Here is a 57,671-nt window from a genome sequence, read left to right on the forward strand (position 1 = left end):
GTGTAAGCGCTGTGAGGCGTTGAGCTAACCAATACTAATTGCCCGTGAGGCTTGACCATATAACACCCAAGCAATTTGAGTCGAAAGGCCAGATTGCGGTGTGTGAAGACGATAGAACCGAAAGTTCGAATCTCACAAAACACCGAAAGCTGTCACATACCCAATTTGCTGAAGCGAGGCACATGCCGCGACTCAGTACCCGAATTTCTTGACGACCATAGAGCATTGGAACCACCTGATCCCATCCCGAACTCAGCAGTGAAACGATGCATCGCCGATGGTAGTGTGGGGTTTCCCCATGTGAGAGTAGGTCATCGTCAAGATTAAATTCCAGAACCCCTGTCTGCTAACGCTGACAGGGGTTTTGTTTATGTAGAAGCTCATGAATTTCACCGGTACGTTGCTCACTCAACGGACTGGTACACAGAATTTCTTGACGACCATAGAGCATTGGAACCACCTGATCCCATCCCGAACTCAGCAGTGAAACGATGCATCGCCGATGGTAGTGTGGGGTTTCCCCATGTGAGAGTAGGTCATCGTCAAGATTGAATTCCGAAACCCCTGTCTGCTAACGCAGACAGGGGTTTTGTCGTTTAGGGCCAAAAACTTCCACGTTTGGTAACCCCATCGCCTAGGTGTACCGCTGGTCGGTTTCCTACATAAAAACAGGAAATGCCTCACAAATACCTAAGATTTGCCAAGCCTTGGCCGAAAGCCTGACGAGCCATGCGTGCACCGAAATAGAGCGGCCCGAGAAGCCGCCTATACCGCTACATGGAATGTTCCACTCGGCACGCTCACCCCCCTTTGGCAAAAGAAGTCGATGAAATGAATCTCAAGTTCAGTCATAAAATTCTGTTGGCCGCGTCAGGCGTCGTGGTTCTGGCCTTCGCGTTATTCACTCTCTACAACGACTACCTGCAACGCAGCACCATCAAGCAGAACCTGGAGTCGTCCATCCAACAATCCGGTGAGCTCACCGCCAGCAGTGTGCAGAACTGGCTAAGTGGTCGAATACTGGTGCTTGAAAGTCTCACGCAAAACGTCGCTCACCAAGGCAGTGGAGCTGATCTACCTGGCTTGGTCGATCAACCGGCATTTACCTCAAACTTCCAATTCACCTACGTTGGCCAGACCAACGGTGTGTTCACCCAGCGTCCGGACGCAAAAATGCCTGACGGCTACGACCCCCGTCAGCGTCCCTGGTACAAGCAGGCAGTGGCTGCGGACAAACCCATGCTCACTCCGCCCTACATGGCAGCAGTGGGCGGGCAGATCGTGACTATCGCCATGCCGGTGAAGAAGAATGGTGAATTGCTCGGCGTGGTCGGTGGCGACCTGAGCCTGCAGACCCTTGTGAAGATCATCAACTCGGTGGACTTCGGCGGTATCGGCCATGCGTTCCTGGTCAGTAGCGACGGCCAAGTCATCGTCAGTCCTGATCAGGACCAGGTGATGAAAAACCTCAAGGACATCTATCCCGGCACCCAGGTACGCATCGAGAAGGTCAGTCAGGACGTCGTCCTCAATGGGCAGGATCGCATTTTGTCATTTACCCCGATCAGTGGCTTGCCTGGCGCAGATTGGTACATCGGCCTGTCGATTGATAAAGACAAAGCCTACGCACCGCTTGGCAAGTTCCGCACTTCTGCGCTGATTGCCATGTTGATCGCCGTGGTCGCGATTGCCGTACTCCTGAGCTTGCTGATTCAAGTCTTGCTGCGCCCGCTCACCACCATGGGCGTAGCGATGCAGGACATTGCCCAGGGCGAAGGTGACCTGACCCGCCGCCTCGCTGTGACTAGCAAGGACGAGTTCGGCGAAGTCGGCAGTGCCTTCAATCAGTTCGTAGAACGCATCCACGCTTCGATCTCGGAAGTGTCTTCCGCAACCCGTCAGGTCCACGATTTGTCCCAACGCGTAATGGCCTCGTCCAATGCCTCGATTATTGGTTCCGACGAGCAAAGCGCGCGTACCAACAGCGTGGCTGCCGCGATCAACGAACTGGGCGCAGCCACCCAGGAAATCGCACGCAACGCCGCCGATGCTTCACAGCATGCCAGCGGCGCCAGTGAGCAAGCCGATGATGGGCGCAAAGTGGTGGAGCAAACCATCCTTGCTATGTCAGAGCTGTCGCAAAAGATCAGCCTGTCCTGTACCCAGATCGAGACCCTCAACGCCAGCACCGACAACATCGGTCACATCCTTGATGTGATCAAAGGCATCTCCCAGCAAACCAACTTGCTGGCACTCAACGCAGCCATTGAAGCGGCACGCGCCGGTGAGGCCGGTCGAGGCTTTGCAGTGGTCGCTGACGAGGTGCGTAACCTGGCTCACCGCACTCAGGAGTCAGCCGAAGAGATCCACAAAATGATCACGTCGCTGCAAGTGGGCTCGCGTGAAGCGGTCACCACCATGAACGCCAGCCAAACCTCCAGCGAAGAAAGTGTTGAGGTCGCTAATCAGGCCGGTGAGCGCCTGGTTAGCGTGACGCAGCGGATTGTCGAGATCGACGGCATGAACCAGTCCGTCGCAGCAGCCACTGAAGAACAGACGGCCGTGGTGGAAACCCTTAACGTGGACATCAACCAGATCAACCTGCTGAACCAGCAGGGCGTGGCCAATCTCAACGAAACCCTGAAAGATTGCGATGCACTGTCGCAGCAGGCGAATCGCTTGAAGCAATTGGTCGACAGTTTCAAGATCTGACCCGCTGATTGATCCGGCAGGAGCGATTTATCTCGCCCCTGCCGTTCAGCCAAGTATCCGGCGGACATTTTCCAGGGCGTTATCGGCGAAGCCCTGCACAAATTGCCCAAACTCTGTGTCTGCCCTGTCGACGGGCTCGGCAATTATTGTCCATATCACCTTGGAACGCTCCGCTCCAAGGGCCTCCACATGGATCGCTGCCCATAACCTGGCCACACCGAGGGTGTTGTAGATCGTGGTCCAGGTCATCTGCATGGCGTGCTCGTCCCGGCTATTGAGTTGCTCCACCACACAGTTGCCATCGCGGAAAAACTTTGTGCGCAAGGCGCCCACGCCTGCGCCCATCATTTCGATATGCGACAGGTCGGGAATGAACACATCGAAGCCGGCAAATTGTCCCACCATGTCCCACAGGCGAGGGGCAGGACAGTCGACCACGGCACATGCCACTATCGGCGGACCGTTCGGGTTGCGAATTAACGTATCGGGTTGCAGTGCTTTCATAAAGTCGTCCTGAGGCGTTCAAAGAAAGCCGATGGCTTTGAGGTAGTTGCAACCCTTGCTCAAGAGGTCCGGGTCTTTTTCGGGATAGTGGGCTCCCATCTGCTGGACGCCCCGTTGCGCGTTGTCGTGGCGAATCATGGAGGTATCGCTGATGTCTTCGTCTAGACGATCGAGATAAAAGCCAAGCACGCCAAACAGTGCGTTGTCCTGGCTGACCGTTCGTAGCGACTGTTGCCATTGCGCCACGCTTACCCGCTTGAAACAGTGTCCCGCGCGGCTGAAGGCATCCAAGTAGTGCGCCCAGCTCAACGGCTGTGGGTTGTGCAGGTTGAAGACACGCCTATCGGCTTGAAAACGGCCGCAATGGAACGCGATGAAGCGAGCAAGGAAGTCCACTGGCATCAGGTCGAAGTTCAACGTCAGTCGCGGTAGCAGACCCAGCTGCAGTGATCCCTTGAGCATCAGCATCAGACGGTTTTTCTGCGGCTGGCAGACGCCCGTGAGGCTGTTGAAACTGATGTTGCCGGGGCGATGGATGTTCACCCAGGCTCCGCGCTCCACTGCCCGTCCCAATTGCCGCTCGGCGACCCATTTGGACAGGTTGTAGCCATTCTTGATGTACAGCGGCAGTGTGGTCGCGGCGGGCGCTTCGAGGACATAGCCTTGGGCGTCGACGCTGCTCGAAGCTGACAGCGTCGAGATGAAGTTGAAGACTTTCTTGCAGTGCGTCTCGCACAGGCGCAGGCATTCGAGTATGGGGTCAACGTTGTCCTTGGTCAGTGACGCGTAGTCCCTCACGTGGTTGACCTGAGCCGCGTTGTGTACCAACACACCAAAATTTTTGGCGAGGGTCTCATAGGTATCGTTGGCCAAACCCAATCGAGGCAGGCTGACGTCGGCAGCAAGTACGTTCACCCTGCTCAGGTCCAGGTGTTCCAGGCGATATTCGCGCAATGCTTGGGTGAATCGCGCCATTGCCGATTGTCCGGGTTCATCGCGTACCAGGCACGCCACTTCAGTTGCTCCAGTGGCCAGCAATGCTTCGACGATATGGACACCCACAAAGCTGTTGGCCCCTGTAACGATCACTTTGTGCGGATCGCCCATGCAAGCATCGGGCAGCGTAGTGAGTGGCCACTCTTGTTGAGCGTCGCAGATCGCTTGGTTGGAGGGGGCTTCGGGTCGTTCGCCGTTTTCCACCCATGTTGCGAGCGTACGAATCGTCGGAGCCTCAATGAAGTGGTTCAACGAGAAGTTACGCCCGAACTGTTCGCGAAAACGCAGTAAAAGAGTCGACAACAAAATCGAATGGCCACCGAGGTCGAAGAAGCTTTCGTCGATAGACAATTCACCTACGGGCAACGCCAGCAGCTCAATCCACAAATGGGCCAGCTGAAGTTGCAGCGGAGTTTGTGCAGCGCTGTGTGAAGTCGGCACCGTGGGTTGGAGAGGCAGCGCCAGCAACGCGTCGCGGTCGACTTTACCGTTGCTGGTACACGGCATACGAGGCAATACCTCCCAGAAGCTGGGCTGCATGTAGTCAGGCAGCCACTGTCGCGCGTGTTGCTGCAGGGCCGTCAGGGTGGCGCCTGATTCAGGTTGGGCTACAAAGCCACGGATCCTGCGGTCACGGTCGATCACCACCGCTACCTGGCGATACATCCGGCTGTTGCGCAAGCACTGTTCAATCTCCCGGGGTTCGACCCGGAAACCACGGATTTTCACCTGATCATCACACCGCCCTCCCAATGCGATTCCAGCGGCAGTCCACTGTGCCAGGTCGCCGCTACGGTAGGCCCTCAGGGGCGGGCATCCGGGTACCGCCAACTCCACGAAAGAACTGGCAGCCTTTGATGGGGCGTTCACATACCCCAGGCTTACTCCTGGCCCGATGATATACAGCTCACCCAGCACCTCTTCATCCACTGGTTGCAGGTGTTCATCGAGGATCAGCACCTGGCTGTTGGCGATGGGGAGGCCGACGTTGCGATTGCTGTCACTGGGATGCAGCATCCGATGGGTGACCAGCACCGTGGCCTCCGTAGGCCCGTAGAGGTTATGGAACTGGCACTGCGCTGACAGGCGTTCGATTACATGCGGCTCGCACATATCTCCACCCGTCAGCAGGTGCATCAGGCCAAGCGGCCGATCAGGCGGCAGGATGCTCAGTAGCGCTGGCGGAAGAAAGGCATGGGTGATGCGCTGCCGATGAAGCAAATCCAGCAGCTGTAGAGGGTCTTGTCGTTGCTCTGCACTGGGGATAATCAGCGTGGCGCCCGCGATCAGCGCGGGGAAAATATCGATCAGCGATGAATCGAAGCTCAATGGCGAGAACTGCAGGACGCGGCTCTGTTCATCCAGGCTCATACAGGACCTGAACCAGGCGGTGAAGTGTGCCAGGTTGGCTTGGCTGAGCAACACGCCTTTGGGTTGGCCCGTGGTGCCTGATGTAAAGAGCATCATGCAGGGGGCATCGACATGAGGCTGAAAGTGCGCCAATGGGCGTGTGATCCGGGCGTTCCGGTAGTCGCTGCTGCTGACATCCAATGAAGCCAAACTGCCGCGTAATGGATGCCGGCCGGCGTCGAGCAATACCCGAGCGCCTGCGCTTTCGAGCAGGGTCTGATGGCGGTGGGCAGGGTGATCAGGATCCAGCGGTAGGTACACTGCGCCACAACCCAACACCGCAAGAATGCTGGCATACAGTTCGACAGATTTTGCCAGGCACACACCGACCACTGCTGACGGCTGCGCAGTCCCCAGCAAGGGGCGTAACCGCTGCTGGATCGCCGAGGCGTGAGCATGAAGCTGACGGTAAGTCACCTCGCTGGCACCCATGTTCAGTGCAGAACGATGTGCGAAAGCGTGAAAGCTCGCCTGCAACCGATTGATCAATGACAACCGGGCTTCCTCAATCACTGCTGGGTCTGCGGTATGGTTGAACCGGTGGACGAATGCCAGCGCCTCAAGCACTTCCAGGCCTTGTTCAGGCCAGTCGTTGGCGACGCCGCTCAACGTGAAATGTCCAGGATCCCGTGAGAAGCCACTGACGTGCAGCGCGACCCATTCCACCAACGCTTGGGTTACCTGCCGATGGAGCCGCTGGCCATTACCTGTGGGCTCGTCGGCGATGTTCAGTACTGCCATTAACTGCCGGTCAGGCCCATAGGCGCGCAGTTGCAGGGCGGGTAGCCCGAAGTCGGTTACTGGTCCGACACCCAGGCGCAGGCTAAATACTGTAGCGTGATCGGTCTGTTCCCGTAGCGACTGACTGCCGTCGTCGATACACAGGTCAATGCCTTTATCGCTCGAGATATGCCCATACTTTTCCAGTTCCTGCCTGACTGCGCGCAAGGCGCTGGTGTCGCCGGCAAAGCGGATGGTCAGTCGCCTCATGTCATCCTCCCGGACACTGGCAAGTAATCGTTCATCGCTTGCGCCACACTCGGTGTTTGCAGCAAACCGCTTTGCTGCAGGAAGCCAAGGATATTGCCCATCAATGGATGCTGGCGGGTGATGGGGAAAGCCAGTGCAGCGACTTCATCCTGTAATGCGCCGCGCAGGCGGGCGCCGATGTCGAGATGTTCGATCAAGTACAGGTCGAAGTGTTTTTGCAGGTCGTTCGTCAGGTACTGGGCCAGGAGAGTCGGTAGCACCTTGGCAATGCTATTGCGGTCTTCCGCGCTCGCGGCCTGCCAATACAAGCGTACAAGCCGAACCCAGAACTGCGCGTGGCGGCCTTCATCGAACAGGTGATCGGCCATCAAGCCGCGGATGGAGGCTTTGACGCTGGTGTCTTTGGAGAACGCGGCCACGTCGTGGGTCACAGTGTTTTCGGCAATGGCCACACCAATCAGCGCGACGGCATCGCGCAGGTGAGCTGGCGCCTGTGCCTGTGCCGCGGGCAGCGCACGGCTCAATTCGATTTCCCTGGGCAGTTCCAACGGTTGTATGCCGGTCATGGCCACGGTTTGCTGCAGGAAATCCAGCGCAACCAATGCGTGGTAGTCCTCGTCCACCACGACGGTCATTGCATCAACGCGGCAGATCAGCGGGAAGTGCACCGAGAAGCGATTCTTGGCGATGCTGCGTGCAGTCTCGTCGACGATCTCGGTCTCGAATATCACCACGTCGTTGATGAATTTGTAGAAGCTCTGCACCAGTACAAAATCGCGCCACTGCGAACAGTGTTCAAGAAAGGTCGCAGTGAGTACCAAGGGCTGGCGGCACAGGGGATAGATCAGCTTGTCATCGCTCTCCAGCAACCGGCGCGGTCGTGTGCGGATGGTTGCGCGGCGCTCCCACTCGTGGGCAATGGGTTGGTAGTCGCTGGTGTTCATGGGTGCACCTCTTGCAGCGAGGCCCGAAGCTCATCCCAGAACACGATTCGGCTTTGCACGGCCGCGAGTGCGGCGTCGTTGGCCTGTTGCGGATATGTCGGGTCAGCGCTGGCGAGGTGATCGAGCAACCGCACTGCCGCTGGCCCGTGATCCTTGGCGTCCAGTTCGACGTGGCGCTTGAGGTACGCGTACAAGGTAGGCGCCTGGCGGTGGATGAACTCATCAGATTGCAGGATGCGCTCGAACATTCCTGGGATCACATGCTCGCGACCGTACAAGAATGTGGCCGCTACACAATGGGTGGGCGCATTCAACGCAAGGTGCATTGTGTCGTTGACGAAGCGGCTCACGCCGGGCAGCACCTCGACCTCTTGCAAGGCGGCCGTGGCTCCCAGGCCTTGACGTTGCAGCGCAACGAAGTGGCTGATGGACGAGGTACTGGCGCCCACTTCCACCATGGACTCCAAATACAGTTCGAAATGGCTGCAATAGCCTTGCACGGGGTGTTCGTCTGACTCTTCACTCAGCACGATCTCGTTAATCAGCCGCGCTGCCTGCGGGTCTGCAGGTGGCAGCCAGGGCAGGCGAGTACAGGTCAGGTCCTGTTGCAGGCGCTTGGCGAGCGTCATGAAATCCCAGACTGCAAACACATGACTTTCCATAAAAAGTTGCAACTTGCGCAATGAAGTTATTTCTGAAAATAACGGATGGTTGCATAACTGCAGTGTTGCTGTTTCAAGTAACGGTTGATGCATGGTTGATGCCTATAAATTGTTGCGTCTGCTGTGAAAAAAACAGCGATGAGTGTGTTGTGGCTAGAAAGTGTGCAGGTACACGTCAGCTGCCGGCGCGCGGGAACGCCTAACGGTGAGCGCTGCCACGCCGAACGGAGTGCTTTAGTAATAAAAGATGATAAACGTATTAGATAAGTTGGCGAGCATATAAATATGTTAGAAGTTTATTCTAAATAATATATGTTGTAAGTTGGTTGCTGGTGTCGCGGTGGGAAGTTTCTTATGTGGGGCACTAACTTGAGTTAGTGCCCGGCACTACTGGTGGTCGGACAAGAGCGTTCAAAACGTTACTGCGTGACTTTCTTGCCGTGAGCATCCAAGCCATTGAGATACGCCGTGATCACCTCCATGCCTCGCATCAAGTGATTGCGCAGCGTCAGGATGCTTTCCTGGGTTTTCTTCTGCGCCACCAAATTCAGCAATTCACGGTGATCCTCCTGGGACGTCTCGCCCAGCCCCATAGCCTCAAGGTTGTAGCGCAGGAAACGCTCTTCCTCGTTCAACCCGTGCTCGACCAATTTCAGCAGCCGCTGGTTCGGCGCTTTGCCATAGAGCGCCATGTGAAACAGGCGATTGAGGCGTCCAATTTCGGCGTAGTTCTTTTCCTGTTCGAGGGCACAAATGAAGGCCTCCGCTTCCACGATATCGGCTTCGGTGAGCAAGGGAATCGACAGGCGCAGCGCTTCAGACTCCAGCAACATCCGCAGTTCATAGGTCTCGGCTGAATTGTCTTCGATCAACGGTGCAACAACGGCGCCCTTGTGGGTGACCACATGCAGCAGTGACTGGGCCTCCAGCTGGCGCAAGGCTTCACGCACCGGCATGCGGCTGACCCCGAACAGGCTGGCCAACTCCTGTTGGCGCATGGCAGTACCGCAGGGCAACCGGCCATCCAGGATGGCGTTGCGCAAGGTTTCTTCAATCACGGAGCGCGCGAGATGGGCGGGAATAGGTCCGCTGATCTTGATGCTGTTCAAAGGGGTCGGCTTCTGCGTCACGGTTACGCTATCCTCCTTATTAGAATGGGGGTGGCTAATTGGATCCAATGCACACTAGAGACTGACCGCAAGCTTGTCAAACGGGCACAGTTTCGGCTTGTAAGCGTTTCAACAAGGCGCTCCCGGCGCCCACAGCCAGCATTAATGACACCTTACACAGCCAGGTTCATCCAGCCTGCTTCAAGCGCCGATAATGGCCGCATCAAGTGCTATGGACTGAACACTTCGCCGCCGTGGTTTATTCCCCCTTAGCCAATTCGACATGGGGGCGGGCAGGAACATTCCCGCATATCGATATTCATTAACGGTATTTAAATAGCCGTTCTTATATCTATAAAGTCACTCTCCTGTCTGACCGGGAGTGACCTCATGTCCGCCACCTCTACTGTTCCAACAGCGACCGCTGCCGCCCAAAGCTTCGAGATTAGTCCATTGCCCGGCAGTGTTGGCGCCGAGATCATTGGCCTGGACTTGTCGCAACCAGTCAACGACCAGGATTTCGCGCGCATCCACCGTGCGCACCTGGACCATCATGTCGTGGTGTTCCGCGACCAGCGCATCACCCCTGAGCAGCAAATCACCTTTAGTCGCCGCTTCGGTGTGCTGCAGATCCACGTGCTCAAGCAATTCCTGCTGGCCAACCACCCGGAAATCCTGATCGTTTCCAACATCATCGAAAACGGTCAATCCATCGGCCTGGGAGACGCCGGCAAATTCTGGCATTCGGATCTGTCCTATAAAGAACTGCCGAGCCTGGGCTCGATGCTTCACGCCCAAGAGCTGCCCTCTGAAGGTGGCGACACCTTGTTCGCCGATATGCATAAGGCTTGGGACCAACTGCCCGAGCACCTGCGCAAAGCCGTGGAGGGCCGCAACGCCGCGCATTCCTACACCGCGCGTTACAGCGAAACCAAATTCGAAGGCAACTGGCGCCCCACACTGACCCCCGAGCAGCTTGCCCAGGTTGCGGAGGTGGTGCACCCCATCGTGCGTACCCACCCGGAGAACGGCCGCAAAGCGCTGTTCGTCAGTGAGGGTTTCACCACACGCATTGTCGGTCTGCCGGAAGACGAAAGTCGCGACCTGCTGGCCCAGCTTTACGCCCACAGCGTGTTGCCGCAAAACATCTACCGCCACCCATGGCAGCCCCACGACCTGGTGTTCTGGGACAACCGCTCGCTGATTCACCTGGCTGCCGGTTGCCCTAGTCATCTGCGCCGCAAGCTGTTTCGCACCACCATCCAGGGCGACGCGCCTTTCTGATTCGGAGCATGACCATGTCCAGGAAAATACCCTTCGCACGGCTGGCCGCGACTGTCGGCCTGGGTGTCAGCCTGCTGGCTGGCAGCCTTGTTGCACCGACAGCCGCGCAGGCCGAAGGCGAGATCCGTATCGCCGAACAGTTCGGCATCGTGTACCTGTTGCTCAACGTGGTGCGCGACCAGAACCTGATCGAAAAATACGGCAAGCAGGAAGGCATCGACATCAAGGTCGACTGGACTCAGCTGTCCGGCGGCGCCGCCGTCAATGACGCGCTGCTCTCCGGTTCCATCGATATTGCCGGTGCCGGCGTCGGCCCGCTGCTGACCATCTGGGACCGCACCCACGGCAAGCAGAACGTCAAGGCCGTCGCGTCCCTGGGTAACTTCCCGTACTACCTGGTGAGCAACAATCCCAAGGTCAAGACCATCGCCGATTTCACTGAGAAGGACCGCATTGCGGTGCCTGCGGTCGGCGTTTCTGTGCAGTCGCGCTTCCTGCAATACGCCGCCGCCAAACAGTGGGGCGACAAGGAATTCAATCGACTCGACAAATACACCGTTGCCGTCCCGCACCCGGATGCCACGGCAGCCCTGATCGCTGGCGGCACCGAGCTGACCGGGCATTTTTCCAACCCGCCGTTCCAGGACCAGGCCCTGGCTAACCCGAACGTGCATGTGGTGCTGAACACCTATGACTTGCTCGGCCCGAACTCACCGACGGTGCTGTTCGCCACTGAGAAATTCCGCAATGACAATCCGAAAACCTACAAGGCATTCATCGAGGCGTTGACCGAAGCCGCGCAGTTTGCCCAGAACGACAAAGGGGCTGCGGCCGACACCTATATCCGCGTGACCAAGGCCAAGATTGACCGTGCCGAGCTGCTGAAAATCATCGACAACCCGCAGTTCGAATTCAGCGTCACGCCCAAGAATACTTATCCGCTGGCGGAATTCCTCTACCGCGTCGGTGCCATCAAGAACAAGCCTGAATCGTGGAAGGACTACTTCTTCCAGGATGCCAAGCCCCTGCAAGGAAGTTGAAATGAACGCGCCCTTGCAAGGCCACACGGCCAGCAACCTGAACACCGCCTTGCCGTTACTGGCGGTGGATAACGTCAGCCTGGAATACCGCACCCCCGAGCGCGTGGTGCGGGCCACCCATCAGGTGAGTTTCGAAATCGATCCCGCCGACCGCTACGTGCTGCTCGGTCCGTCGGGCTGTGGCAAATCCACCTTGCTCAAGTCCATCGCCGGGTTTATCAAGCCCTGCGAAGGTGAGATCCGTCTGCTGGGGCAAAAGGTCGAGCAACCGGGCCCGGACCGCATCGTGGTGTTTCAGGAGTTCGACCAACTGCCGCCGTGGAAAACCGTCAAACAGAACGTGATGTTTCCACTGTTGGCCTCGAAAACCTTGAAGCGCGCCGAAGCCGAAGAGCGCGCGCTGCACTACCTCGACAAAGTTGGCCTCACGGCGTTTGCCGACGCCTATCCCCACACGCTTTCCGGCGGGATGAAGGCCCGTGTCGCCATCGCCCGTGCCTTGGCCATGCAGCCGAAAATCCTGTTGATGGATGAGCCCTTCGCCGCCCTCGACGCCCTGACCCGGCGCAAGATGCAGGAAGAACTGCTGCTGCTTTGGGAAGAAGTGCGCTTCACCTTGTTGTTCGTGACTCACTCCATCGAAGAAGCGCTGGTGGTGGGCAACCGTATCCTGTTGCTGTCGCCTCATCCGGGTCGCGTGCGCGCGGAAATCCACAGCCATCAATACGACCTGCACAGCCTCGGTGGCGTGGAGTTCCAGGCGTCGGCGCGACGCATTCATCGCTTGCTGTTCGATGAAGCGCCCGAGGCCGAGCGTGAGCTGGGTTTCGCTGACATCCGCATCGCGTATTAAGGGGAACATCCATGCGCCAGGAATATGAAATCACGCTCGAACCACTGCTCAGCGTTCCCGTGGAGCGCGAGCTGCCCCTGCGTCAACGCCTGTGGCAACAAGGCTGGCTGCGCAAGGGCTTGATCCTGATCGTGCTTGCGGTCCTGTGGGAAGCGGTTGCGCGATATCAGAACAATGATCTGCTGTTGCCGAGCTTCCTGCAGACATCGGCTGCACTTTATGACGGCCTGCTTAGCGGCGAACTGCTGAGCAAGGTGAGCATTTCGCTGGTGGTACTGATCAAGGGTTACCTGATCGGCATCGTGCTGGCGTTCGCCCTGACCACTTTGGCGGTGTCGACCCAACTGGGCCGCGACCTGTTGAGTACGCTGACCTCAATGTTCAACCCGCTGCCCGCCATCGCCTTGTTGCCGCTGGCGCTGCTGTGGTTCGGCCTGGGGCAGAACAGCCTGATTTTCGTGCTGGTGCATTCGGTGTTGTGGGCGCTGGCACTCAATACTTACTCGGGGTTCCTTGGCGTGTCCGAAACCCTGCGCATGGCCGGTCGCAACTATGGCCTCAAGGGCATGCGGTTTGTGCTGTTCATCCTGATTCCGGCGGCGCTGCCGTCGATCCTGGCGGGGCTCAAGATCGGCTGGGCATTTGCCTGGCGCACGCTGATCGCCGCCGAGCTGGTCTTCGGCGCCACCAGCGGCAAGGGCGGCCTGGGCTGGTACATCTTCCAGAACCGCAACGAGCTGTACACCGATAAGGTGTTTGCCGGGCTGGCGGTGGTGATCCTGATCGGTTTGTTGGTGGAAAACCTGGTGTTTGATACCTTCGAGCGTCTGACAGTGAAGCGCTGGGGCATGCAGCGTTGATTACGCGCAATCGTAAGAATCGTCGTTTTTAAATAGGAATGGTTGCTCTTTGCCCTGTCCGGCTTTGATAATCCCGCCCGAATTCGGCGCCGCGATGGCGTCGAACCGGTTTAGTAAAGGGATTTACGACTATGCGTTTTTTTGTCTTGGCAGCGGCTTTGTTGTTATCGACCTCGGTGTTGGCCGAGTTCGTCCCCGAAGCGGTGTCCATGCCCAAGCCCACCTACCCCTCGTACTTGATCAGCCTCCCGGGGCACGCACGCATTAACTTGAACATCCACAGCGACGGTTCGGTCAGCGATGTAAAAGCGCTTAGCGCCACCAAGCCTGAGTTCGGCACAGCCGCCGTGGAGGCGGCCAAGCAATGGCGTTTCAAACCCTGGACAGTGAATGCCGACCAGCCAGCGGTGATCAACGCGTTGAACGAGATGATTTTTACGCCTGAAGCACCCAGAACGAAAAGCTCTCAGCTTTCGTTCATGGAAACGACCTATCAATCCTGCGGCGCACTGAACGAAGAATTCAGTGCATTCCGCCGCGACCATCCCTCCCGCCCGCTCGTACAAATGAAGAGTTTTGCCATCACCCGTGTAGCAGTGATGTTCCCGGCGTTAAGCGGTAAAAGTGACTACAACGAAGGCCTGGTCAGAGCCGACGAGCTGGAAAATGCCTTGCCGGATATCGTGCGCAAGTGCCAGGCTCACCCCAAATCCACCTACGCGAAATACCTGCCCCGCAACCTGAGGCGCTACCTGTAAAGCCTGCTACGATTGCGCTCAATTCACTCCCTGTTGATCACGAGTGCTTGGCATGCAACTACCGGACATGAACCTGCTGGTCGCCCTCGACGCTTTGCTCGACGAAGGCAGCGTGGTCGGCGCCGCGCGCCGCATGAACCTCAGCCCGGCGGCCATGAGCCGCACCCTTACGCGAATCCGCGAAGCGGTGGGTGACCCGATCCTGGTGCGCGCCGGTCGCGGCCTGGTGCCGACGCCCAAGGCCCTGCAGTTGCAAGGCCAGGTACGCAACGTGGTGGAACAGGCGGCGCTGCTGTTCCGTTCGGCAGACCAAGTGGATTTGAGCACGTTGCGCCGACGCTTCAGCGTACGCGCCAATGACTTTTTCATCGGTGTGTATGGCGGTCGCCTGTTCGACACCATGGAGCGCATGGCCCCGCTGTGCGAGCTGTGCTTCGTGCCCGAAGGCGACACCGACGACGAAGCCCTGCGTGAAGGCCGATTGGATTTGCGTGTGAGCAACACAATGCCGGTCACCCCCGAAGTGAAGGTGCAGAACCTGTTCTCCACCACCTTCGTCGGTTTGGCGCGGGAAGACCACCCGTTGTTCGACGAAGAAATCACCGCTGCACGCTTCGCCAGCTATTCCCATATCAGCATCTCGCGGCGCGGCATTGCCCGTGGGCCGATCGACACCGCGCTGAATGCCCAGGGCCTGGAGCGCCGCGTGGCGATGATCGCGCCTGGCTTTCACGGCGCGATGTTCATGCTGCCCGATTCCGACCTGCTGCTGCCGGTGCCCAAGGAAGCGCTGTTGAGCGCCAATCGCCTGAAACTGCCTCTGCGCTCGTTCGCGTTGCCGATCTCCCTGCCGACGCTGGTCTTGGCCCAATCCTGGCACCCGCGATTCGACAAAGACCCTGCCCACAAATGGCTGCGCGAGACCATGCGCGAGAGTTGCCACGCCACCTGGCTTGAAGCGCAGCCAGTCTGATCATTGCGCCTGACGCACTTATATCCTTCCAACAAGTAACTTTTTGTCATGTGTGTGCCTGATTAAACTGCTCAGGTATTTAACATTTCGAGTTACCTGTTCATGACCTCCCTCGCTGCCCCCACCCTTGCGGCCGCAGCCACACCCACTGCCATGACCCCACCCGTATTCGGCCCGCGCATCATCATCGGGCTGATCGGCGTGTTGCTGGCGGTGCTGGTTTCCGGCCTCAACGAGATGGTCACCAAAGTGGCCCTCGCGGATATCCGCGGTGCGCTGTACATCGGCTTTGACGAAGGCACCTGGCTGGTCGCGGCCTACACCGCGACTTCCGTGGCGGCCATGGCGTTTGCGCCCTGGTGTTCGGTGACCTTTTCGCTACGTCGCTTCACGCTGTGCGCCATCGGACTGTTCACCGTGCTGGGCATCTTGTGTCCGTTCGCGCCCAACTACGAAAGCCTGTTGCTGCTGCGCACCGTGCAAGGCCTGGCCGGTGGCGCGCTGCCGCCGATGCTGATGACCGTGGCCCTGCGTTTCCTGCCGGCCAACGTCAAGCTGTACGGCTTGGCCGGCTACGCGCTCACGGCCACTTTCGGCCCGAGCCTCGGCACGCCCCTGGCGGCGCTGTGGACCGAGTACGTCGGCTGGCAGTGGGCGTTCTGGCAAATCGTCGCGCCGTGCCTGCTGGCCATGGTTGCCGTGGCCTACGGCCTGCCGCAGGATCCGCTGCGCCTGGAGCGCTTCCAGCAGTTCAACTGGCGTGGCTTGCTGCTGGGCTTCCCGGCGATCTGCATGCTGGTCATCGGCATCCTGCAAGGCAATCGGCTGGACTGGTTCGAGTCGGGCCTGATCACCTTCCTGTTGAGTGGCGGCAGCGTAATGCTGGCGCTGTTCATGGTGAATGAATGGTCGCAGCCGATACCGTTCTTCAAATTGCAGATGCTTGGCCTGCGCAACCTGTCATTCGCCCTGATTGTGCTGGCGGGCGTGCTGATGGTGCTGACCTCGGTGATCATCATCCCGTCGAGCTTCCTCGCCCAGGTCCAGGGTTACCGTCCGCTGCAAACCGCGCCGGTGATGCTGCTGATGGCGATCCCACAGTTGATCGCGCTGCCGCTGGTGGCGGCGCTGTGCAACCTGCGCTGGGTCGATTGCCGTTGGGTGCTGGGGATCGGACTGGGCATGTTGGTGCTGTGCTGCGTGGGCAGTGCGCACCTGACCTCGGAGTGGATTCGCGACGATTTCTATGGCCTGTACCTGTTGCAGATTTTCGGGCAACCGATGGCCGTGTTGCCGCTGCTGATGCTTTCCACCGGCAGCATCCAGCCCATGGACGGGCCGTTCGCGTCCGCCTGGTTCAACACCATCAAGGGCCTGGCCGCCGTGATAGCTACCGGCGTACTCGACACCTTGACCACCCAACGCCTGCACTTTCACTCGACCATGTTGGTCGACCGCCTGGGCAATTCGCCCCTGGCCGACGGTGACGCGCCGGGCCTGGCGCACCGCCTGCACGAGCAGGCCGTGGTGCTGACTTCTTCGGATCTGTACTACGTCATGGCCGCGGTCGCGGTGGCGTTGATCCTGCTGATTTTCTGGATGCCCACGCGGATCTTTCCGCCCCGCGCACCGACTTGATAGAAAGGACTGTTCATGAAACGCAAAGACAAAATTGCCGTCTCCGTCATCGCCGTATTTGCCGTCGGCGTGTTGGTGTACCTGGTCGCGCCGGGCGTGCTGGGCAGCAAGCGCCAGACCACCAACGACGCCTTCGTCGCCGCTGACTTCACCTTGGTGGCGCCGCGCGTGGCCGGCTTTATCAAGGAGGTGCTGGTGGAAGACAACCAGCGCGTCAAGGCCGGGCAACTGCTGGCGCTGATCGACGACCGCGATTTCCGCGCTGCCGCCCAGGCGGCCGACGCCGATACCTTGGTCGCCCAGGCCCAACTGAAAAACGCCACGGCGACCCTGGAGCGGCAAAGTTCGGTCATCGCCCAGGCCCAGGCCACCGTCGCGGCGGATCGCGCCGAAATGGCCTTCGCCGAACACGAACTCAATCGCTACAACCACCTCGCCGGAGTCGGCGCCGGCACCGTGCAGAATGCCCAGCAAGCCAAGACCCGCATCGACCAGGCCACCGCGCGATTGGCCAATGCCACGGCCGTGCTGGCGGCGGAACGCAAGCAAGTGGAAATCCTCACCGCCCAGCGTGATGCCGCCGAAGGTGGGCTCAAACGCGCCCAAGCCGCGCTGGAACTGGCCAGTTTTCAACTGTCGTACACGCGCATCGTCGCGCCGGTGGATGGCATGGTCGGCGAGCGTGCAGTGCGGGTGGGCGCCTATGTGACGCCGGGCAGCAAGATCCTCGCGGTCGTGCCGCTGGAAGAGGCCTATGTGGTCGCCAACTTCCAGGAAACCCAGCTTTCCCATATGCATGCCGGCCAAGCCGTACAGGTGCGTGTCGACAGCCTCGACGGTGAATTGCTCAACGGTCATCTGGAGAGCCTCGCGCCCGCGACGGGCGTAACGTTTGCCTCGGTCAAGCCGGACAACGCCACCGGTAACTTCACCAAGGTGGTGCAGCGCATTCCGGTGAAGATCGTCCTCGAACCCAACCAGGCGCATATCGAGCGTCTGCGGGTCGGCATGTCGGTGGAAGCCAGCGTCGACACCTCGCCGGCCGCGCAGCAGCGCGAGGTGGCCCAGCAATGAAACGAGTGGCCTGGCTCACCTTGAGCCTCATCAGCCTGAGCGCCTGCACGGTCGGTCCGGACTTCCACACGCCCCAGAGCCCGCAAGTGACCCAGTGGAGCGCGCCCCAGGGCCGCCAGGCCGCCAGCCGTGCGGTCAGCGATCCGTTGCAGGAACGCTGGTGGGACGTGTTCCACGATGAACAACTCTCGGCGCTTACACGCCGCGCGCTCACCGATAACCTCGACCTGAAATTGGCGAGCAGTCGCCTGCAACAAAGCCGCGCGGTACGCCAGGTGACCACCGCCGAGCGTTATCCGAACGTCAATGCCACGGGTGACTACCAGCGCGAACGCAACAGCGGCAAAGGCTTGAGCGACCCGTCCGGCAACAATGGCCGTTCGGCGTTCAATCAGTGGGACATGGGCTTCTCCGCTTCCTGGGAGCTGGACTTCTGGGGCCGCGTCAAACGCGAAACCGAAGCCGCTGACGCCACCCTGCAAGTGGCCGAAAACGATCGTCGCGCGGTGCTGTTGTCAGTGTTGGCAGAGACCGTCCAGGACTACATCCAACTGCGCGGCGTGCAAAACACCCGCGCCGTCACCGAGCAGAACCTCGATGTTGCCCGCCACAGCCTCAAGCTGTCGCAGTTGCGCTTGGCGGACGGTGTGGCGACGGACCTGGACGTAGCCGAAGCCGCCGCTCAAGTCGCCGCCATCGAGGCGCGCCTGCCGGATCTGCAACAGCGCCAGGACCAGCTCATCAACGCCCTCAGCCTGTTGATGGGCGAGCCGCCACAAGCCCTGCACGCGCAGTTGTCCAAGGACGCCGCGGTGCCGCAAACCCAGCGCCAGATCGCGATTGGCTTGCCGTCGGAGCTGGCCGAACGCCGTCCGGATATTCGCCAGGCCGAGGCGCGTTTGCACGCCGCCACTGCGAGCATCGGTGTGGCCAAGGGCGATTTCTACCCGCGCATTACCTTGTCTGGCAGCCTCGGCTCCCAGGCCATGCAACTGTCGGATTTTGGCTCCTGGGGATCCCGCGCCTTTGCCTTCGGCCCGCAGTTCAGCTTGCCGCTGTTCAATGGCGGGCGCCTGCAAGGCATGTTGAACCTGCGTGAAGCCCAGCAACAGGAAGCGGCGCTGGCGTACCAGCAAACCGTGCTGCGCGCCTGGCATGAAATCGATGACCAACTGACCCGCTACAACGCCAGCCAACTGCGCCGCGACAGCCTTGCCGAAGCCGTGCGCCAGAACCAGATTGCCCTGCGCACCGCGCAGCAGCAGTACGTTGAAGGCGTGGTGGATTTCGTCAACGTACTCACCGTGCAAAGCGCGCTGCTGGCCACGCAAGAGCAGTGGGTGGAAAGCTCGACGGGCGTTTCGCTGGCGATGGTTGGCCTGTACAAAGCGTTGGGCGGCGGCTGGGAATCGGTGTACCCGCTGCAAACCGCCGGACGCTAAGTACAAAGAGTTTTTGTCAGTCGCTAAATAAACTGTAATGATAATTGCTCTCAATAGTGTATCTGAGCTTTTTCATGGACAGCGCGACTGACGGCCAGCAACAGCTTCACCTCCTGTATCGCGACCATCACGGTTGGCTGCAAGGCTGGCTGCGCAAGCGCCTGGGCGATCGCGAGCACGCGGCTGACGTGGCGCAGGACACCTTCCTGCGCCTGCTGGTGTCCGGACGTTTCCCCGGTGACAAGGAAAGCCGCAGCTACCTGGCGCAGATCGCTCGCAACCTGGTGATCGACCAGTGGCGCCGCCTGCGCATCGAGCGCGCCTACCTGGAAAGCATCGCGCACCTGCCCGAGCCGGAATCTCCGTCCCTGGAAACCCGCGCGCTGATCCTCGAAACCCTGATGCAGATCGACGCCATGCTCGACCGCATGCCCGACAACGTGCGCCAGGCGTTTTTGCTGTCGCAGTTCGAAGGCCTGAGTTATGCACAGGTCGCTGAGCGCTTGGATGTCTCCATTAGCTCGGTGCAGAAGTACATGACCCGCGCCATCGTCGCCTGCTACCAAGTGGCCTACGCCGAATGAGACACGACGCACCCATCGCCCCGGCGATTGTCGAGCAGGCCAGCGAATGGCTGATGCTGCAATGGGGCGGCGACCTGCAAGGCGAACAACGCCTGGCCTTTGCCCGTTGGCAGGCTGCAGACCCGGAGCATCGTCGGGCCTGGCAGCGTTTGCAGCAGCTGCAGCACACCCTCGGCAGCGTGCCTGCCGACAGCGCCCGCGCGGTGTTGCGCGACACCCCGGATACGCAGCGCCGCGCTGCGCTCAAGCTGCTCGGCCTGCTGTTGGTGGCTGGTGGTAGCGGCTACTTGGTGCAACGCAGCGAACCCTGGCAAGCCGCCTTCGCGCAATACCGCACCCGCACCGGCGAGATTCGCCACGTCACCCTCAGCGATGGCACGCGCCTGGACCTCAACAGCGACAGCGCGGTCGACCTGCGTTTCAGCGCCAGTGAGCGGCGTATCCGCCTGATCCGCGGCGAGATCCTGTTGACCAGCGGCCACGACCCCGTCCGCCCGTTGATCGTCCAAACCCCAGCGGGCGATGTGCAGGCGCTGGGCACCCGCTTTAACGTGCGCGAACAGGCCGATGGCAGCCGTGTCGACCTGTACGAAGGTCGCTTGCGAGTGACCCCGATACAGGGCGTAGCCGTGCAGATGAACGCCGGTGAAAGCCTGTGGTTCAACCAACGCCAAAGCGCGTCGCAGGCGGCGGTGAGCGCCAATGCCAGCAGTTGGACCGAGCACCGCCTGATCGCCGAGCGCCAGCCGTTGGGCGAATTCGTGGCGCAACTGAGTCGTTACCGTCCGGGGCTGCTGCGCTGTGATCAGGCGGTGGCCGGTCTGCTGCTGACGGGCGTGTTTCCGCTGAACGATACCGACGCCATCCTCGCCGCGCTGGAGCGATCGTTGCCGGTCCAGGTGCAGGCGGTCACGCGCTACTGGGTGACGATCAAGGCACGGGCCTGAAAATTTTTTCACCTGCGCTTGTCGGTTTTTGCATCCCGCTCGGGATACCTCTTGAAAGCCAATCAAGAAGCGATCTCACGGGGAGTCCTGCAATGCCGCACCACCCAATCCAACCCTTGGCCCGCGCCCTGCGCCGTGGCGTGTTTGTCAGCCTGTTGGCGACGGTGCCGATGGTGCCGACGCTGGTCCATGCCGAAGAAAGTACCGAAGCGCTGCGCAGCTACAACATCCCGGCCGGCAGCCTCGACCAGGCACTGAATCGCTTTGCCAGTGCGTCGGGCATTTTGCTGTCGGTCGACGCGACGCTGACCGAAGGCAAGCGCAGTGCGGGCCTGCAAGGGCGCTATGGGGTCGGGTCGGGTCTGGAGCGGCTGCTGGCGGGCAGCGGCCTAATGGCGATGCAATCCCAGGGTGGTTGGTCGTTGCAGGCGGTTTCCAATGGCGGACCTTTGCAACTGGGCGCCACCCAGATCAGCGGCCAGCCAGCCCAGGAAAGTGCCTGGGGCCCGGTGGACGGGATTGTCGCCACCCGCAGTGCGTCCGGCAGCAAGACCGATTCGGCACTGGTGGAAATCCCCCAGACCATCAACGTGATCACCGCCGCCGAGATCAAGGCGCGCGGCGCGCAAAGCATCACCCAGGCGTTGCTCTACACCCCTGGCATGAGTGCGGGTGGTTTCGCCGACCGCGTGAAGCTGTTCGATGAACCGACCTCGCGCGGCTTCTCACCGACGCCCCTGTACCTCGATGGCCTGCACTTGCCCTACGGCGGTGGCAGCACCGGCGGCGCGTTGCAGATCGAGCCGTATTCCCTGGAACGCATCGAAGTGCTCAAGGGCCCGGCCTCGGTGCTGTTCGGGCAGAACCAGCCCGGCGGCATCGTCAACATGGTCAGCAAGCGCCCCAGCGAAACGCCCATCCACCAAGTGGTGCTGGAAGCGGGCACCTACGAGCACAAAAGCGCGGCCATCGACCTGAGCGGTCCCTTGGATGAGCAAGGGCAGTTTCTGTATCGCCTGACCGGCTTGGCCAATGACGGCCAGGACGAAATCAATTACGTCGAAAACAAACGCCAGTTCATCGCCCCCAGCTTTACCTGGCTGCCCGACGACGACACCCGCGTGACGGTGTTCGCCCAGTACCAGAAAGACAAAGGCGTGCCCGAAGCCCAGGGGTTGCCGGCGTCCGGCACGCTGTGGGCCAACCCCAACGGCAAGATCAAGCGCGACCTGTTTATCGGCGAGCCCGGCGTCAACCAGTACAACCGCGAGCAATACGCGCTGGGCTACGAGATTTCCCATCGCTTGAACGACACCTGGACGCTCAAGCAAAACGCGCGTTACGCCGAGGTCGACGACCGCTACACCGCGCCGTTGCACGGCTACCGTTTCGTCGCCAACCCAACCACTGGCGTACAGGATCAACGCTACCTGCAACGCTTCGGTGTGGACTGGGCGCAGAACAACAAAGTGTTTGGCGTGGACAGCATCGCCCAGGCGGAATTTGATACCGGTGCCTTCTCTCATACGATGATCTTCGGCCTGGACTACTACCATTCCAACTCGCAGTTCCACGGCTTGTACGACCGCAATCCGCCGATCATCGACCTGTTCAAGCCGGTCTACGGCCAGCGCCTGAATTTCGGCCAACCGTACCGCTGGGACCGCACCATCACCCAGACCGGCCTTTACGTGCAGGACCAGATCAAGTGGGACAAATGGGCATTGGTACTGGGCGGGCGCTACGACTGGGCCAACGTCGTCAACAAAGAGCCCTTGGCCGACACCCGGTTCGCCAGCAAAGACCAGGCCTTCACGGGCCGTGCGGGCCTGGTGTACCTGTTCGATAACGGCCTGGCGCCGTTTGTCAGCTACACGGAATCCTTCCTGCCGCTGGCCGGCACTGACGCCAATCAGAAGCCCTTCGAGCCGTCCACCGGCAACCAATATGAAGTCGGCGTGAAGTACCAACCGCCTGGGCAGAAGAGTTTCGTGCAGGTCTCGGTCTATCAACTGGATCAGGAAAACGTGCTCACCACCAACCCGGTCGATACCACCTTCAGTACTCAAAGCGGCGCCATGCGTTCACGCGGCGTGGAAGTGGAAGCCAAGGCCGTCCTCAGCGATGCCTGGGATATCGTCGCGTCGGCTTCGCGCAACGACATCAAATACACCAAGGACAACGACGGCCGCGAAGGTCGCCATCCCGCCGGTATCTCACCGCTGACCGCGTCGATGTGGGTCAACTACAGCGTAATCGGCGACACACCGCTAGCCGGTCTCGGCGCAGGCTTGGGCGTGCGTTACGCTCGCCAGAGCCTGGGTGACTACTACGAAGGCGCCTTTAGCGTGCCTTCCTACAGCGTCTACGACGCCAGCCTGAGCTACGACCTGAGCCGATCGCCGCTGAAACTCAAGGGCGTGAAACTGGCGATGAACGTGCAGAACCTCACCAACAAGACCTATGTGTCGCAGTGCACCAGTGACCTGGATTGCTACTACGGCGAAGGGCGCACGGTGGTATCGAGCTTGACCTACGACTGGTAGGCAGTCGGTTGTAGGACACGTCCTGATTGAGTCGGGTGTGAACTTTAAACGTCTCGCGAGCGTTAGCTTTTGGCTGGCCACCCTCGCGAGATACGGCCTATGTCTGTCGCTGAAGATCCCTATGCCACACCACGTTCCCGCCTGAGCTGGATGCCGGTTCGCGAACCGGTATTCCTGGTGGTCGCCCCGCGCAAACTCCTCGTCTTGGCGCTGCTGACCCTGGGCGGCTACTTTGCCTACTGGCTCTACCAGCAATGGACGCTGTATCAGCAAGCCAGCGGCAAGACGCTGTGGCCCTGGGTTCGGGTGATGTTTCCGGCGTGCTACTTCTGTTCGCTGATCCTCAGCGTGATGCGAGAACTGGAGCAGGGCGAGTCGGCCTTTTACTGGTGGCCTCGCTGCCTGGCGGCGGCGATCTTTCTGGGAGGGTGCTTGCCGTTCACCGTGCTGTGGCTGTTGTCACCGTTTGTCGTACTGGCTGTCGTTGCATGCATCGCCGTGTTGCAGGTGGCGTTGGCGTTGCAGCTGCAGTGCGCGATCAATCACTTGGAGCAGGATCCCGAGGGAGAGGGAAACGCACGCCTGACGCGCGCCGAATGGCTGGGAGTAGGTGTCGGGCTACTGGGATGGGGGTTGCTTGTGACAGTCTGGGGCGCCGGATAAGAGAACGGCGTTTCAAGGGTTTTGCAAAAACACCACATACCCTCGAAACCACTCGCTCGTTTGCAAATACTTCGGTTCCTCCCACGTCCCGCCTTGAATCAAGCCGATCTTGAACGGCAACCCCAACCGATTCATCCGTGGCAAATACGCCGCGTAATCCGGGATGCTGTGGCGCCCCTGGTACGTCTGCACCACCACTTCATCCACCATGCCCTTGAGCTGGGCGATGGCGGTGGGGTCGGCATTGCTGCTCCAGTCCATCAGGCCGGTGATGCTCAGTCGCAGGTCAGCGGGCAGGCGCTGGCGCAGGTCGCGCAGGAAGTCGGCGTATTCGTGCAGGTACTGGGTGCGGGCGTCGAAGTCGATCTGAATGCCGACCACCGGATTACCTGCATCGCGCCAGCGTTGTACCTGGCCAAGCAGTTGGGTGTAGACCTGTTCGGGCCAGTGCAGGGTGTGGGCGCGATAGACAATCCAGATATCGCCCTGGGTCAGGCGCGGCACGCTGATGCCTTGGGCGATCATCTGCACGCCGCGCCCTGGCGCGCGGCGCGTGGAGTTGATCTGGGCCTGGAGGATGTACAGGGTTTTCGCCTGCTTGAGCACCGGCTGTGGGGTGATGCCGCTCCACAGCCAGAAAGCGTCATAGTCGCGGGCGTCGACGGCGCCGAAGGCCGGACTCGCCAGCAACAGCAAGCCGAGCCACAGGTGCCTCACCAGTAGTACTGCAGCGATTTGCCCCACTGGGTGTCGGCGTAGCTGGTTTTCAGCTGGCGGAACCAGGCTTTGCGCACAGCCGGCTCCACGTCGACGCCGCCGCAACTGTTGTAGCCCGAAGGCCCGTAGCAATTGATGGCGCGGAACAGTGCGTAGGCCTTGTCATTTTTCGGCGCCTTGGCGTTGCCGATCACCTGTTTGTAGCCATCCAGGCGCGAGAAGGTTTCACCCTTGAAGTCCGATGCACTGCTGCCCAGGCTGCCGGCGGCGCGTGCCTGCTCCAGCGGCATGCCGTCCAGGCCATTGCGCAGGATGAACTCACCCAGGCAGTTCAGGCCCTGTGGGTTCTTGGCATCGGCCTGCAAGGTCGCGGCGATTTGCGTGATGCTCGGGCAGGCGTAGCCGGACTCGGCTTTGTCGCCGTTCCACTGGAACAGTTTCAAGGTCTGGCTGGCGCTGTAGACGTAGCCCAGGCTGGTGCCCAGTTTGTCTTCCGGGGCGGAGGCTGGCAGTTGCTTGAGGTCGTCGGCGAACGTGGCGTACTGGCCACGCAGCAGGTCTTTGTAGAGCAACACGAATTGCGCGGTCTGGCGCTCCAGCGGGTCGCTGGCCCCGGCGATCTGCTGGCGCAGCAATTCAGGACCGGCGACGTTGCGCAGCAGGATGTAGCGCACCGGCTTGGCGCTGATCGGTGAATCGCTGGCAAACACCTTGGCCAACTGGCCGCTGCGCTCGTAATTCATGGCCAACGCCAGCTCAAGCTGGTCGCGTTGCAACGGCAGTTTCGCCAGTGGTAGCAGTTGCAGCCAGAGCGCTTCGGCGCCTTTCCAGTCTTGCTTGGCTTCCAGGGCCAGGGCGCGCAGGGTCTGCTGGCTGAAGGCGAAGTAATTCAGGCTCGACGGAACGCTCTGGGGCAATTGTTTCAGCGCGGCATCCGGCTGATGCTCGGTATACAGCGCAGACACCGCGAGCAAGTAGTCATACAGCTGCGGCGCGCCGGCGAACGCCGCTTTCTGCTTTTCCAGGTCGGCGCGAGAGAGGGCGGGCTGGTTGCCACCGCGCATCACCATCAGGTCACTGACAAACTGGATCATCGGCGTGCTGACGGTTTCGCTATTGACCATCAACAGCTTGAGGTCGGCTTCCTCCACCAGATCATCCACCGACACATTGCGCTGCGCGTCAGTCGCTTCGGTCATCGCCCAGCCGAAGGCCTCGGCGAGTTTGGTGTTGTCACCGGCCAACCAATAGACGCGACGCAACAGGCCACGGGCGGAGGCCAGGTAATCGCCCTGTGGATAAGTTTTCAGGTAACCGAGGAAGCCTTCTTCGGCATCACTCAGGGCGGACTTATCCACATGCTCAAGCTGCGGCATGCCGTACTCGTCAAAGGCTTCAGCCTGCGCCTGGTTCAAGGAGGTACGTGCGGTCATGTACAGCGCGGTTTCCTTCAGCCAAGGCACCTGGCTCATGCTGGCGGCGGCAAAACCTCGTTCGGCGTCACCGAAGCGACCGCTGTAGAAGTCGGCGGCGGCTTGCAGGTAGGTACGGAACAGTTGGCCGTCGTGGGACTGGATCTGCTGGGCGTCCACCACCTGGCCTTCCCACGAACAGGCCTTGAGCAGTTGCAAGCGCGCCTTTACCAGCAACTCACGCTCGGCTGCCGGCATGTCGGCCTTGATCACCTGGCTGATAAAGGCCGTGGCGCTGTCATCATCGTTGCTGCGGCAACGGCTGCCCTCGCCAGTCAGGAACGCTTCGCCTGCGCTCTCGTACTCGTCGCGCTGAATGCCCAGGGGCTTGAGCAGCGTGTCGAGTTCGGCGGTGCGCGAGTCGTCCGGCTTGTTGTCGGGCTCATCGTTTGTCGCGGGAATAGGCGCCAGGCGATAGACCGGGAAGGGCACCAGGCCAAAGCCCTGGGACAGATCATCTTCGCTCAGGGCGTTGGGCGTGAGCGGTTCGGCCTTTTTGTCCGCCAGCAGCAGGCGCAGGTTGACGCGACTGTCGTTGCCGGGGCTCAGGAAGGGCAGGTTGCTGCAGGAATCGAGGCTGTCACGCGAGACGCGCCAATCGGGGTAACACGAGTCGTCAGAGCTGGCCTGGGCCTGTTGGGTAATGCCGGCAAGCAGTGCCAGTGCCAGAGGTGACAGAAAACCGATGCGCATGACGTGTCCTTGATCCTGAGTCCTTGGAGGGGGGCAATAATAGCGTGTTCCTACGGTTGCTTCGGAGAAGCCCTGCACAAATTGCTGATTTGTCTGATTCCAGCAGCCAGCCTGGATCTTTTGTCCTAGAGTGGCGATGTTTGCGCTTGGGCAATCAGGGGAATCGAGGTGCGTCGGTCTGTGGTAGAGCAAAACGAAAAGGTCGGGACGTTACCCGCACTCAGTCGCCTCAGTTGGGAAGGTGCCGGCTGGATCAGTCGTCTCTGGTGGGTGCCGATCCTGGCGCTGGCCATGGCCCTGCGGTTTTACAACCTGACGTCGGCGGCGATTTGGGGCGACGAGGGCTCTAGCCTGCTGCTCAGCGAATATGCCTTGGGCGACCTGTGGTTCCACGCGGCGCACGACGTGCACCCGCCGCTGTATTTCTTCCTGCTGCGCGGCTGGATCGAACTGTTCGGCGACAGCATCTGGTCGATTCGCGGCATGAGTGCCATTCCCGGTGTCATCGCCGTGGGCCTGGGCGTTTGGCTCACGCGGCAACTGTCCACCCGCCGTGCGGCGGTGCTGGCGGGGATCCTGCTGGCGCTGTTGCCGACGGCGGTGCGCTACAGCCAGGAAGTGCGCATGTATTCGCTGCTGGGCGTGTGGCTGCTGGGCGCCACGTTGGCGCTGGTGTACTGGGTGCGCCAACCCGAGCGCACTCGGTATCTGGCAGCCTACGCGGTGTTGATGAGTGCCGGTTTCTACACCCATTACTTCACTGCACTGTGCGTGTTGGTGCACTGGGCCTATCTGAGTGTGCTGGCTGGCACGATGCCGCGTGACCAGCCCCTGATCACGCGCCCGGCCTGGTGGGTGGCCAACGCCACGATAGTGTTGCTGTACCTGCCGTGGCTGCCGAACCTGCTGGACCTGGTGCAGCATGTCGAACAGCTCAAGGTGGGCGGTGATATTGGCTGGGAAGAGCCGGTCAGCCTGTTCTCCCTGCCGTCGATGATCTGGCAGTTTGTGCTTCAAGATGAAGGTGTCGGTTTCTGGTCGCCGCTGTTCTGGCTGTTCCCGTTGCTGCTGGTGGCTGTCGTCGTTGCCACCGCTTGGTGTGACCGTGAGCGTTATCGGCCGGCCAGCCTGTTGGCGCTGTTTTTCCTGTTGCCACTGCTGTTGGTCTACGGGGTGTCATTTATTTCCCCGGTGTTTATCGAACGTTACCTGACGGTGTATGCCCTGGGTTTGCCGATCCTGCTGGCGATAGCCATCGATCGTCTGCCATCGCGGTTTTCATTGCTGGGGGCGGCGCTGTTCGTGCTGTTTGTCGGCGTGGAACTGGTGGGGTTGAAAAACAATTTCACCGTGGATGAGCACGACCAATTCAACGTGCCGGTGGAGTTCGTCAACCGCAATTACCAGGAAGACGATCGCATCGTCCTCAGCGACATGATGTGGTACCTCAGCTACGTGTATTACGACCAAACCGACGCCCAGTTGCAGCTCTACACACCGCCCAAACCCGACGGCACGCCCACCCGGCCGAATGCCTACGGCTTTGGCACGTTGGTGGACCAGGACGGCGGGCGCATCTACCTCGACCACCTGTCGGCACTCCCCGCCGAGACCCGTCGCGTGTGGCTGATCAGCAGCAACGAAGCCCCCGACGATTTCGCCCCGCTGCCCGAAGGCTGGCGCGAACTCAGTCGCCAGGATGGCGGCGGCGCGCGTGCGCGGTTGTTCGTGCTGTGCAACGTACCGTCGGCACAACCCGAGGGCTGCCGCTAGACTGGGTTGATACTTTTCTATCAGGAGCCCGCCATGGAATCGCCCGTGCATAGCTTGCCGTCATTGTTCAAACAGCTGGGTTTGCCGGATGACCCGGTGAGTATCGAGAAGTTTGCGGCGGTTCACTCGCCGCTCAAGCCGGAGCTGAAACTGGCGGATGCGTTTTTCTGGACGGACAGCCAGAAGGCGTTTTTGCGCGAGGAGATTCTGGAGGATGCGGATTGGGCTGAGGTGGTGGATGAGCTGAATTTGATGTTGCGGGGTGGGCGAGGGGTGTAAAAAAAACTTTGCTGAAACACGATAATGTAAAAAAAAATGGTGAGAGGTAAAAAAAACTGGGCTTTAATCACTCAAGTGAATTTTTTCTGGGGAAGCTCACCTTGGCGACAGTCGGATATGCCCATCTCTGCGAATCGCTGGATTTAAAGGTCATCCCGCCTCGCCGCGTCGCGATGATTAAACCCGTGACCAGAATCACCCTGATCGGCAACTGCCTGGCGGTTCCGCATGCCGTCGCACCTGCGCAACATGCCCTGTTTGAGCACGTGCTGTTCGCACTCAAGCATGAGGGTGTGAATCTCGCCATACTTGCCCAGGTTTTTGAACGTCTTGGTCCGGAGCCATTTTTGGCCGGTTTGGCGGAATCCCCCCATGGCGCCTTTATCCGTAAAGCCTGCTATTTGTGGGAAGGATTTACCGGGCGAGCGCTTGATTACGCACTACCTGTTCGGGGGCGTGTTGTTGCCTTGTTTGATCCCGAGCGCTATGTGACTGGCCCAAGCATCCGCAACAGTCGTTGGCGAATTGATTTTAATGGCCTGGGCTCTCTGCATTACTGCGCGACGGTGGAGAGAACGCCTGAGTTGGAGACGTTGTTGGCCCTTGATGTGTTGGGTCACGCCAGATCTTTCATGGCAACCCTGCCTCCAGAAATGATGGACCGCGCGATCCAGTGGGCCTATCTCCACGAAACTCGCGATTCATTTGCTATCGAAAAAGAACAACCCAGTGAAGAAAAATCCCGACGCTTTGTCCAGCTTTTACGCCAGGCTCACGAAGGGCGGCTGCTTACAGAGGACTACTTGGTCGAGCTGCAAAACAGCACCGTCTCCAACCCGTTCGACAAAGCCGTCGCATTCCGCCATGAACAAAACCACCTGCACAACGGCCTGCGTGGTGCAGCGGGTGTCAGCTATGTACCACCTGCTGCGGCGCTCTGTCAGGACCTGATGGAAGAATTGATGGCGTTCGCCAACCAGCCTGTGAGAGAGGTTGATCCATTGGTGGCGGCTGCCGTCACTGCTTTCGGCTTTGTGTTCCTGCATCCGTTCATGGACGGTAATGGGCGCCTGTCTCGCTTCCTGATCCACCAAACACTCTGCCACTACGGCGCGCTGGAGAACGGGCTGTTGTTGCCTGTTTCCGTTGCGATGAAGCACGAAGAGGCGGCCTATCTGGAGGCGCTCAAGTCGTTCTCCCAACCCAGGCGGGAATTCTGGAGCGTGACTTGGCTGGATGGCGATGAAATGGCCTTCGAGTTCATCGGCCACCCGTCGATTTACCGCTACTGGGACGCCACCCGCTGTGTCGAATTCACCCTGCAAATGGCTCGACGCGCATTAGAGGTGGAACTGCGTGAAGAAACCGAATTCCTCGACCGCTACGACCGCGTGATCAAGGCCGTGAACCAGCGTTATGACGTGCGCGGCAGTGATCTGTCGAAGCTGGTGATGATGTGCCTGGATAACGAGGGCAAGGTTTCGAAGCATCGGCGCAAGCAGTTTCAGTACAGCGTGGCGGAGGAGGTGTTTGAGTTTATCGAGGAGGAGGCGGGACGGGTAAACGAGGATGAAAGTGCTCAGCCTCCGTTCGCTTGAGGCATCAATGGGGTACGCCACTTTCTGGAGGCCACTGGCGAGCGGTATGCACCAGAGCCACAATCCTCACCACGTTTGGCTCAAGTTGATAAACGAGCCGGTAACTCGGATGGGGAATGACCTCGCGCGTTCCAGAGATTCGACCTGAGGGGCCAATTTCCGGGTTTTGGGCCAAGCCAGCTGCTGCGATGCTAAAACGCCGGTCCATGTCGGCAGCGGCCTGCGGGTTTTTATCGAATAGAAAATCCCAGATTTCTCGACGATCCTGCCCGGCCTCGGGCGTCCAGGTAACCCTCACTCCAGGTTATCTACTTGAGCGCGCCTCGCTGCAAATTCGGCCTCCAGGTCTTCGTTGGAAATCTCTCGGCCTGCCCGAATGGACGCGCGCGAGGCATCTACTTTGCGTTGTAAGAATTCGTCATATTCCCGTGTCTCCTGTTGAGACTGCACAAACTGACGCATCATTTCGCGCACGATTTGCGACGCCGGGCGATGCGAGGCTTCGCACTCTGCCATGAATTGGTCGCGCAACTCTGATTCCAGTTTCATAGTGAAGACGGCTAATTTGGTCACAGTTGAGGCCTCGAAATGGTATGTACAAAGTATATACATCGTAATTACCAATAGAAGTGAGGTCAGGCAGGAGGCGACTAACGGTTTAGAACATTTCGGCCGATTGCACCCTCGTCGCTTCTCATCAAAATCCTGCACCCGCGCCCAAACCCGCTTTACTTACCTCAACCCCCCACCACCCATCCGCTAAATTGTTTCAAAACTTGACGCATTTGGATCCATCCACCATATTGATAGTTAGCAAACTAACTGTATGCGAACTATCCAGTGCCTCAATCCCTCGAACAACTCCAGATGAACCTCAGCAGCAGCATGGTGGTGGGTGCCCGTAACTGGCGCAAAATCTGCCAGACCACGCTGGTGAGCTATGGCATCTCCGAAGCCTGCGCCGTGCCGTTGTTGATGATCGGCCGCTTGGGCGATGGTGTGCATCAGGTCAAGGTCGCCCAGGCGTCGGGAATGGAAAGCCCGTCGCTGGTGCGCTTGCTCGACCGCCTGTGCACCGACGGTTATGTGTGCCGCACCGAAGACGTGCATGACCGTCGCGCCAAGGCGTTGAGCCTGACCGAGCGCGGCCGCGAGCTGGTGCAAGCGGTGGAAGTGCAACTGGTGCGCCTGCGTAAGGAAGTGCTGGCCGATATTCCCCACAGCGATATGGAAGCCGCGCTGCGTGTGCTGCGCGCCTTCGAGGCGGCCTCGCTTTGAACGGATTTTTTACCGGTTTCCCGCCCGCCCGTGATTGGTTCTACGGGGTGCGTACCTTTGCGGCCTCGATGATCGCGTTGTACATCGCCATGCTCATGCAAATGCCGCGTCCGTACTGGGCGATGGCCACGGTGTATATCGTTTCCAGCCCGTTTGTCGGCCCTACCAGTTCCAAGGCGTTGTACCGCGCCATCGGCACGTTCATGGGCGCGGCGGCGGCGGTGATTTTTGTGCCGATGTTTGTACAGTCACCTTACATGCTGGTGGTGGTGATTGCCTTGTGGACGGGCACGCTGTTGTTTCTGTCCATGCACCTGCGCACCGCCAACAACTACGCGCTGATGCTGGCCGGGTACACCTTGCCGCTGATCGCCTTGCCGGTGGTGGATAATCCGCTGGCGGTGTGGGATGTGGCCGAGGCGCGCACCGAAGAAATTTTCCTGGGTATCGCAGTGGCAGCGGTGGTCGGCGCGATGTTCTGGCCGCGCCGCCTGATGCCGGTGTTCGATGGCTCGGTGGCCAAGTGGTTTGCCGACGCTCAGGTCTATAGCCAACGCTTTCTGACGCGCAACGTTGAGCCTGAAGAAATCAGCACCCTGCGCGGCGGCATGGTGGCCACTTTCAACACCCTTGAATTGATGATCGGCCAGTTGCCCCATGAAGGCGCGCGGCCGCAGACGGTGCGCAACACCAAGGAACTGCGCGGGCGCATGATTCACCTGTTGCCGGTCATCGATGCGCTGGATGATGCCGTGTACGCCATCGAGCATCGCGCACCGGAGTTTCTTGATCAGCTCAAGCCTTTGTTGGAAGAGGCCAACGCCTGGCTGGAAAGCACCACCGAGCAAGCGCCCCTGGAACGCTGGCGCGTGCTGCGCGACAAGGTCGACGCCGCTCAACCCCAGGGCGAAGCGCTGGACGACCGGCACACGCTGCTGTTCTCCAACGCGCTCTACCGCCTCGCAGAGTGGATCGACCTGTGGCAAGACTGCCGCAGCCTGCAAGCCGCCATCCAGTGCGAAAGCCAGGACACCTGGCGCGCCGTCTACCGCCATTGGCGCCTGGGCCGGCTCACGCCGTTCCTCGACCGTGGCCTGATGTTCTACTCGGCCTTTTCGACGGTCACCGCGATCATCGTTGCCTCGGTGCTGTGGATCCTGCTCGGTTGGACCGACGGCGGCAGCGCGGTGATCCTGGCCGCCGTCGCCTGCAGTTTCTTTGCCTCGATGGACGACCCGGCGCCGCAGATCTACCGGTTCTTTTTCTGGACCGCCATGTCGGTGCTGTTCGCCAGTCTCTACCTGTTTTTGGTGCTGCCCAACCTGCATGATTTCCCGATGCTGGTGCTGGCGTTCGCCGTGCCGTTTATCTGCATTGGCACGCTCACCGTGCAGCCGCGTTTTTACCTGGGTATGTTGCTGACGCTGGTGAACACCTCGTCGTTCATCAGCATCCAGGGCGCCTATGACGCCGACTTCCTCAACTTCGCCAACGTCAACCTGGCGGGGCCGGTGGGCCTGCTGTTTGCCTTTGTGTGGACGCTGATCGCGCGGCCCTTCGGCGCAGAACTCGCGGCCAAGCGCCTGACGCGTTTCAGCTGGCGCGACATCGTCAGCCTCACCGAGCCCGCGACCCTGGCCGAACACCGGCACATGGCCGCGCAGATGCTCGACCGCCTGATGCAGCACCTGCCGCGCCTGGCCTTGATCAATCAGGACACCGGTACCGCCCTGCGCGATTTGCGCGTGGCGCTGAACCTGCTCGACCTGCTGGCGTACTCGCCGCGCATCCTCGGCGTGCCACGGGTGCTGCTCAACCAAGTCGTCGAAGGTGTAGGCGGTTACTTCAAAGCGTGCCTCAAGGCCGGTGAACGCTTGCCCGCGCCGAGCGGTCTGCTGATGACCCTGGACCGCACGCGCCGCGCCCTCAACGGTCAGGGCCTGCAAGACGAAGACGACACCCGCCTGCATCTGCTGCATGCGCTGGCGGGCTTGCGCCTGTCGCTGCTGCCGGGCGTGGAATTTATTGGCGGCACCGAGATGGAAGCGCCGCTACCTGATGGAGCGCCTTTATGATCGGTGATCTGGATATCAGCGGGGTGTTCCTGCCCACGCTGCTGGTGCTGATGGGCATTACGTACGTGCTGTTCCTGGTGGTGCACGGGTTGTTGACCCGTCTCCACTTCTATCGCCTGGTCTGGCACCGGGCATTATTCAATGTGGGGCTCTACGCGCTGTTGCTGGGCGCGGTGGACTCACTCAGTCGATACCTGATGACATGAAAAAACCTTTTTTGACCATCGGCCGTGTAGTCCTCACGCTGTTGATCGTGACGTTTGCGGTCGTCGTGGTGTGGCGCATGGTCATGTACTACATGTTTGCCCCGTGGACCCGTGACGGCCACATTCGTGCCGACATCGTGCAGATCGCGCCGGACGTGTCCGGGCTGATCCAGCGCGTGGACGTACGCGACAACCAGTTGGTGACCAAGGGCCAAGTGCTCTTTGCCGTCGACCAGGACCGCTTCAAGCTGGCGTTGCGCCAAGCCCAGGCCGCGGTGGCCGACCGCCAGGAAACCCTGGCCCAGGCCCAGCGCGAGTACAAACGTAACCGCGGTCTCGGCAACCTGGTGCCCAGCGAGCAACTGGAAGAAAGCCAGTCCCGCGTGGCCCGTGCCCAATCGGCCCTGGCCGAAGCCCAAGTGACGGTGGATTCCGCCCAGCTCAACCTTGACCGCTCCGTGATCCGCAGCCCCGTGGACGGTTACGTCAACGACCGGGCGCCGCGTACCCAGGAATTCGTCACCGCCGGGCGCCCGGTGTTGTCGGTGGTGGACAGCAACTCCTTCCATATCGATGGTTATTTCGAAGAGACCAAGCTCGACGGCATCCACGTCGGCATGGCGGTGGACATCCGTGTGATTGGTGACAACGCCCGCCTGCGCGGCCATGTGCAAAGCATCGTTGCCGGTATCGAAGACCGCGACCGCAGCAGCGGCTCCAACCTGCTGCCCAACGTCAACCCGGCGTTCAGCTGGGTACGCCTGGCCCAGCGGATTCCGGTGCGCATTGCCTTTGATGATGTGCCGGCGGACTTCCGCATGATCGCCGGGCGTACGGCCACCGTCTCGATCATCGGCGATAAGGTCAAAGACGGAGACCAGCCATGAAGCAGCTGTTGGCCACCGCCGCGCTGGGTGTGTTGCTGTCGGCCTGCCAGGCGGTGGGCCCGGATTACTCGCTGCCGGATAAAGCCGCGGTCAATCGTGGCGACCTGCAAGGGACGATCGCGGGTGAGGGCAACAACGTGGTGTCGGCGCCGGTGCCGGCGGATTGGTGGCGGTTGTACAAGGACCCGCGCCTGGATGAGCTGGTGCGTCAGGCGATGGCCTCCAACACGGATCTGCGCGTCGCCGCCGCCAACCTGCAACGCTCGCGGTACCAGGTGCAGCAGGCCGAATCCGCTGGCGGCTGGAGTGCTGGTGCCAAGGCCGAGGCCCAACGCCTGCAGGAATCGGGCGAGGCATTTTTGCTCGCGGACAAGGTGCCGGTCGCCAATATCGGCAGTGTCGGTATCAGCACCTCCTATCAGTTCGACCTGTTCGGCACCTTGCAACGCGGCATCGAAAGCGCCCAGGCCAGTGCCGACGCCGCGCAAGCTGCGGCGGATATCGCGCGTATCACCCTGGTGGCCGACGTGGTGCGTTCCTACACCCAGGTGTGCGCCGCCAACGAAGAAAAGGCTATCGCCCAGCATTCGCTCGACCTGCAAGCCGAAGGCACACGCCTGACCCAGCGCCTGCGTGACGCCGGCCGTGGCGACGAAACCCAGGTCACCCGTTCGCAAACCCAATTCAAGTCCTTGCGCGCCGATATGCCGCGTTATGACGCCGCGCGCCAGGCCGGGCTGTTTCGCTTGTCGATGTTGCTGGCCAAACCGGTGGACCAATTGCCCGCCGGCACCAGCAGTTGCGCCGAGTTACCGCATATCGCCCAATTGTTGCCGGTGGGGGATGGCGCCGCCTTGCTCAAGCGCCGTCCCGATGTGCGCCAGGCCGAGCGCCAACTGGCCGCTGCTACGGCGCGGATCGGCGTGGCCACCGGCGCGTTGTACCCAGACATCAGCATCGGCGCCACGGTCGGTACGGTGGGTATCCTCGACAACCTTGGCGAGCCCGCCACCAACCGCTGGGGCTTTGGCCCGCTGATCAGTTGGACGGTGCCGACCAACGGCGCCCGAGCCCGTATCCATGAAGCCGAAGCCGCGACCCAGGGCGCCCTGGCGCACTTCGATGGGGTGGTGCTCAACGCCATTCGTGAGACCCAGACCGGGCTGGCGCAATACACCGCGTTGCTGCAACGGCGCGATGCGCTGGCCGAAGCCGAAGCTTCGTCGGAAGAAGCCGCCGACCAAACACACCGCTTCTACCAGGCGGGCCGCGCTTCGTTCCTGGCCGATCTGCAAGCCACCGGCACCCACACCAGCATGCGCGCCCAACTGGCCGCCGCCAACACACAGGTTGCCATGAGCCAGATCGATCTGTTCCTGGCCCTGGGCGGCGGTTGGGAAAGCGGACGAACGCAACCTGCGCCGGCCAGCAAACCCTGAGCAAATAGCTATGCTTTGACAGGCGGATCGCCGTGACGATTCGCCTGACACTGCTCGCGTTTGCTCATGGGGATTCCAATAATGAAAAACCCTTATGCTCCCGCTTTCTGGTGCGTGCTCTTCGCACTGGTGCTGTTATCGGCTGCTTATTTCTACGGCGTCATGCTGGCTCACCAACTCGATAAGGCGATGGTGTTTCTCGACAGCGCCTGCCTGGTGATCGGCACCCTGTCCATCGGCGTCGTGGCCTGGGCCTCCTACCAGAACCAGCGGGTGAAGAAAAAACTCCTCGAACAAGGCAAGACCCGCGTGGCGATCTGGGACACCAAGGTCGCGTTGCGCCGCGTTGAGACCGTGTTCGACCGCTACTTCTGGGGCAGCTACTGGCAACCGGGTCGCACCTTCCAGGAAGTCATGGGCGACCTGACCGGCACGCCCCTGGAAAAAAGCCTCGAAGTCCTGAAGAAACAGTGCGTGGCACTCGATCAGCAAGTCGCCGACGGTAGGCACTGGCTGAATAACGCGCGGGAATTGTCCGACGTGGCCACGCAAATGGCCCGCGAGCGCTACCAACTGGATTTCTGCGACCCCAAGGCCGACACCCCCGGCAATGCCGTGATACACCGCGAGTTTGAGGTGCTGGTGTACACCTGGACGGCACGCCTGAAGAGTTTCGACCACCAGTTGGATGAAATTGAGCTGGAGTATTCCTGAACTAGTGCTGATCTGATCCCTCTGAAAAGCTGGGCCGTTCGCGGCCGCCAGTGCTAATCTTCCCCCGTTTTCGGCGGGCTTGAGCCAATCCCCCTCGGGGTTCAAGGAAGACAGCCCACTTCTCACAGGATTTGATCAGGTCACTTCATGAATAAGCCAGCCGTAGTTCTTTTGGGTTTCGTTGTCGCCGTCGGCGTCGTCAGTGCAGGCGGTGCCTGGTACACCGGTAAGCAGCTGGAACCGGTGCTGCAAACGGCGGTGCAGGACGCCAACAAGGAACTGCAACGTTCCATGGCCGGCGTCGACGGCACCGTTGCCCTGGAGCTGGTGTCCCTGGACCGTGGCCTGTTCAGCAGCACCGCGCACTATCGCCTCAAGGGCCAGGGCTCGTTCTTCGGCGAGCAGAACCCGAACCCCGAGCTGCTGTTTGTCGACCATATCGAACACGGCCCGTTGCCGTTCTCGCGCCTGGTGTCGCTGAAGTGGCTGCCGGTCATGGCCACCAGTCACTATGAGCTGGAAAAAAACGCCACCACCGAAAAATGGTTCGCCGCCGCCAAAGACGTGTCGCCGCTCAAAGGCGTGGCCAATATCGGCTACAGCCGTTCGGTCACCGGCAACCTCGAATTGCTGCCGCTGGAGTTCAAGGACGAGACTTCCTCGGTAAGCTTCTCCGGTCTGAACCTGGATTTCGACAGCACCGCCGAAGGCAAGAAGGTCAAGGTGGATGGCTACATGAACAGCCTCAAGCTGGACGTAGTCGATGCCAATGGCGCGCCATTCAACGCCGAGCTCGCCGGCCTGACCGTGGCCAGCAACCTGGAAAAATCCACCTTCGGCTTCTACACCGGGCAGAACACCGTAGAACTGAGCGATACCAAGCTCACCTTCGGCCCGCAGAAAGCCGTGCTGACCCTCAAGGGCTTCGAGCAGAAAGACACCAGCGAAATCACGGACAACAACATGTCCGGCCGTGTCGACTACAAGATCGACGAGATTGGCTACCAGGGCAAACCCGTGGGCTCTGCCGCCATGGCCCTGAGCTTGAAGAACATCGACGTACCGTCTGGCCTGGTGCTGACCAAGCTGTATCAGGACAAGATGCAGCCGGTGCAAGCCGCTGCCGCCGCCGGCCAACCGGTGCCTGAGCTGCAACTGACCGAAGCCGAGCAGACCCTGGCAGAAGCCAACGTCAATCAGTTGCTGGCTGCCAAGCCGCATCTGGCGCTGGAAAACCTGTCGCTGAAAACCACCCACGGCGAAAGCAAATTCAACCTGGTGCTGGACCTGGCCAAGCCAACCTCCATGGAACTGCCTCCGGTTGAGTTGGGCAAGCAAATGGTCTCGTTGCTGGACGCCAATCTGACCCTGTCCAAGCCAATGATCGCTGACGTTGCCGCCCTGCAAGCGCAGGTCGGTGGTGTGACCGATCCTAAAGCCATCGAGCAGCAATCCCAGATGGCCAGCGAGATGGTCAGCGGTATGGCCGTGGGTACGCAACTGGCAACCCTGGTCGGCAGCGACGTCGTGTCCAAGCTGCACTATGCCAACAATGAAGTGACCTTCAATGGCCAGAAAATGACCGTCGAGCAATTCATCGGTTTTGTGATGGCCAAGGTCGGTGCGGTCAGCGGCGCGCAGTAACGGTTTCGCCATCGCCCAGAAATAATTAATGGGGGAGCGGGGTTGCCCGCGATAGGGGTCAAAAGGTCGACGTTCATGTCGATTAGCCACCCTTCATCGCAGGCAAGCCCGCTCCCCCATTGGTATTTCAGATTTGCCGGGCAATTCTGAACAATTGTTATGAGTTGTCCTTTTTCATAGGCGCGTCGGAGATAGTTCATACAGGAAAGCTAGGTCGGGTCACGAGACGCCGACGCCCTGATGCAAATTGCTCAGGACCACCTATCGTTACAGCTTTCCGTGTGTAAGGAAGCTCACGATATGCTGCGAAACCTCCCACTCAGTGCCTCAGGCCGGTTACGGCTGCTCATCGGGGTAACCTTGTGCAGCCAGTTGCTGATGCCCACCTTTGCCATGGCCGACCCGGCTTATGACGCCCTGATCATCCAGGCGCGCAACGGCAACTTCACCCCCGCCCTGACTCAACTGCGCCAATTGCCTGCCGAGCGCCAGACGCCAGGCCAGATCAGTGATCACCTGGTGATCGCCGGTTGGGCCGGCCAGGATGCGGAGGTGCTCAAGGTGTACGAGGCACAGGGTCAGAACCGCAACCTGACCGCCCAGGCGCTGGCCACGGTCGCGCGGACTTATCGCAACCAAAAGCAGTGGGCACAGGCCGAGGCGGTCTATCGCAAGGCGCTGTTGCGTGAGCCGAACAATGTCGACCTGCAACTGGGCCTGGCCCTTACCCAGGCTGACGGCGGCAAGGCCAGCGAAGCGGTGCAACGCGCTCGCGCGCTGGTGGCTGCCAAACCGGATGATCCGAATCGACGCATGGCCCTGGGCTATGCGCTGACCCGCGCGGGCTTGCAGTACGACGCGCTGCACGAATTCGACCAGGCGTTTGTCCGCGCAGGCGACAAGCCGGAAGTAGCCCGCGAATACGTCGTTGCCTTGCAAAAGGCGCGTCTGCCCGAGCCTGCACTGCGCCTGTCCGCCCAGCGTCCCGGCCTTGTCGATCCGGTGACCCAACGTCGCCTGGAAGGTGACCTGGCCGCCGAGCGCGTGCGCATGGCCGAGTTCGCCACGCGTACCGAGAAAGAACGCTATGTCATCGCCGATCGCGCGTTGCAGGGTTATGACCAGCTCCTCACCCGCTGGACCCCGGACCCCACGGCCAAAGACGACGTGGTGCGCTGGCGCATCGACCGCCTGGGTGCGCTCAAGGCTCGGGCACGCACCGCCGAGGTGATCCGCGAATACGAAACCCTCCAGGCCGAAGGTGTGCAGTTGCCCACCTATGCAGTGCGTTGGGTGGCTGCGTCCTACCTCGACCAGCGCCTGCCGGAAAAGGCGGCGCCGTTGTATCGCCAAGCACTGAGCGCGCCCGACGCGGACGTGGGCGACCGCGTTGAAGACAGCACCGCTTTGTTCTACGCCTTGCTCGAAAACGACCAGGTGGATGAAGCGCGGGCGGTTGCCAAGAACCTGGCCGACAACCAGAAACCGCGTGTTGAACTCAAGGGGCTGCCGATCGGCAACCCTAACGATGAATGGATGGACGCCCAACAATTGGCCGCCCAGGCCGGCACCTATGGTTCCGATCTGCCGTCCAGTGAGAAGGCGCTTGAAGAACTGGTCGGCAAGGCCCCAGGCAGCATCGGTCTGCGCCTGGCGCAAGCCGAGATGTATCGCGCCCGCGACTGGCCACGCCGCGCCGAGCGTTCACTCAAGGAAACCGAAGCGCAAAGTCCGCGTGACATCGGTCTGGAGATGTCCCAAGGCTTTACGGCGTTGGACCTTCAGGAATGGCGTCAACTCGACATCCTCACCGACGACGTGGTGGCCCGTAACCCGGACAACCGCCAGGTGCAGCGCTTGCAACGCCTGCGCGATGTACACGACATGGCCGAGCTGCGGGTCGAGGCCTACACCGGCAAAAGCTTCGGCGGCGGCAACAACGGCGATGCCGGTGCCGTCTCGGGTAGTCGCGACTGGGGCATTGAAAGCCGCATCTACACGCCGCCCATCGATGAGGATTGGCGCGTGTTCGCCGGTGCCGGCTATGCCACTGCCGACTTTGAAGAGGGCACTGGCCATCACCGTTGGCAAGTGGTCGGCGTAGAGCGCCGGACCCGCGACATGACCATTGAAGCCGAGGTCTCCAACCACTCCTACGGCGATGGCTCCAAACAAGGCGCCGCCGTGTCGATTGCCCGCGACATCAACGATAACTGGCAGTACGGCGGAAGCCTCGGCTACCTGCTGTCCACCACGCCATTGCGGGCATTGAATGACGGGATCACGGCCAACGGCGGCAGCGGTTTCATCCGCTGGCGCGGCAACGAAAGCCGCGAGTGGAAACTGACCCTCAGCCCGTCCCATTTCAGTGACGGCAACGACCGCTTCGAAGCGTTGCTCAGCGGCCGCGAAGGCCTCTACAGCTCGCCGAAAGTGCAAGTGGACCTGGGCCTGGAAGTCGGCGCCAGCCGCAACAGCAAGGAAGACACGGTCTACTTCAACCCGAAGTCAGACTTCACCGTGTTGCCTGTGCTCAATATCAACCATGTGCTCTATCACCGCTACGAGACCCAGTGGAGTCAGCAGTTCCAGGTCGGTGCGGGTACGTATAGCCAGCAGGATTATTCCACCGGTGGCATTGGTCTGGTGGGCTACGGCCAACGCTATCGCTGGAACGATGTGCTGGAAGCCGGCGCCAACCTGAGCCTGATCAGCCGACCTTACGACGGTGATCGCGAACGCGATCTGCGTCTGCTCGTCGACCTCACTTACCGTTTCTAGAAGAGCCTGACCATGACCGTCCTCAGCCGTTGCTTGTTGATTCTGGGCGTAATGCTGGCCAGTGCCTGTGCCCAGCAACCCGCGCCTTTCACTCCACCCGCCGAGCGGCCGACACCGGCCAACGAAGCGCCGTGGCCGAAAAACCATTTCCTGGGCATTGCCTACCACGACGTCGAGGATCGCGACCCCGATCAGGCGGTGGTGGCGGTGCGCACCGAGCGTTTGATCGAACAGTTGGCCTGGCTGCGCGAGAACGGCTACAAGGCGGTCAGCGTCGACCAGATCCTGGCGGCCCGCAACGGTGGGCCTGAGTTGCCGCCCAAAGCGATCATGCTCAGTTTCGACGATGGCTATTCCAGCTTCTATACCCGCGTAATGCCGATCCTGCGTGCCTATCGCTGGCCGGCCCTGCTGGCGCCAGTGGGCTACTGGATCGACACGCCGATGAACCAACCGGTGGACTTCGCCGGCCAGCCACGGCCGCGTGGCGAGTTCCTGACCTGGCAGCAGATCCGCGAAGTGTCTCAATCGGGCCTGGTGGAAATCGCTGCGCACACCGACAACAACCACAAGGGCATCCTGGCCAACCCCCAGGGCAACCTGGAGCCGGCAGCGACCTCGCTGCGTTTTGATCCGGCCACCGGGCGCTATGAAAGTCAGGCGCAGTTCGATGCGCGGATGCGTGCCGATGTGGTGGCGATCTCCAACAAGATCCAAAGCGTCACCGGCAAGAAACCACGGGTGTGGGTGTGGCCTTACGGTGCCGCCAAAGGCACCTCGCTGGCGATCATTGGCGAGCAGGGCTACCAGATGGCCCTGACCCTGGAAGATGGCCTCGACAGCTCCAGTGACCTGATGAACAGCCCACGCTTCCTGGTCGCCTCCGACCCGGATGGCGAGCATTTCGCCAACAGCATGGTCGCGGTGCAAACCAAGGCGCCGATGCGCGTGTTGCATGTGGACCTGGATAACGTCTACGACCCGGACCCGGCCCAACAGGCGCGCAACCTCGACCAGCTTGTGCAACGGGTGGTGGACATGGGCGCGGGAACCGTGTTCCTGCAAGCCTTCGCCGATCCCAAGGGTGACGGCCTGGTGCATTCGGTGTACTTCCCCAACCGCCACTTGCCGGTACGCGCCGACCTGTTCAACCGCGTCTCCTGGCAGTTGCACACCCGTGCCCATGCCAGCGTGTATGCGTGGATGCCAGTGCTCAGTTTCGCCCTTGATCCCAAGCTGCCCCGCGTGACGCGCTGGGACCCGAAAACCGGCCAGGTCGGCCTCGACCCGGACCAGTACAAACGCTTGTCGCCGTTCGACCCGCAGGTGCGCAAGATTATCGGTGAGATCTACGAGGACCTGGCGCGCAACAACGCCATCGACGGCGTGCTGTACCACGACGATGCGGTGTTCAACGATTTCGAAGATGCCAGCCCCGCCGCGCTCAAGGCCTATGCCGCTGCGGGCCTGCCGGACACCATTGAGGCGCTGCGTGCCGATCCGGCGGTGATGCAACGCTGGACCCGCTTCAAGAGCCGCTACCTGATCGACTTCACCAAGGAGCTGACTGCCAAGGTCCGCGCCATCGGTGGGCCGCAAATACTGACCGCGCGCAATATCTTCGCCGAGCCGATGCTCAACCCCGGCAGCGAAGCCTGGTTTGCGCAGAACCTGGATGATTTCCTGCAGACCTACGACTGGACCGCGCCCATGGCCATGCCGTTGATGGAAGGCCAGGAGTACAGCAACTCCAATGCCTGGCTGGAGAAGCTGGTCGCCACGGTCAAGGCGCGCCCCGGTGCCATGGAGCGCACCGTGTTCGAACTGCAAGCCAAAGACTGGCGCACCAAGGCCGCGCCGGATATCGACAGCGCGCAGATGGCTGAATGGATGGGTGTACTCAAGCGCCAGGGGGTCACGAGTTTTGGCTACTACCCGGACAACTTCCTGGAAAACTCCCCGGACCTGAAGACAGTGCGTCCGGCCCTTTCCAACCAATGGAACCCTTGACCATGTTCGATAGAATCCTGGCTTTATTCGTGCTGGCATTGGTATTGGGTGTGCCCCTGGGCCTGATCTTCCTGGTCACTGGGCAGTTCCTGATGGACTTTGTGTTTTTCTACCCGCTGTTCATGTCGGCGCTGTGGATCGCAGGCGGCCTGTATTTCTGGCTGCACTGGGAGCGCCACTGGCCCTGGAAAGAAGATACCCCGGCCCCCGAGCTGGCCGGCAGCCCACTGATCTCGATCATCATCCCTTGCTACAACGAAGGGGATAACGCCGCCGACACCATGCATGCCGCACTGGGTCAGGTGTATCCGAACATCGAAGTGATCGCGGTCAACGACGGCTCGACAGACAACACCGCCGCAGTGCTCGATGCGTTGGCACTGGAGCACCCGCGTCTGCGCGTGCTGCACCTGGCGCAGAACCAGGGCAAGGCAGTGGCCTTGCGCATGGGCGCCGTGGCGGCACGCAGTGAATACCTGGTGTGCATCGATGGCGATGCGTTGCTGGATAAAAACGCGGCGGCCTATATGGTGGCGCCAATGCTGGATAACCCGCGCCTGGGGGCGGTGACCGGCAACCCGCGTATCCGCACACGCTCGACCCTGATCGGCCGCGTGCAGGTCGGTGAGTTCTCTTCGATCATCGGCTTGATCAAGCGCACGCAACGGGTGTTTGGTCGGATCTTCACGGTGTCGGGGGTGGTGGTCGCGTTCCGTAAAAAGGCGCTGGACCGCATCGACTACTGGAGCACCGACATGATCACCGAGGACATCGATGTCAGTTGGAAGCTGCAACTCGATCACTGGAGCATCTTCTACGAGCCCCGTGCCCTGTGCTGGATCCTGATGCCCGAGACGGTCGGCGGCCTGTGGAAGCAACGCTTGCGTTGGGCCCAGGGTGGCGCTGAGGTGCTGTTCAAGAATATCCGGGGTATCTGGCAATGGCGTCATCGCTACCTGTGGCCGCTGTTGTTCGAATACTGCCTGTCCACCGGTTGGGCGTTTACCTTCCTGTTGTCGGTGATCTTCTACGTGCTGGGCAAGTTCATGGTGTTGCCACCGGCGATCACGGTGGACTCCCTGGTTCCGCCCGCGTTTACCGGCCTGGTACTGGCCATGGTGTGCCTGTTGCAGTTCGCGGTGAGCATCATGATCGACCGCCGCTACGAGAAGGATCTGTGGAAGACCCTGTTCTGGACCGTGTGGTACCCGATGGTGTTCTGGCTGGTCAGCCTGTTCACCACCCTGGTCAGCTTCCCCAAGGTGCTGTTCAACCAGCACCAGAAGCGGGCGCGCTGGGTCAGCCCGGATCGCGGCATCAAACCTACTGAAGAGGAGGCGTGATCATGAAACTGGTGAGAACCCGCCAACGTAAGGTGATGTGGATCATCGATGTGCTGCTGACCCTGATGGCCTGGGCCGGTTTGATCTGGCTGTTGGCCCGTGGGATCAACTCGATGCTGGAGACCCACGGTGGGCCGCGTATCCAGGCGCCGATCTTTGCTGCACTCAATACCTTGCAGGTGTACCTGTGGATTGCGTTGTTCAACGCCGTGATCCTGGTCACCTGGGCGCGCTACCAGCAACGTAAAGGGCGCAAGTTTGCCCAGCGTCGCGCCGAGGCCAAGGCGCTCACCGACAAGAACCTGAGCGAGAGCTTCAGTCTGGGCGAAGGTGACTTGGAGCAACTGCGTCGGCCTGGGGTGCTGGTGATCCACAACGATGAGGAAGGCGGTGTGGCGCAGGTCAAATCCCATGTTTCCCGTGATGTGGAAAAACCCGGGCTGACCCTGGTGCCCGGCAAGGACCAGAGCAAAGACGCCAGCTGAGACGGTGCTGGAAGATCGTTCCCATGCAACGTGGGAACGATCCGGTTTAATCCCGACAAATGGGATCCAATTCACAAAACCTTCGCGAACTTTTCTGCTTTTTCCGGTACTAACCTATCTCGGTAATAACTTGATGGCCAACTAATGGCAATTTATAAGTTATCCGACGAATCGCGATCAATAGTGCTGCCGCTTGTCGGAATAATATTTCCAGTGACAGGCTATGTATCTTTTTGATTATTTTTTGTTGTTATTAATCAACAGCTTGCATGATTAGCTAGTACAAGTGTCCAACTAACTGTTCTTTTTGAGTTGGCGCAAGTTCGATGTTAGTTTGCCGGCCCTTGATTTTCGATGGATCGAACATGTCTTCGTTACTGCCACGGACTCGGTATCTGCTGTGCACTTTCCTGCTCGCCTATTTGAGCCTGAACAGCGCCACGGCCGCTCCTACGCCAGGGGATCAAGACCTGATCCGCGACCGCCAGAACCGTCTCCTCGAAGAGCAGCGCCGGCGCTTGGAAGAACTTCAGGACCTGCCCGGCAAAGACGCCAAGCCCCCAGCCCCGGCGCTGCCGGCGGATACCCGTTGCTTTCCCATCCAGGACATTGAACTCAAGGGCGCTGACAGCCTTTCCGCAACTGACCGCACACGCCTGCTCAAACCCTACATCGGCCAGTGCCTGGGCGTGGCGCAGCTTAATGAGTTGCTCAAGGTCATCACCGACTATTACATCGCCAAGGGCCGGGTCACCAGTCGCGCGTACTTGCCGCAACAGGACCTCTCCAGCGGTCATCTGCAAGTGCTGGTGGTCGAAGGCAAACTCGAAGGCTTGAAGGGCGCCGAGGGCAGCAGTGTGACCGATCGCGAATTGGCCATGGCGTTTCCTGGCAAGGTAGGCGAAGCCCTCAACCTGCGCGAAGTCGAACAACTGGTGGACCAACTCAGCCGCTTGCCCTCCAAGCAGGCGCAGATGGAACTGACCCCTGGCAGCCAAATCGGCGGCAGTGAAGTACGGGTCAAGAACACGCCACAAAAGCCCTGGCGCGCCAGCCTGTCACGCAACAACGACGGCCAGAAAAGTACCGGCGAACAGCAATGGGGCGCGGGCCTGGAATGGGACAGCCCGTTAGGCCTGGCCGATCAGCTGATTCTGCGCGGTGGCCACGATGCCATGAGCGACCACCAGAAAACCTCGAAAAGCAGCATGTTCTATTACAACCTGCCGTGGGGCTGGTGGAACTTCAGCTACAGCTACAGCGAGAGTGAATACCGCACCTTCGGCAGGGTCGATGACTTCAAGTTCAAGCAGAACGGCGACAGCCAGAACCACCAACTGCGCGCCGAACGCGTGATCCATCGTGACGATGTGAGCAAGACCTCGGTCAACGTCGGCCTGACGCACCTGCGCACCAACAACTACGTGCTCGACGCACGCCTGCCGACTAGCAGCAACCGCCTCAGCGAGTTCCAGGTCGGCCTCACCCACGGGCGGCGTATCGGCAATGCCTTCGTCAACCTGGATGTGGGCATGCAAAACGGTATCGGCGCGTTTGACGCGCAAAGCAATCGGCAAGAGCGAGACGCCCAGGGCAACCTCACGGCGACGCCGCGCTATCGCAAATACACCGCCACCATGAGCTACCTGCAGCCCTTTACGTTGTGGGGTGAGTCGCTGAGTTTTTCCAGTCTCGCCACCGGGCAACGCAGTGAAGACGTCCTGTATTCACCGCAACGCATGAGCCTGGGGGGCTCCTACTCGGTGCGCGGTTTCAAGGACCAGCAACTGAACGGTGACAGCGGTGGCTACTGGCGCAACGAAGTGCGCTGGGCGCGACCGGTCACCCTGGACTGGATGCGTCCGGCCTTCGCCGAATACGGCGCCAGCGTCGGTTATGACCAGGGCGTGATTCGCAACGATCGCTACAACGATGACGAGCACGGGCGGGTATCGAGCAATTCCGTCGAGCTGTTCGCCCGCGGCAAATACGTCAGCACCAGCGTGACGTTTGCCCATTCCCTGGAACGACCTGGGGTGGTGACCGAGCGCGAAGCGCCGATCTATTTCCGCCTGGATTTGTTCCTGTAATTCAACGCCGCTGCCTTGAGATTTAAGAATATGGATGTTCGCCCTGCTGCTGCCCTGAAAAGCCTGACTCAACGTGGACTTGCGCTGGTCCTGGCCAACGCGCTGTTCTGGCAGCCATTGCTGGCCAATGCCGACGGCATCGTGGTCAGCGGCCCGGGCACCACGGTCGGCCAGGCCGGCAACGGCGTACCGGTGGTGAACATCGCCACGCCCAATGGCAGCGGCTTGTCCCATAACCAGTTCAAGGACTACAACGTTGGCCCCAATGGCGTGATCCTCAACAACGCCACGGGTGCGCTCCAGAGCACGCAGCTGGGCGGGATCATTATCGGTAACCCCAACCTCAAGGGCGGCGCGGCGAACGTCATCCTCAACGAGGTCAACGGCGGCAGCCCCAGCCGGTTGCGTGGCTATACCGAAGTGGCGGGGCAGTCGGCCAAGGTCATCGTGGCCAACCCTTATGGCATCAGTTGCAACGGTTGCGGGTTTATCAACACCCCCAACGTCACGCTGACTACCGGCAAACCGGTGATCGACAAAGTCGGTCGCCTGGATCATTACCAGGTGGATGGCGGTGCCGTAACCATCGACGGCAAAGGCCTGAACGCCAGCAACGTCGACCGTTTCGAGATCATCACCCGTTCGGCCAAGATCAACGCGCAGATCAACGCACGCGAACTCACCGTGATTGCCGGTCGTAACGACGTCGATGCGCAAAGCCTGAAAACCACTGCACGCGCCGATGACGGCAGCGCCAAGCCGGAACTGGCTATCGACTCCTCGGCGCTCGGCGGCATGTACGCGGGCGCCATCAAGCTGGTGGGCACCGAAGCCGGTGTGGGCGTAAAGCTCGACGGTACGTTGGCGGCCAGTGGTGGCGATATCCAACTGGATGCCAACGGCCACTTGAGCATGGCCCAGGCCGCCGCCAGCGGCGCGGTGGACATCAAGGCGGCCAGCCTTGAGACCAAGGGCGCGATCTACGCCGGCACCACGCTCAAGACGCAGACCAAGGGCGAGCTGAAAAACCGCAAGACCCTGGCTGCCCGCGACAGCATCACCCTGGCCAGCAACGGCCGGTTGACCAACAGCGGCATCATCGAAGCCGGCGTCAACGCCGATAACACGCGCAATGCCGGTGGCGATGTCACGCTCGACAGCCAGAACATCACCAACACCGGCCGGGTGATCGCCAATCGCGCCCTCACCGCCACCGCCGCACAAACACTGGATAACCAGGGCGCCACGATGAGTGCCAAGCAGGCGCTGAACATCACCGCCGCCAGCGTCGACAACCGCAACAAGGGTCAACTGCTCAGCGACGGCGCACAAACCCTCAACGTCAGCGGCCTGCTGGACAACAGCCAGGGCGGCATTATCGATAGCACGGGTGCATTCACCCTATACGGCAACCGACTGGACAACAGCGCCGGTAACCTCACGGGCGCAAGCTCCATCACCCTGGATTTGCTCGGCGACCTGATCAACCGCAATGGCAAGCTGGCGAGCGTCGGCCCGCTGCTGGTTCAACGCGCCGCCCATGTGGATAACCAAGGCGGCAAGCTCGCCAGCCAGGGCCTGCTGACCCTGTTCGCCAACAGTGTCGATAACCAGAGCAGCGGGACGCTGGCCGCCAACGATGGCCTGGCGCTTACCACCACCGGCCTGTTGCAAAACGGCGGCAACGGGCTGATCCACAGTGAAAAGGCCGGTGTGACGATCACCGCCGGCACCCTCGCAAACAACGGTGGGCGCATCGCGGCCAAAGCCGGCGATGCGGTGATCGATGCCACCGATTTCAACAACGGCAGCGGCACGCTGTTGGCCCGTGATCGCATTCGCCTCAGCGGCTTGAATGTGGATAACGGCGGCGAGATCGCGGCCAACCAGATTGACCTGAAGCTGCAAGGCGCCCTGACCAACCGTGGCTTGATCGAGAGCGCCACGACCCTGGATGTCGACACCGCCAGCCTGACCAACAGCGGCCAGATGCGTGCATTGGGCCAGGCAGGTAAAACCCGCTACGCCATCGGCGGCTTGCTGAACAACAGCGGCAGCCTGGAAGCCGCCAACGATCAGTTGAGCCTCGCCGCTGGCACCTTCCAGAACACCGGCGGCAAGGTGCTGCACGTGGGCACTGGCGTGCTCGATCTGGGCGGCATCAGCCTCGACGATGTCGGCGGCAGCCTGGCGACCAATGGCGACTTGACCCTCGACAAAACCAACTGGACAAACAGCACCGCAATCCAGGCCGGACGCCTGACCGTCAATGTCGACAACCTGCAGCAGACCGCCACCGGCAAGCTGCTCGGCACCCGTGCACTGGTCGGTAAAGGCCTGGACTGGACCGTTGGCGGCATCGTCGCCAGCCAAGGCAGCCTCGACCTGTCCGTGGGCAACCTGCTCAATGACCATGGCCTGATCTTCAGCGGCGGCGACATGAACCTGCAGGTCGATCGTCTGAAAAACCTCGCTGCCAACATCTACGCCATGGGCAACCTACGCGTTGATCGCGACGGGCAGGGCGGGCTGGCTTCCAGCATCATCAACAGCTCGGGCACTATCGAAAGTGAACGCAACCTGGCCCTGGCGGCCAGCACGATCGATAACATCCGCACCGTGCTCACCACCGAGTCGGGCATCTACAGCGCTTCCATTACACCCGTCGCCTGTATCGATGGCGTGACCGGCGGAGACTGTGAAGGTGGCAAGCAGAACCGGCCGTTCCAGATCACCCAGCGTGACCATTTCATCGTCACCGACGCCACGGCCGGCGCCAGCATCACCTCCGGCGCCAACATGCTGCTCACCGGCGGCACGTTGCTCAACAGCAGCAGTAGCATCGCTGCCGGCGGTGGCATGACGGTGCGTGTCGACCAACTGACCAACGTCGGCCTGGTGACCCATGACACTCAATACGATCGTGTCTTTACCTCTGAGCGCGAGCGCAAGCCGGCAGGCTGGTACCGCGAGGCGGCGGCATTCACTGCGCGCTATTCAGCGGGCAAGAACATGGACGGGGTTGAAGCCGCCATGGCCGCGTTCATCGGCAAAATGGAAGGCGAAAAACCCGACCTGCGCAAAACTACCCAACTGTTGGTGCCGGACCAAAGCTACGCCGCCGTCATCCAGGCGGGTGGCGAAGTAGCCGTAAACGCCCAGGAAGGCATCGACAACCGCGTCGTGAAGCGTGGCTACACCTATGTCGGCAGCGGCGCCAACACCAACGCGCCGGGTTTCTCGACCGAGATCAGCCTCAACCCCCAACTGCCGCCGGACGTTGCCCAGCAACAGGTCAACCCACTGGGCCTGCCGGGCTTCAACCTGCCGACGGGTGAGAACGGGCTGTTTCACCTCAACGATGGCAAGGGCGTGAATGGCCTGCCGACCAGCCAGTTCGCGGCTAACCCGCACAAATACCTGATCGAAACCAACCCGTTGCTCACCGACATGCGTCAGTTCCTGAGCTCGGACTACATGCTCACCAAGCTCGGCTACGACCCCGACACGGCGCAGCGTCGCCTCGGTGATGGTTTCTACGAGCAGCGTCTGATCCAGCAAGCCGTGCTCGCGCGTACCGGCCAGCGTTTCATCGACGGCCAGACCAGCGATGCCGACCTGTTCAAGCACCTGATGGACAACGCCATCGGCAGCAAAAGCGCGTTGAACCTGTCGGTCGGCGTGAGCCTCACCGCCGAACAGGTCGCGGCGCTGACCCACGATATCGTGTGGCTGGAAAACGCTACCGTGGCCGGGCAACAGGTGCTGGTGCCCGTGCTTTACCTTGCCCAGGCGAGCAACCGCCTGGCGCCGAATGGCGCGTTGATTTCCGGCAGCGACGTCAACCTGATCACTGGCAGCAACCTCAATAACGCCGGCACCCTGCGCGCCACCGGCAGCCTGTTGGCAAACGTCGGCGGCAACCTCGCCAACAGCGGTCTGATGCAAGCGGGTGGACGCCTGGACCTGCTCAGCGGCAACACCCTGAGCAACCGTGCCGGCGGCGTGATTGCCGGTGGCGACGTCAACCTCGTCGCCGGTGCCGACCTGATCAATGAGCGCAGCGTGACCACTCACGAAAGCGCGAGTGCCTATCGCACAGAACGCAGCGACTTTGTCGACAGTGCCGCGCGCATCGAATCCGCTGGCGCGCTGGCGTTGAAAGCCGGTGCCAACATCCACAATGTCGGCGGCGTGCTCAAAAGCGCTGCGGATACCACGGCACAAGCCGCTGGCGACGTGAATATCATCGCTGCGCAAACGATTAACAGCAGCGCCGTCGGCACCCGCTTGAGCTTCAAAAACATTGCACAGCAGGGCTCCGTGGTCGAAGCCGGCCGCGATTTGCACGTGATCGCCGGTCGCGACATCAGCGCCGTCGCCAGCCAAGTGGAAGCCAAGCGCGATGTGAACCTTGTCGCCACCCGCGACCTCAACGCCATCGCGGCGGCCAACGAGCAACACTCTTCGTTCAATTCGAAAAAAGTCACCAGCATCGAGGACCACGTCCAGCAAGTCTCCAGTGTGATCAAGGCTGGCGGCGACGCCACCCTGAGTGCCGGGCAAGACCTGCAACTGGTGGCCAGCCAGGTGAATGCCGGTAGCGAGGCTTACCTGGTGTCCGGTAAAAACCTCAGCCTGCGTACCGCAGAAGACCAGGACTACAGCTTTTACAGCAAGACCAAGAAAACGTCCCAGGGCAAGAAATTCCGCCTCGACGAAACTGACGTGGTGAACAACGTCGGCAGTCTTGTCAGTGCAGGTACTCACAGCACCGTCGTAGCCGGTGCAGACCTGCTGCTGGCTGGCAGCGCGGTCACCGCCGAGAAAGGCGCGACGCAATTGGTCGCGGGCCAGGACGTGAACATCCTGGCCGTGAGCAATTCCGACAGCGCCCGCCATGAGCGCAAGGAAAGCAAAAGCAGCTGGGGCGGGCTCAAGTCGAGCAAGGTCCAGGACAAGGTCGACGAAAAACGCACCACCGCGATGGGCAGCATGGTCTCCGGCGAAACCGTCACGGTTGCCGCCAAGCGCGACGCCACCGTCACCGGTTCCAACCTGGTCAGCACCGGCGACCTCGCCGTGCAAGCCGGCCGCGACCTGACCATCGACGCGGCGCAAAACACCTTCGCCCGCACCGACATGCACAAGGAAAAAAATCGCGACCTGACCGGTGTGCTGACCGGCAACAAGCTCGGTCTGGATGACATGACCGGCAACCAGAAGCTGTACATCAACAGCTCCAAGCACAACGGCACGGCCAATGAGATGACCTTGACCGGCAGTACCGTTGGCTCGAGTGCGGGCAATGTGTCGTTGACGGCGGGGCGTGAGTTGACGGTGATTGCCAGTGACTTGGTTAGCACCAAGAACATGGCACTCACCGGTTCAAATGTGAACATTGTGGCGGGGGCGCAAACCGCGCGGCAAACGTCTGAAGATAGCGCCAAGAGCCTGGCGGTTGGCCGGGTGATTGGCGGTGCCGTGGTCGACACGGCTCGCAGTATCCGTGATGCGACCGAGGCGGCGAAGAACGCCGATGACCCACGGCTCAAAGCCGTGAAAATCGCCCAGGCAGCACTCGCCGCCTACAACTTGGCGGGCCAGGCTTCGGACGCCAACGACCAGAGCGGGGGCTTCAAGAATAAGCAAGGTGGGACCCCAAGCAACGGTTCGCTGATCAAGATCGGTACGGAGCTGGCCAATAACCGCAGCAAGAAAAGCAGCGAATTCAACAGCATCACGGCCAGGCAGAGCACGCTTAACGCCGGTGAGGAACTGGCGGTCATTGCCACGGGCGCGGCGGCGGGAACTCAGGGTGATATCCAGATCACCGGCAGCAGCCTGAAGGCCGCCAATACGCTGTTGTTGGCGAAAAACAATGTGCTGATCCAAAGCGCACAAAACACCACTGACCGTAAGAACGAAGGGTCGAACAACAAGACGGCCATTGGCGCCAGCTTCAATATCGGCGAGCAGAACGGCTTTACCCTCGACCTTGGCGCACAAGGCGCCAAAAACAATGGCAATGGCAACACCGTCACCCAAGTCAATAGCACCCTCGACACCGGGAGCCTGTTGTTGCAGAGCGGTGGTGACACGACCCTCAAAGGCGCTCAGGTTCGCGCAGACACCATCAAGGGGGATATCGGCGGCAACCTCACGATCATTTCGTTGCAGGACACTGAGTCGTCGCGCAGCAAACAGAGCAGCGCAGGCTTCGGTGCCAGCATCTGCATTCCACCGTTTTGCTTCGGCTCCACCGTCGCGGGTTCGGCGAATATTGCCGCCGGTAAGACAAACAGTGACTACAAGGGCGTGACCGACCAGAGCGGCCTGTTTGCAGGAGCGGGGGGCTACGACATTGATGTCGGCAAGACCACGACCCTGCAAGGCGCGGTGATCGCCAGTGAAGCATCGGCCGACAAGAACCGGCTCAGCACGGATCGGCTGGTCGTCAGCGACATCAAGAATGTCAGCGAGATCAAAAGCCAGTCGGTCGGTATTTCGGTGTCTTCCAGCAGCGCCGGCGGCGCGTCGATGGGGGGCAGCATCCCGATTGCACTCAAGGACAACGAACACAGCCACACCCGGAGCGCCGTCAGTGAAGGCACGATTGTGGTGCGCAATCCCGAGGGCGCCAATGACCTGGTGGGGCTCAACCGTGACACGCTCAACGCTAATCAGAAGCTAGACCGGCCCGATGAAAAGGCCATGCAGGAGCGTATCGACCTGGTCCAAAGCTCGGCGCAGTTGGCCAGTGGGGTGATCAGTGCGGTGGGGAAGGCGAAGGCGGATGAGGCGAAAGCACTGGCCGATAAAGCCAAAGCCCAGACCGAAGCCGGTTCGCCGGATGCCGCTGGAACGGTGCTCGCAGCGAATGCCGCTTATACGGAAGCCCAGCGCTGGCAGGTCGGTGGCGACAAACGCTTAATGGCCGATATCGCGTCCGGGCTAATCGCCGCAGGGCTGGGTGGCGCGTCTGTAGGAACGACGGTTGGTATTGTCGCCAACACGGCCTCCAGCGATATCTTCACAAAGATTGGCGATTATGCCCAGTCGCGTGCGACTGATCCAAAGGCAGATGCGGCCACTCGGGCGGCTTGGGCTGAAGGCGGTGCGGCGCGTGTGATGTTGCACGCGTTGGCGGGGGCGGCTATCGGGTTGTCCAGTGGCAATGTGCAGAGCGGCGCGTTGGGGGCGGGAACGTCTGCTGCTCTGATGCCAATCATTGCTGATGCGTTGGGTAAAAATGACATCAAGGGAGTGGACCAAGATACGATGGCCGCATTGATCGCTGTAGGTGTCGGCGCTGCGGTTGGCTCCGGAAATGGCACCGCCGGCGCAGTCGTTGCGGGTGGTAATGCGATGTCGGTCGACGTGTATAACCGAGCAGCGCACGATGACGAGCTCGCGGCGATCAAGGCTGAGGTTGAGAAAGGTGAATTCTCGGAGGCGGACGTGAAGAAAGCCGTGTGCTTCTCCATCAAATGCTGGGCGCATTTGGACAGAGGCTCGAAGGAGTATCAAGAGGCTTATCTGACCGAAGCCGATATGGTCGGGCTAAGCAACGTGCTTGAGTGGGCGGATGCCCAAAGGGATCGGGGGTTATTCAAGTATTCGATGATCGATAATGTATTGGACTTCGGTACACGCGATGCGCTTCCCGTGAGCAAGGACATCGCTGCCATAGGGGGTGGGGCGGTCAGTGTGTCGGCGGGTTATACATTATGTGTCTCTATCATCGGGTGCAGCTTTGGCGTCCCGATGGGGGCGTTCGGGCTTGGCAACATTTCAGAAGGCACCACGGGGGTTTATAACCATTTCAACAATGACCGTGGCGGTTACAACCCGGTCAAAGAAGTATTCAATGAGATTCCTGGCGGGTATGGGCCGGTTATCTACAGTGGTGCGGATTTCGCATTGTCACTGGGCTCAGGCTTCGTTAAGGTCCCGCTTAAAATGGGCCTCAAGGATGGCCTCAATAAAAAGGATTCAATGTTCGGCGTCACCGTGCACGGCTTCGACAACAACAAGTTTGTGTTTGGCAAGGCAGCACCTTACGGGGCAGCGCTGGGAGCGTACCTGAAGTCTGTTGCTGATAAAGGATATACGTTTTACGAGGAGGCTTCGGGTGAGAAGAAATAAATGGATCGGTGGGTTTTTCTTATCGATCTCACTGTTTTCCATGATTCTGGCGGCTAGCCTGCTACTCGCGATGATCATCGCTGCGGTGATTTCACTTGCCCTGCGCACTGACTCGCCTTGGGTATACAACTGGATAGGCTTTCCTCTTACGTTTGTATTCGCGGCGTATTGGATCCTCACTCGATGGACGTATGTGAAGTCTTACATATCCGGTAATGGGGGAATGTAGTGACCTCCTGCGATAAACCCCGACAGATGCCGAGAAAAGGGGACAGATTTATTTAGAGAGAAAAGGGGACAGATTTATTCAATACTTACGGTCAGTGCCAAGCCTAAATAAATCCGTCCCCTTTTTTTACTTTTTCATTAATAAATCTGTTCCTTGTTCTGGAAGAAAAGAGACGGTAATGAGGAGAAATGAACCTTGGTGGCTCGCCGTCTATCTTCCTTGCGCTTGTGCGCTAGGCCTATTGTTCATGTGCGTGTTCTTCCAGGTTGCCGGGTATTGGTTGAGTGGTGGCGAGGACGTTGCCGTGCTTATAAAGGAGAATGTGCCGCTTTATCTCAAGATGGCTGGAGCTGGCTTTATTCTAGGTTTTGTCTTGTGGTTGTCTAATGTTCGTTGAACGTCGCATTTACTTGTTTTATAGATGCTTTTTACCTCTTCAAGGATGATCGATGAAATCCGTAAAATACTCGCTCCTGGCCTTCCTCATGTCCTGCCTGGTGGCCGGTTGGGGCCTGGTGTATGTCGGCCGTATCAAGTGGGGTATCGGGGTCGCCGTATTGCTGTACGGCGGTTTCGCGTTGCTGGGCGCGCTGGGGTTGGTCGCTACCCCTATTGGGCTGTATGGGCTATTTGCCTTCTTGATCACCGTCAAACTGGGCTCAGCCATCCTGTCCGCCGTGCTGGCTCGTCGCTACAACGGACCGCCCAATGTGCCACGCAAGCGTTTCCACGTCCTTTACGTCGGGGTGATGGTGATTGCGGTACTGATGCTCGATGTATTGCGGGTACCCGTGCTGGGGTTCAAAAATTACTACATCCCATCCGGATCGATGGTGCCGACGCTGTCCATTGGCGACTACATCCTGACGGACCTGCGCGCCGGTCCGCCCAAGGTGGGGGATATCGTGGTGTACCGCTGGAATGGCACTGAAGCGGTCAAGCGCGTGGCGGGTGTTGCTGGGGATACCTTAGCCCTGGTGAACGGTGAACTGATCCACAACGGCGAAAATCTCGGGTTGTTTCACGCACCGGCCGACCGTGTAAAAGGGCCTGAATCCCTTGAAATGGCACCGGTCACGGTCGAGCCAGGGCACCTCTTTTTGCTGGGCGACAACCGCTGGAGCAGCAACGACAGCCGCTTCATGGGCCAGGTCGCGGTTGAGGACGTGGTTGGCAAGGTGACGGGCATCTGGTTCTCAAATGAGCGGGCGCGTATCGGGACGACTTTCCCATGAGCCTTTCGAATGGGGCGTGTCGGGTTGTGCAGTGGTTGTGCCTGCTGGTGATGTGCGGCAGCGCCAGCGTATTCATATTGGCCTGGCTTTACCTCGATCGCAGCGCGTCAGTGCTGGGCGTGGCGGCAGGCGCTTTTGTGTGGTGCGGCATTGGCCTGTTGTTTGCGTTTGTGTTTGAACGGTCTCGCACTGCCGCAGCCACGCTCCGGTTTATGTTGACTCGGACAGTGGCGCTGCTGATGCTTGCGGCGGTTGCGGCCTATCTGGTTGGCCTGCTGTGGGTCGAGCCGGAACACGATTTTATGGAGGCTCAGTTAAAAGGGGCATCGTGCGGCAAGTACACGGGTGTGATTGAAAAAGGGTGGGAGCAAATCTGCGCTGATTCAAAGCAGCCGCAAACGCCTTGAAGCTGGCTGGGCTTGGATAGGCAGTCAGTTTGGTCCTTTTGGTTTTTCAAACTTCGTTGAGCGTTTTTGATGATGAATCGATATGCAGGAAAGCCCTTCCTCCGCCTTCTTGAATGCTACGTCCTGTCGGCCATTGGTGCGCTGTCCGATCAGCAACGCGCCGATTTGACGGCACTCGA

43 protein-coding genes and 2 rRNA genes (1 of these 45 running past the window's edge) are annotated in these 57,671 nt (G+C 60.4%); 35 read left to right on the forward strand and 10 right to left on the reverse strand.

Features of this window, described 5'->3' with window-relative positions:
* The first annotated feature begins 207 nt into the window (after positions 1 to 207).
* The 3 genes from rrf (HX812_RS19795) (at position 208) to HX812_RS19805 (ending at position 2,712) form a co-directional block, all read left to right on the forward strand.
* Positions 208 to 323: ribosomal RNA gene (gene rrf, locus HX812_RS19795) — 5S ribosomal RNA — on the forward strand.
* Between the two features lie 109 nt (positions 324 to 432).
* Positions 433 to 548: ribosomal RNA gene (gene rrf, locus HX812_RS19800) — 5S ribosomal RNA — on the forward strand.
* 283 nt (positions 549 to 831) lie between these two features.
* Positions 832 to 2,712 (forward strand): methyl-accepting chemotaxis protein, encoded by a 1,881-nt coding sequence (locus tag HX812_RS19805; protein WP_038842368.1) that lies wholly within the window; start codon positions 832 to 834, stop codon positions 2,710 to 2,712.
* A gap of 45 nt (positions 2,713 to 2,757) precedes the next feature.
* On the opposite strand, the gene HX812_RS19810 is transcribed toward HX812_RS19805, so the two are convergent.
* From HX812_RS19810 to HX812_RS19830, 5 genes are all read right to left on the reverse strand, one after another.
* On the reverse strand, positions 2,758 to 3,216 hold the full coding sequence (locus HX812_RS19810; protein ID WP_038842372.1) for an SRPBCC family protein: 459 nt from the start codon (positions 3,214 to 3,216) through the stop codon (positions 2,758 to 2,760).
* An 18-nt stretch (positions 3,217 to 3,234) separates the two neighbouring features.
* Entirely contained in the window at positions 3,235 to 6,612 is a 3,378-nt protein-coding gene (locus HX812_RS19815) for an amino acid adenylation domain-containing protein (RefSeq protein ID WP_038842375.1), read from the reverse strand.
* A complete protein-coding gene (locus HX812_RS19820) occupies positions 6,609 to 7,556 on the reverse strand; it encodes a diiron oxygenase (protein ID WP_038842379.1) in 948 nt (315 codons plus the stop codon). Before HX812_RS19820 ends, HX812_RS19815 begins: the two co-directional genes overlap by 4 nt.
* A complete protein-coding gene (locus tag HX812_RS19825) occupies positions 7,553 to 8,311 on the reverse strand; it encodes a DUF3050 domain-containing protein (protein ID WP_038842382.1) in 759 nt (252 codons plus the stop codon). Before HX812_RS19825 ends, HX812_RS19820 begins: the two co-directional genes overlap by 4 nt.
* 326 nt (positions 8,312 to 8,637) lie before the next feature.
* On the reverse strand, positions 8,638 to 9,348 hold the full coding sequence (locus HX812_RS19830) for a GntR family transcriptional regulator (RefSeq protein WP_038842384.1): 711 nt from the start codon (positions 9,346 to 9,348) through the stop codon (positions 8,638 to 8,640).
* 369 nt (positions 9,349 to 9,717) lie between these two features.
* Here HX812_RS19830 and HX812_RS19835 point away from each other — a divergent pair, with 369 nt between their 5' ends.
* From HX812_RS19835 to HX812_RS19850, 4 genes are read left to right on the forward strand one after another with little or no spacing between them, the layout of a single operon-like run.
* On the forward strand, positions 9,718 to 10,611 hold the full coding sequence (locus tag HX812_RS19835; protein WP_038842386.1) for a TauD/TfdA family dioxygenase: 894 nt from the start codon (positions 9,718 to 9,720) through the stop codon (positions 10,609 to 10,611).
* 14 nt (positions 10,612 to 10,625) lie between these two features.
* Positions 10,626 to 11,651 carry an ABC transporter substrate-binding protein gene (locus HX812_RS19840; RefSeq protein WP_038842389.1) on the forward strand — a complete coding sequence of 342 codons (1,026 nt, stop codon included), beginning with the start codon at positions 10,626 to 10,628 and terminating at the stop codon, positions 11,649 to 11,651.
* Between the two features lies 1 nt (position 11,652).
* A complete protein-coding gene (locus tag HX812_RS19845) occupies positions 11,653 to 12,504 on the forward strand; it encodes an ABC transporter ATP-binding protein (RefSeq protein WP_033900086.1) in 852 nt (283 codons plus the stop codon).
* 11 nt (positions 12,505 to 12,515) lie between these two features.
* Positions 12,516 to 13,364: an ABC transporter permease gene (locus HX812_RS19850; RefSeq protein ID WP_038842392.1), complete on the forward strand. Its 849-nt coding sequence runs from the start codon at positions 12,516 to 12,518 to the stop codon at positions 13,362 to 13,364.
* A 28-nt stretch (positions 13,365 to 13,392) separates the two neighbouring features.
* On the opposite strand, the gene HX812_RS19855 is transcribed toward HX812_RS19850, so the two are convergent.
* Positions 13,393 to 13,575 (reverse strand): hypothetical protein, encoded by a 183-nt coding sequence (locus HX812_RS19855; protein ID WP_177128184.1) that lies wholly within the window; start codon positions 13,573 to 13,575, stop codon positions 13,393 to 13,395.
* Between HX812_RS19855 and HX812_RS19860 the strand changes: the two genes are divergently transcribed.
* From HX812_RS19860 to HX812_RS19900, 9 genes are all read left to right on the forward strand, one after another.
* On the forward strand, positions 13,574 to 14,122 hold the full coding sequence (locus HX812_RS19860) for an energy transducer TonB (RefSeq protein ID WP_177128182.1): 549 nt from the start codon (positions 13,574 to 13,576) through the stop codon (positions 14,120 to 14,122). The genes HX812_RS19855 and HX812_RS19860 overlap by 2 nt on opposite strands.
* 52 nt (positions 14,123 to 14,174) lie before the next feature.
* Positions 14,175 to 15,095: a LysR family transcriptional regulator gene (locus HX812_RS19865; RefSeq protein ID WP_033900092.1), complete on the forward strand. Its 921-nt coding sequence runs from the start codon at positions 14,175 to 14,177 to the stop codon at positions 15,093 to 15,095.
* Positions 15,096 to 15,197: 102 nt separating this feature from the next.
* Positions 15,198 to 16,733 (forward strand): MFS transporter, encoded by a 1,536-nt coding sequence (locus HX812_RS19870; protein ID WP_038842399.1) that lies wholly within the window; start codon positions 15,198 to 15,200, stop codon positions 16,731 to 16,733.
* A gap of 15 nt (positions 16,734 to 16,748) precedes the next feature.
* A complete protein-coding gene (locus tag HX812_RS19875; RefSeq protein WP_033900096.1) occupies positions 16,749 to 17,807 on the forward strand; it encodes an HlyD family secretion protein in 1,059 nt (352 codons plus the stop codon).
* On the forward strand, positions 17,804 to 19,249 hold the full coding sequence (locus tag HX812_RS19880; protein WP_038842402.1) for an efflux transporter outer membrane subunit: 1,446 nt from the start codon (positions 17,804 to 17,806) through the stop codon (positions 19,247 to 19,249). Before HX812_RS19875 ends, HX812_RS19880 begins: the two co-directional genes overlap by 4 nt.
* A gap of 74 nt (positions 19,250 to 19,323) precedes the next feature.
* The gene (locus HX812_RS19885) at positions 19,324 to 19,833 is read left to right on the forward strand and encodes a sigma-70 family RNA polymerase sigma factor (RefSeq protein WP_038842405.1); all 510 of its coding nucleotides are present in this window, start codon (positions 19,324 to 19,326) and stop codon (positions 19,831 to 19,833) included.
* Positions 19,830 to 20,780, forward strand: coding sequence for a FecR domain-containing protein (locus HX812_RS19890; RefSeq protein ID WP_038842407.1), 951 nt, complete (start codon positions 19,830 to 19,832; stop codon positions 20,778 to 20,780). The genes HX812_RS19885 and HX812_RS19890 overlap by 4 nt, the downstream gene beginning before the upstream one ends.
* Positions 20,781 to 20,872: 92 nt before the next feature.
* Entirely contained in the window at positions 20,873 to 23,326 is a 2,454-nt protein-coding gene (locus HX812_RS19895; protein ID WP_038842410.1) for a TonB-dependent siderophore receptor, read from the forward strand.
* A gap of 99 nt (positions 23,327 to 23,425) precedes the next feature.
* Positions 23,426 to 23,989, forward strand: a complete 564-nt coding sequence (locus HX812_RS19900; protein ID WP_152514682.1) for a hypothetical protein — start codon at positions 23,426 to 23,428, stop codon at positions 23,987 to 23,989.
* 12 nt (positions 23,990 to 24,001) lie between these two features.
* Here HX812_RS19900 and HX812_RS19905 read toward each other — a convergent pair whose 3' ends face one another.
* Positions 24,002 to 24,706, reverse strand: a complete 705-nt coding sequence (locus HX812_RS19905; RefSeq protein WP_038842414.1) for a DUF3142 domain-containing protein — start codon at positions 24,704 to 24,706, stop codon at positions 24,002 to 24,004.
* A complete protein-coding gene (locus HX812_RS19910) occupies positions 24,703 to 26,871 on the reverse strand; it encodes a hypothetical protein (protein ID WP_038842416.1) in 2,169 nt (722 codons plus the stop codon). The genes HX812_RS19905 and HX812_RS19910 overlap by 4 nt, the downstream gene beginning before the upstream one ends.
* 168 nt (positions 26,872 to 27,039) lie before the next feature.
* On the opposite strand from HX812_RS19910, the gene HX812_RS19915 reads away from it, so the two are divergent.
* The 3 genes from HX812_RS19915 to HX812_RS19925 all read left to right on the forward strand — a co-directional run bounded on the left by HX812_RS19915 (position 27,040) and on the right by HX812_RS19925 (position 30,521).
* Positions 27,040 to 28,644 (forward strand): glycosyltransferase family 39 protein, encoded by a 1,605-nt coding sequence (locus HX812_RS19915; protein ID WP_038842419.1) that lies wholly within the window; start codon positions 27,040 to 27,042, stop codon positions 28,642 to 28,644.
* A 33-nt stretch (positions 28,645 to 28,677) separates the two neighbouring features.
* Positions 28,678 to 28,923, forward strand: a complete 246-nt coding sequence (locus HX812_RS19920) for a DUF2789 domain-containing protein (protein WP_038842421.1) — start codon at positions 28,678 to 28,680, stop codon at positions 28,921 to 28,923.
* A 101-nt stretch (positions 28,924 to 29,024) separates the two neighbouring features.
* Positions 29,025 to 30,521, forward strand: a complete 1,497-nt coding sequence (locus tag HX812_RS19925) for a Fic family protein (RefSeq protein ID WP_038842424.1) — start codon at positions 29,025 to 29,027, stop codon at positions 30,519 to 30,521.
* A 4-nt stretch (positions 30,522 to 30,525) separates the two neighbouring features.
* Here HX812_RS19925 and HX812_RS19930 read toward each other — a convergent pair whose 3' ends face one another.
* Both HX812_RS19930 and HX812_RS19935 read right to left on the reverse strand, forming a co-directional pair.
* Positions 30,526 to 30,819, reverse strand: a complete 294-nt coding sequence (locus tag HX812_RS19930) for a type II toxin-antitoxin system RelE/ParE family toxin (RefSeq protein WP_080642330.1) — start codon at positions 30,817 to 30,819, stop codon at positions 30,526 to 30,528.
* The gene (locus HX812_RS19935) at positions 30,816 to 31,094 is read right to left on the reverse strand and encodes a hypothetical protein (RefSeq protein ID WP_033900182.1); all 279 of its coding nucleotides are present in this window, start codon (positions 31,092 to 31,094) and stop codon (positions 30,816 to 30,818) included. Before HX812_RS19935 ends, HX812_RS19930 begins: the two co-directional genes overlap by 4 nt.
* 294 nt (positions 31,095 to 31,388) lie before the next feature.
* Here HX812_RS19935 and HX812_RS19940 point away from each other — a divergent pair, with 294 nt between their 5' ends.
* From HX812_RS19940 to HX812_RS20015, 16 genes are all read left to right on the forward strand, one after another.
* A complete protein-coding gene (locus HX812_RS19940; protein WP_033900120.1) occupies positions 31,389 to 31,799 on the forward strand; it encodes a MarR family winged helix-turn-helix transcriptional regulator in 411 nt (136 codons plus the stop codon).
* Positions 31,796 to 33,874 carry an FUSC family protein gene (locus tag HX812_RS19945; RefSeq protein WP_038842427.1) on the forward strand — a complete coding sequence of 693 codons (2,079 nt, stop codon included), beginning with the start codon at positions 31,796 to 31,798 and terminating at the stop codon, positions 33,872 to 33,874. Before HX812_RS19940 ends, HX812_RS19945 begins: the two co-directional genes overlap by 4 nt.
* Entirely contained in the window at positions 33,871 to 34,080 is a 210-nt protein-coding gene (locus HX812_RS19950) for a DUF1656 domain-containing protein (RefSeq protein ID WP_010214247.1), read from the forward strand. The genes HX812_RS19945 and HX812_RS19950 overlap by 4 nt, the downstream gene beginning before the upstream one ends.
* Entirely contained in the window at positions 34,077 to 34,967 is an 891-nt protein-coding gene (locus tag HX812_RS19955) for an efflux RND transporter periplasmic adaptor subunit (RefSeq protein ID WP_038842430.1), read from the forward strand. Before HX812_RS19950 ends, HX812_RS19955 begins: the two co-directional genes overlap by 4 nt.
* Entirely contained in the window at positions 34,964 to 36,406 is a 1,443-nt protein-coding gene (locus HX812_RS19960) for an efflux transporter outer membrane subunit (protein ID WP_038842433.1), read from the forward strand. The genes HX812_RS19955 and HX812_RS19960 overlap by 4 nt, the downstream gene beginning before the upstream one ends.
* A gap of 81 nt (positions 36,407 to 36,487) precedes the next feature.
* Positions 36,488 to 37,120, forward strand: coding sequence for a hypothetical protein (locus HX812_RS19965; RefSeq protein ID WP_033900124.1), 633 nt, complete (start codon positions 36,488 to 36,490; stop codon positions 37,118 to 37,120).
* A 147-nt stretch (positions 37,121 to 37,267) separates the two neighbouring features.
* The gene (locus HX812_RS19970; RefSeq protein WP_038842436.1) at positions 37,268 to 38,764 is read left to right on the forward strand and encodes a YdgA family protein; all 1,497 of its coding nucleotides are present in this window, start codon (positions 37,268 to 37,270) and stop codon (positions 38,762 to 38,764) included.
* A 300-nt stretch (positions 38,765 to 39,064) separates the two neighbouring features.
* Positions 39,065 to 41,545 (forward strand): poly-beta-1,6 N-acetyl-D-glucosamine export porin PgaA, encoded by a 2,481-nt coding sequence (gene pgaA, locus HX812_RS19975; protein WP_038842439.1) that lies wholly within the window; start codon positions 39,065 to 39,067, stop codon positions 41,543 to 41,545.
* A 12-nt stretch (positions 41,546 to 41,557) separates the two neighbouring features.
* The gene (gene pgaB, locus HX812_RS19980) at positions 41,558 to 43,555 is read left to right on the forward strand and encodes a poly-beta-1,6-N-acetyl-D-glucosamine N-deacetylase PgaB (protein WP_038842440.1); all 1,998 of its coding nucleotides are present in this window, start codon (positions 41,558 to 41,560) and stop codon (positions 43,553 to 43,555) included.
* 2 nt (positions 43,556 to 43,557) lie between these two features.
* The gene (gene pgaC, locus HX812_RS19985) at positions 43,558 to 44,898 is read left to right on the forward strand and encodes a poly-beta-1,6-N-acetyl-D-glucosamine synthase (RefSeq protein ID WP_038842442.1); all 1,341 of its coding nucleotides are present in this window, start codon (positions 43,558 to 43,560) and stop codon (positions 44,896 to 44,898) included.
* A gap of 2 nt (positions 44,899 to 44,900) precedes the next feature.
* On the forward strand, positions 44,901 to 45,383 hold the full coding sequence (gene pgaD, locus HX812_RS19990) for a poly-beta-1,6-N-acetyl-D-glucosamine biosynthesis protein PgaD (protein WP_038842444.1): 483 nt from the start codon (positions 44,901 to 44,903) through the stop codon (positions 45,381 to 45,383).
* A 365-nt stretch (positions 45,384 to 45,748) separates the two neighbouring features.
* Positions 45,749 to 47,473, forward strand: a complete 1,725-nt coding sequence (locus HX812_RS19995) for a ShlB/FhaC/HecB family hemolysin secretion/activation protein (RefSeq protein WP_038842446.1) — start codon at positions 45,749 to 45,751, stop codon at positions 47,471 to 47,473.
* 30 nt (positions 47,474 to 47,503) lie between these two features.
* Positions 47,504 to 55,621 carry a hemagglutinin repeat-containing protein gene (locus HX812_RS20000; protein ID WP_235165387.1) on the forward strand — a complete coding sequence of 2,706 codons (8,118 nt, stop codon included), beginning with the start codon at positions 47,504 to 47,506 and terminating at the stop codon, positions 55,619 to 55,621.
* 678 nt (positions 55,622 to 56,299) lie between these two features.
* The gene (gene lepB / locus HX812_RS20005; RefSeq protein ID WP_038842452.1) at positions 56,300 to 57,085 is read left to right on the forward strand and encodes a signal peptidase I; all 786 of its coding nucleotides are present in this window, start codon (positions 56,300 to 56,302) and stop codon (positions 57,083 to 57,085) included.
* On the forward strand, positions 57,082 to 57,492 hold the full coding sequence (locus HX812_RS20010) for a hypothetical protein (protein ID WP_038842454.1): 411 nt from the start codon (positions 57,082 to 57,084) through the stop codon (positions 57,490 to 57,492). The genes lepB and HX812_RS20010 overlap by 4 nt, the downstream gene beginning before the upstream one ends.
* A 69-nt stretch (positions 57,493 to 57,561) precedes the next feature.
* Positions 57,562 to 57,671, forward strand: the 5' end (the start) of a protein-coding gene (locus HX812_RS20015) for a hypothetical protein (RefSeq protein ID WP_080642331.1). It continues 199 nt past the right edge of the window; only the first 110 of its 309 coding nucleotides appear in the window; its start codon is at positions 57,562 to 57,564; its stop codon lies beyond the right edge, outside the window.

Source organism: Pseudomonas sp. IPO3749 (genome assembly GCF_013386605.1).
Taxonomy (GTDB): domain Bacteria; phylum Pseudomonadota; class Gammaproteobacteria; order Pseudomonadales; family Pseudomonadaceae; genus Aquipseudomonas; species Aquipseudomonas azotoformans_A.

Coding starts and splice junctions, on each gene's coding strand:
- HX812_RS19805 (WP_038842368.1), top strand. CDS start 832: ATGAATCTCAAGTTCAGTCATAAAATTCTGTTGGCCGCGTCAGGCGTC.
- HX812_RS19810 (WP_038842372.1), bottom strand. CDS start 3,216: ATGAAAGCACTGCAACCCGATACGTTAATTCGCAACCCGAACGGTCCG.
- HX812_RS19815 (WP_038842375.1), bottom strand. CDS start 6,612: ATGAGGCGACTGACCATCCGCTTTGCCGGCGACACCAGCGCCTTGCGC.
- HX812_RS19820 (WP_038842379.1), bottom strand. CDS start 7,556: ATGAACACCAGCGACTACCAACCCATTGCCCACGAGTGGGAGCGCCGC.
- HX812_RS19825 (WP_038842382.1), bottom strand. CDS start 8,311: ATGCATCAACCGTTACTTGAAACAGCAACACTGCAGTTATGCAACCAT.
- HX812_RS19835 (WP_038842386.1), top strand. CDS start 9,718: ATGTCCGCCACCTCTACTGTTCCAACAGCGACCGCTGCCGCCCAAAGC.
- HX812_RS19840 (WP_038842389.1), top strand. CDS start 10,626: ATGTCCAGGAAAATACCCTTCGCACGGCTGGCCGCGACTGTCGGCCTG.
- HX812_RS19845 (WP_033900086.1), top strand. CDS start 11,653: ATGAACGCGCCCTTGCAAGGCCACACGGCCAGCAACCTGAACACCGCC.
- HX812_RS19850 (WP_038842392.1), top strand. CDS start 12,516: ATGCGCCAGGAATATGAAATCACGCTCGAACCACTGCTCAGCGTTCCC.
- HX812_RS19860 (WP_177128182.1), top strand. CDS start 13,574: ATGCCCAAGCCCACCTACCCCTCGTACTTGATCAGCCTCCCGGGGCAC.
- HX812_RS19855 (WP_177128184.1), bottom strand. CDS start 13,575: ATGGACACCGCTTCGGGGACGAACTCGGCCAACACCGAGGTCGATAAC.
- HX812_RS19865 (WP_033900092.1), top strand. CDS start 14,175: ATGCAACTACCGGACATGAACCTGCTGGTCGCCCTCGACGCTTTGCTC.
- HX812_RS19870 (WP_038842399.1), top strand. CDS start 15,198: ATGACCTCCCTCGCTGCCCCCACCCTTGCGGCCGCAGCCACACCCACT.
- HX812_RS19875 (WP_033900096.1), top strand. CDS start 16,749: ATGAAACGCAAAGACAAAATTGCCGTCTCCGTCATCGCCGTATTTGCC.
- HX812_RS19880 (WP_038842402.1), top strand. CDS start 17,804: ATGAAACGAGTGGCCTGGCTCACCTTGAGCCTCATCAGCCTGAGCGCC.
- HX812_RS19885 (WP_038842405.1), top strand. CDS start 19,324: ATGGACAGCGCGACTGACGGCCAGCAACAGCTTCACCTCCTGTATCGC.
- HX812_RS19890 (WP_038842407.1), top strand. CDS start 19,830: ATGAGACACGACGCACCCATCGCCCCGGCGATTGTCGAGCAGGCCAGC.
- HX812_RS19895 (WP_038842410.1), top strand. CDS start 20,873: ATGCCGCACCACCCAATCCAACCCTTGGCCCGCGCCCTGCGCCGTGGC.
- HX812_RS19900 (WP_152514682.1), top strand. CDS start 23,426: ATGTCTGTCGCTGAAGATCCCTATGCCACACCACGTTCCCGCCTGAGC.
- HX812_RS19910 (WP_038842416.1), bottom strand. CDS start 26,871: ATGCGCATCGGTTTTCTGTCACCTCTGGCACTGGCACTGCTTGCCGGC.
- HX812_RS19920 (WP_038842421.1), top strand. CDS start 28,678: ATGGAATCGCCCGTGCATAGCTTGCCGTCATTGTTCAAACAGCTGGGT.
- HX812_RS19940 (WP_033900120.1), top strand. CDS start 31,389: ATGAACCTCAGCAGCAGCATGGTGGTGGGTGCCCGTAACTGGCGCAAA.
- HX812_RS19950 (WP_010214247.1), top strand. CDS start 33,871: ATGATCGGTGATCTGGATATCAGCGGGGTGTTCCTGCCCACGCTGCTG.
- HX812_RS19955 (WP_038842430.1), top strand. CDS start 34,077: ATGAAAAAACCTTTTTTGACCATCGGCCGTGTAGTCCTCACGCTGTTG.
- HX812_RS19960 (WP_038842433.1), top strand. CDS start 34,964: ATGAAGCAGCTGTTGGCCACCGCCGCGCTGGGTGTGTTGCTGTCGGCC.
- HX812_RS19965 (WP_033900124.1), top strand. CDS start 36,488: ATGAAAAACCCTTATGCTCCCGCTTTCTGGTGCGTGCTCTTCGCACTG.
- HX812_RS19970 (WP_038842436.1), top strand. CDS start 37,268: ATGAATAAGCCAGCCGTAGTTCTTTTGGGTTTCGTTGTCGCCGTCGGC.
- pgaA (WP_038842439.1), top strand. CDS start 39,065: ATGCTGCGAAACCTCCCACTCAGTGCCTCAGGCCGGTTACGGCTGCTC.
- pgaB (WP_038842440.1), top strand. CDS start 41,558: ATGACCGTCCTCAGCCGTTGCTTGTTGATTCTGGGCGTAATGCTGGCC.
- pgaC (WP_038842442.1), top strand. CDS start 43,558: ATGTTCGATAGAATCCTGGCTTTATTCGTGCTGGCATTGGTATTGGGT.
- pgaD (WP_038842444.1), top strand. CDS start 44,901: ATGAAACTGGTGAGAACCCGCCAACGTAAGGTGATGTGGATCATCGAT.
- HX812_RS19995 (WP_038842446.1), top strand. CDS start 45,749: ATGTCTTCGTTACTGCCACGGACTCGGTATCTGCTGTGCACTTTCCTG.
- HX812_RS20000 (WP_235165387.1), top strand. CDS start 47,504: ATGGATGTTCGCCCTGCTGCTGCCCTGAAAAGCCTGACTCAACGTGGA.
- lepB (WP_038842452.1), top strand. CDS start 56,300: ATGAAATCCGTAAAATACTCGCTCCTGGCCTTCCTCATGTCCTGCCTG.
- HX812_RS20010 (WP_038842454.1), top strand. CDS start 57,082: ATGAGCCTTTCGAATGGGGCGTGTCGGGTTGTGCAGTGGTTGTGCCTG.